Origin of the sequence: Corynebacterium sp. MSK004, from assembly GCF_030232515.1 — a bacterium.
GTDB lineage: Bacteria > Actinomycetota > Actinomycetes > Mycobacteriales > Mycobacteriaceae > Corynebacterium > Corynebacterium hesseae.
On record NZ_JASPKB010000009.1, the window covers coordinates 57672 to 115342 of the forward strand.

Consider the following 57671-nt stretch of genomic DNA (forward strand, 5'->3'; position numbering starts at 1 on the left):
GTCATCGAACAGTTCGCCGATCCTGTCACCCTCTACGACTCCCCTGCCACCCCCTTCGTCGGTGGCTTCGTGGGTACTATGAACCGCCGCGCTGGGCTTCCCGACGTCCGCCCGGAAAACCTCACCGTCCTTGACGCGGAGGAAGACATCGGGTCTTTCCCGCACCACGTGGACGGAATCGTCCGCACCGCTCAGTACATCGGCGGACGCTACGAGCTGCACTGCGATGTCGAAGGCGCTGACGAGCCTTGGGTGGCTTACAGCCGCTCTCGAGTCGATCGTGGTTCGACGGTACGTCTTGCGTACTAGTCACATCCGTTTTCTACTTTAAGGATTCTCCATGCTGTATAAGAAACTTTCTCTCGCCCTCGCTGCCGCCGCTGCTTCTGCCCTGGCTCTGACTGGCTGCGGTTCTGTTGATTCCGCTGACTCCACCGACGCATCCTCCGCCGACAACACCGGTGCTGAAACCAGCGCCGAGGCCTGGGAAGCCCCGGAGGGACTGTCCGGCGAGCTGGACTACTACTCCGCGAACCCGCAGGGCCTTACCGACGCCCTCGTCGAAGCCTTCGAGGAAAAGACCGATGTCAAGGTCAACGTCTTCGCCGACACCACCGGCAAGATCACCGCCAAGCTCAAGGCGGAAGAGGCTAACCCGCAGGCAGACGTGGTCTACTTGGCTTCTTGGTCCGCTGCTTCCAAGCAGGACAAGGCCGGCGCTCTGGCGGAGTACACCCCGGAAGGTGCTGACAAGATCACTTCCAGCTGGGTATCCAAGAACGGCACATTCACCGGCCGCGATGGCTCCGCCTTGGCACTGGTGACCAACACCAACGTGGTGGACTCCGCTCCTCAGGACTGGGAGGACCTCGCTGACGAAAAATACAAGGATCAGGTCATTATGCCGGATCCGCGCGAGTCCGGCACCGCCGCTGACCTCATTGCCGCCATGGTGGATCAGTGGGGCGAGGACAAGACCTGGGAGCTCTTTGACAAACTCTTCGACAACGGCATGATTGTCCAGGGCGCTAACGGTCCGGCCCTGGACCAGGTCACCTCCGGTTCTCGAGGCATCGTCATGGGTGGTGTGGACTACTCCGCATACTCCGCTCAGGCCAAGGGAGAGCCGCTTGAGGTTGTTATCCCCTCCTCCGGCACTACCGTCACCCCGCGACCGGTCATGATCCTCAAGACCACCGACAACAAGGACGCTGCCGAAGCTTTTGTCGACTTCATGTTCTCCGATGAAGCACAGGAGATTTCTGCTTCCAAGAACATGATCCCGGCCAACACCGAGATCACCCCGAAGAACGGCCCGAAGCTGGAGGAGATTGAAACCCTCAACGAGGATCTCGATGGCATCGCCTCCTCCTCCAAGGACATCAAGGAAAAGTTCGCTGAGCGCTACCTGAAGTAGCCTCTACTATCTCACCACGGAGCAACCCCGCCTTATGAGCACCACTATCCGCAGCCCTCAGCGCACCCTTGGCATTTATGCAGTACTCTTCGTGCTGTTCGTGCTTGTCGCTGCGCCATTGGTATCGGTGCTCATCAGCGCTGTGGTGGGGTATCGCGATGAGCCTTCTTCTCTCCACAAGATTGTGGAGCCGGGAATGGGAGAGGTGCTGCTCAATACGGTCGTCCTCTCCCTCCTCGTGGTGGTCTTTTCTACTCTGTTCGCCGCCCCGCTAGCTTTCCTGCGCGCGTGGACGTCTTTTTCTAAAGCGAACTGGATAGAAATCGCCATCATGATTCCTTTCATGACCCCGCCTTTTGCCGCAGCAATGGCGTGGATGGATTTCACCCGCCGCGGTGGAGTCTCCGAATTGCTCTTCGGGCATACCGTCGGCAAGCTCGCGCATGACGCCATTTACTCGGTTCCTGGCATGGCTTTCATCATGGCGTGCGAGCTCTTCCCCTTCCTCTATCTCATCCTGCGCAACTGTCTGACCTCAATTCCTGCATCCTCTCTGGAAATGGCTCAAGTCGCAGGCGCCAGCCGGTGGCAACAGATTAGTCGCATCATCCTCCCCACCGTCGTGGGCCCCTATTCACTGGGCGCACTGATCATTTTCATCAAGGCTGCCGGCGAGTTCGGCACCCCAGTTACCTTGGGAAACGCCATCGGTTTCACGGTCCTCGTCTCCTCCATCTACCAAGACGTCACCATCGACCCGTTGAGTTTCTCCGATGCAGCAGCCTCCTCATCGGTGTTGTTTGCACTTGGTGTGGGCGCATGGGCATTCCAGCAATGGGTCTCGCGGCGCGACCTTACCGGTGGTGGACGAGTATCCCGCCAAGTCTCGCTCCGCATCGGCACCGCAGGCAAGGTCCTTGGCAGCTTAGTTGCTTTCCTCATCATCGCCTGCTCGGTGCTCATCCCGTATATTTCCATCACCCTGGCAGCCATGACCATTCTGCGATCCGCGCCCCCAACGCCTCAAAACCTCACCTTCGACTATTTCGCCATCGTCCTGCAGATGCCTTCCGCTCAAGAAGCTTTGCTGCGTTCCATCGCCCTCGGTGCAATTGGCGCCACAACGGCGGTCATCCTCGGCATCGCGGTCACCTTGCTCACCCAGCGAACCAGGCAGATCAGCGCCCGTGTTGTCGACTTCCTTGCTGTAGCACCGGATACCGTCCCCGGAATCGTTCTCGCCATTGGCTTCATTCTCCTATGGAACGCTCCCTGGCTGCCATGGACACCTTATGGCTCCATGATCATCCTCGTCATGGCTTTTACTGTTCTCTTCCTGCCGATGGCGGTGCAGAACATCAAGACCTCCGCTGGCGCGGTTTCCCCTTCGGTCTACGAGGCAGCCGCCGTGTCCGGTGCCTCCGCCTCCCACACGTTGCGCAGCATCACCTTGCCGCTGCTTGCCCCGGGTATCTTTGCCGGTTGGCTGCTGGCGTTCTTTGTGGGCTTCCGCGAGCTCGTCATGTCCTCCCTGATCCGCCCGAGCCAGCTCAATCTCCTTGCGCCGTGGATCATGAACCAATTTGACCAGGGCCACCGCGCTGAAGCCATGGCTATGACGCTCATCGGTGTAGGAACCTCCACTGTCGTGCTAGTCCTAATCACTTGGTGGCAAGGAAGGAGGGCGCGTGGCTAGTATCCTCATTTTCGCGGACCTTCACCTTGGCCGCCCCGACGCGCCAGGCATGGAGTGGGTGCTAAACGTACTGGAGGTCACGACTGCGGATGCATGTATCTGCCTCGGTGACATCATTGACCGCAAAGCCGACGCAGCCACCTACGTACCCCAAGCACAGAAAGTCATGGCTCGCGCATGCGAGCTTTTCAGCGACGTCCATTTCATCTCCGGGAATCACGACGTCCACCACGAACTCAGTCTCTCTTCGCCTGTAACGGTTCATTCCGCCGACGTTCACTCCTTTCACTGCGCCGGCGCTACCGTTGTCACCGCCGCGGTAGCTGCCGATCCCGATCCCCGCACACTCACCTTTCCAACGCGCCAGAGCAACGAGCCGCATCTGGGATTACTGCACTCATCAGTGACCGGTGAATTCTCTAAAGGCATATGCTTGCCCACGACACCCGAACAGCTACAGGCCTGTGGCTTCGACGCATGGATTCTTGGCCACGTCCACACTCCACAAGTGCTTCAGGACAATCCCTTTATCGGTTGGGTCGGTATGGGAGAGGCAGTGCTTTACGACGTCCCCACTTCCTCCCTCACTCGCCTCTAACACATCTCCTACCTGACCACACGCGCCGCTCAGAGAACTAGCTCTCACTTGCCCACCGCGTGATCAATGTCTCACGAATTGGCGTTTGCGCTAGACCGAGAGCACCGCATGCATGCATCATGTATACATGCAAAAAGACAAGGTACCCGCCGCGGAACGGGCCTACGATCACCTCAAGCGCCGCATCATCGATGACGACATCGATGACTCGGAGATGCTCTCCGAAGCCGCCCTTGCCGCCGAGCTGGGAATGAGTAGAACCCCGGTGCGCGAGGCTTTCCTCCGTTTGGAGGTGGAGGGCTTCTTGAAGCTCTACCCCAAGCGCGGTGCGCTGGTCGTACCGATTAGCCCCCGCGAAATCCGTGAGGTCTACGAGGCGCGCCTCCTCGTGGATGAGAACTCTGCCCGCCATATTTGCGGACTGTCCGCAGAGGAGCGCAGTCTCATCGCCGATGTCCTCGTCGCCACCATCGATGAGCAAAAGGCCGCCCTAGACGCTGGCGATCTGGGCACCTATACCCAACTGGATGCGAAGTTCCACCAAACCATCATGGACAACGGCGGCAACCGCCTCCTCGCCCACCTCGGCCACACCTTGCGCGAGCGCCAACACCGCTTTACCGCAACTGCCATCGGCCGCAGCGTCGAGAAGGCACGCGGCTTCGTGGCCCAGCACGCCTTGCTTGCCGACGCCCTCCGCACCGGCGACATCGACACCTACCTGACCGAACTCCATTCCCACCTCAACTCCTCAAGGAAGCAACTGTGACTGTCTCTGCGCATTCGAACCCGCTTGTCGAGGCGCCTACTCCCCAACCCGACGCCCCCACAGACGCCGACACCACCGAAAGCACTGAAAGCGCTGCCTCCCCAGGCTCGCCCAGCCGCTCCGCCGAAGCGCCGCTGCCTAAGCGCGCGTGGTTCCCCGTCGCCGGTGCCATGATCGCGGTTGCTTGGGGCGGAAATGAATTCACCCCGCTGCTGGTGATGTACCGCGAGACCTCGAATTTTTCCCAGGTGACGGTCAACGGGCTCTTAGCCGCCTACGTGGTTGGCATCATCCCCGCACTGCTCATCGGTGGCCCGCTGTCCGATCTGCTCGGCCGCCGCCCACTGCTGCTCCCCGCGGCACCGCTGTCCTTGGTGGGATCTTTCTTGCTCTCCATCGCCCCCAACGAACCACTCATCATCGCGTTGGGACGCGTCTTGTGCGGTATGGCATTAGGCCTAGTCATGGCGGTGGGTTCAACGTGGATTACGGAGCTCATCACGAGCGCCGGCGGCGACCCAGCGTCCGGCGCTCGTAAGGCTTCGTTGTGTTTGACCGCCGGCTTCCTCGTCGGCGCGGGTATCGCTTCGGTGCTGGCCCAGTGGGGGCCATGGCCGACTCACACGGCCTATATCCTCCACATGCTGCTCACGCTGTTGACTGCCGTGTGGATCCTGCATACGCCTGAGACCCGCCAGCCCAGCCGAGGCGATGTCAAGACCACCATCCTGGAGCTCAGGGTGCGTGACATGCTGGAGATGCTCCACATCCCCGCCGCTGCGCACAAGCGTTTCCTGCGTGTCGTCGTGCCTGTGGCCCCCTGGGTCTTTGGCTGCGCGGGAGCGGCCTATGCGCTCCTTCCACAGCTGCTATCCGAATCCGCTGGAAACGCCCCCATCGCTTTCTCCGGCCTGATGACCGTCATCACCCTGGGCTGCGGCGTGGCCGTCCAGATGCTGGGCCGCCTGGTTGATACCCACAAGTCCGCGCGAGCCTCGGCCCTGTCGATGTTCGTCATCACCGTCGGCGCAATCCTCGGGGCGTTTGCTGCGCACTCGCTGTCCCTGCCGCTCGGCATCGCGGCCGCCGCCACGATGGGCGCGGGATACGGTTTGGCGCTGGTCGCTGGATTGTCCGAGGTCCAGCGCATCGCGGGCGAGCGAGAGCTCGCCGGCTTGACCGCCGTGTACTACTCCATTTCTTACACTGGCTTCTTCATCCCGATGGCCTTTAGCGCGCTTGCGCCCTATATCGGCTTCACGGCGTTGTTCAGCATCGGCAGCTTCTTGGCGCTGGTGTGCCTCATCAACGTCATCCTTGCGTGGCGCGCACACCTGCCCGGAACCCGCCGCTAGCGCACACGCCCCGTCATCGCGGCCCCCTCCGGGCCGCCCTGCGCCACCAGTGCGCAGATGCTCAAAGCTCCGCCTCCCCGCTCGAGGGAAGCGGAGCTTTTCGCTGCGGATTTAGGCCTTGGCCACGGTAGCCGTCACGCCCTTGAGGACATCATGGATGTTCTGTCCATCGCTTGGCTCGAAAGCCTGGGTCGTCACAGTGAAGTCGACGGCAAGCACCTCCGCCGCGATGTGCTCGCGGTGGCGATGAGCCCACTCTTCCTTCTCCGCGGGAACGGAGAGAACCACGGTGATGCGGTCAGTCACCACGAAATCCTCGGCCTTACGCGCATCCTGCAAACCGCGGATAACGTCCGCAGCCCAGCCCTCTGCCTCGAGCTCTTCCGTCACCTCGGTATCCACGGCGACGAGGCCATCGAGCCCTTCCACGCGAGCCGTCGACTTCGCATTCGCCGCCTTGAGGCGCTCGGTGTACTCGTCCGGGGATAGGCGGATATCGCCGTCGACCACAACGTCCTCGCCCTCGCGCACGTAGTTGCCCGCCTTGAGGTTCTTGATAGCTCGCTGAACATCCTTGCCCAAGCGCGGACCGGCTACCTTGGCGTTGCACACGACCTCGAAGGTGCCCACCGCGTCGACATCGTCGGTAAGCTCAACGTCCTTAACGTTGACCTCATCCCGGATGATGTCCTTGAAATCCGCCAGGCGCGCCGAATCCTTCATCGCCACCGTCAGCTTCGGCAGCGGCAGGCGGTTGCGCAGCTTGTTGGACTTGCGCACCGAGGACGCCGCGGAGGCCACCGCGCGGGTGGCATCCATGGCGGCCACGAGGGCATCGTCAGCCGGGTAGTCCTCGGCCTTCGGGTAGGAAGCCAAATGCACGGAACGCTCACCGGTCAGGCCGCGGTAGATAACCTCGGCCACATGCGGCAGCAGCGGCGCGACCACGCGGGAGACCGTCTCCAGGACCGTGTAGAGCGTATTGAAGGCCTCCGGATGGGTTTCCTCGCCCTCCCAGAAGCGGTCACGGGAGCGGCGCACGTACCAGTTGGTCAGCGCATCCGCGAAGAGGCGGACCTCCTCCGTTGCCGAAGCAATATCGGTATTCGCCAGCGCGTCGTTGGTGTTCTTCACCAAGTCATGGGTCTTGGCCAAGATGTAGCGGTCCAGCACGTTGGTGGAGCTCACGTCGAACTTTGCGTCCTGGGAGGCGTAGAGCTGCAGGAAGGTGTACGAGTTCCAGATCGGCAGGATGGCCTGGCGCACGCCCTCGCGGATGCCCTGCTCGGTGACGATGAGGTTGCCGCCACGCAAGATCGGCGAAGACATGAGGAACCAGCGCATCGCATCCGAGCCATCGCGGTCGAAGACCTCATTCACATTCGGATAGTTGCCCTTGGACTTCGACATCTTCAGGCCATCATTGCCCAACACGATGCCGTGGGCGACAACCTTCTTGAACGCCGGGCGGTCGAACAGGGCGGTGGACAACACGTGCAGGAGGTAGAACCAGCCGCGCGTTTGGCCGGAATACTCCACGATGAAGTCCGCCGGGGAATGCGTCTCAAACCATTCCTTGTTCTCAAACGGGTAGTGCTTCTGAGCGAACGGCATCGAGCCGGACTCAAACCAGCAATCCAGCACGTCCGGCACGCGGCGCATCGTGGACTTGCCCGTCGGATCATCCGGGTTCGGACGAGTCAGCTCATCAATGTACGGGCGGTGCAGGCTCGTCGGACGCACGCCAAAGTCACGCTCCAGCTCATCCAGCGAGCCATAGACATCGACGCGCGGGTACTCCGGGTTATCGGAGATCCACGCCGGGATCGGAGCGCCCCAGTAGCGGGTGCGGGAGATGTTCCAGTCGCGAGCACCCTCCAGCCACTTGCCGAACTGACCATCGCGGATGTGCTCCGGCAGCCACTCGATCTCGTTGTGGTTGAGCTCGACCATGCGGTCACGGAACTCCGTCACCTTGACGAACCATGCAGGCAGCGCCATGTAGATGAGCGGCTCGCCGGAGCGCCAGGAGTGCGGGTAGGAGTGCTCGATGGTCACGTGGCGCACCACGCGGCCAGCGGCCTTGAGGTCCTTGATGATGGCCTTGTTGGCATCGAAGACGAGCTGGCCCTCATACGGCGGTACCTGGGAGGTGAACTTACCGTCCTCATCCACCGGGATGACCAGGCCCACTCCGTACTTCTGGCAGGTGAGCATATCGTCCTCACCGAAGGCCGGGGCCTGGTGGACCACGCCCGTGCCGTCCTCAGTGGTGACGTAGTCAGCAAGCAAGACCTGGTACGCATTCTCGACATCCGGGAAGAAGCCGAAGATGGGCTCGTACTTGAAGCCCTCCAGCTCCGCGCCCTTGAACGTCTTGAGGACTTCCACCTCACCCAGCTCCTTCGCCAGGGTGCCGGTCAGCGCTTCAGCCATCACGAAGGTACGGCCAGCAAAGTCGCCCTCGGTGGCCTTGAACAGGACGTAATCAACCTCCGGGTGAACCGCCAATGCCAGGTTGGACGGCAGGGTCCACGGGGTGGTGGTCCAGGCGAGGAAGGAGGCGTCGGCAAGCTCGGCGTTCTCCGCCAACGTCTTCTCCGCCGCACTTCCCTCCACGGCACCAGCCACCGGGAACGTCACCGTCAGGGTCGGGTCCTGACGCATCTTGTAGGAGTCATCCAGGCGGGTCTCCTGGTTCGACAGGGAGGTGTGCTCCGCCCAGGAATACGGCAAAACCCTAAAGCCCTGGTAGATCAGGCCTTTGTCATAGAGCTCCTTGAACACCCACATGACGGACTCCATGTACTCCAAGTCCATGGTCTTGTAGCCGTTCTCGAAATCCACCCAGCGAGCCTGGCGGTTGACATACTCTTCCCACTCATCGGTGTACTCGAGGACGGACTTGGCGCAGTACTCGTTGAACTTCTCCAGGCCCATCTCCTCGATCTGGCCCTTGTCCGTGATGCCGAGCTGCTTTTCTGCCTCCAGCTCCGCCGGCAGTCCGTGGGTATCCCAACCGAAGACGCGCGGGACGTGGTTGCCGGCCATGGTGCGGTAGCGCGGGACGATGTCCTTGACGTAACCGGTCAGCAGGTGGCCGTAGTGCGGCAGACCGTTGGCAAAGGGAGGGCCATCATAAAAGACATACTCGGGGCAGCCCTCTGTCTGCTTGAGGCTGGCTTTAAAGGTGTCGTCGGCCTTCCAGTACTTCTGGACTTCCTGCTCCATATCGGGGAAACGGGAAGACCCAGCAGTCATATCAACTTTGGGATAAACACTGCCGACGTTCGCGGGGCTATTACTCATCTAAAAATTCCTTCACTCGTTCGCTGTGACGGGGACGCGCCGTACGGCTCGCGGTACCACCCCGCTTGGGCGCCGAGGCGCCCCGCTTCGTTGATGTGAAGGAGATGACGGTCCCTACCCGCCCGGTTCTAATAATGCGACGCTCACGCGCCTCACGTTCTTCCGGAATGCTCCCCGGTGATAGCCGGCTCACTGCATATAGCTCCAAAGTATAACCGAGGGGTCAAGTTTTCACAGGCCCAGGTTCCCGAAAGCCTCAAAATAGAAACGCCAGTACATAAAAGAGGCACCTGAGATAAGGTTTTCCACAGGAACATTTTTTCTAATGCGCGCAGGTCATAAGGTGCTTTAAGCTCCACAAATATGAACGCGCTACAGACTTTCCTCAACGCACTCGGGGCCGGCATCGATGTCGTCGCCGAGTGCGAAGGCATGTCTGAAGCAGACCTCATCGCCGCTGGCTCCCCAGACAAAACCGCGGCGCAATTGGTGCGCTTGCACACGAGCTTCTTTGGCAAGACCGCCATGACGCGGATGCAACGCGACGCGGTGAAAGCTGCGCGCCAACGCGGCCACTCTCTGCCGACACTGGAGGTCATCGACCGCTATGCCCGCAAAGCCAAAACCCAAGCACTGGGCTGGAAACTGCGTCTAGAACTCTGCCGAACGAGCGCCGATACCCTCGCGATGGAAACACTGGCGAAAAAGAAGCTCAAGGAACACTCGGCACCATCCACGCCGAAAGAGGGCGTGGCTGTTTACCGCCGCCGCAATGCACCGTGGACAATGGCGATAACAGGTCCCTCGCAATTGATTGCAGAGCTTAGCGACGCCGTCGACCGCGAACGCCCCCTCGAGTCCATCCGCGAGGCCTTCTTCAAAGGCGCCGCCCCGCGCCGCGGTCTGCAGACTAATATCCTCGTACCACTGGACGCCATGACGAAGATTCTTAACGGTGACGGCGAGGAAATCACCCTCCAAATGACCAATGGTGCCACGATGACCGGCGCGGAATACCTCAACAAAGTCATCGCCGATGAGATCGATAAAGAAGGCGCACTCGCAACCCTTTTCCACCCCTATCACGGACCGGTCAACCTCTACTACGAGGAGCGCTCGGCCAGCATCAAGCAACGCATTATGGCTATGGCCGAGTTCCCAGTCTGCGCGTGGGATAAGTGCATGAAACCGGCCGATGAATGCCAGGTTCACCATCTCATCGCGTGGAAGAACGGCGGGTACACCAACCAAGAAAACTTGGTGATGCTCTGCCCCTATCACAACGGGGTGAACCAAGACGACCCGAATGCGCCGCCGGGTCGCGGCCGCATGGCTCGGGTCGGGGGTAAAGCGAAAAGGACTCACGGCCCTCCCCCACCGCCCACGCCGTTGCAAGCTCCTCCCGGGTTATTCGGCACCCCGGAAAGAAACGACTAGAAGCTACACAACTAGGAGTCTTAGCAAAAGCAGCCCTCCACCCAGAACTATTACTGGGCCGAGGGCTACTCGTCGTGCCTGCGGCGGATTTTGATCACGGTGTCTGCGATGAACAGGACAATGCCCACCCCGGCGGAGGCGAAGAGCAGATACAAAGACCACTCAGCGGCAGTGAGGATGTAGTTCACGAAGGCCAAGAAAGCAACAAAGGCCAACAGCAATGCGCCGATAAGCATGCGTGCTCCTTCCCCACCAATGACTAAGGGCTCTGTGCTTTACAAAGAATGTATACCTACAAACGTATACCTACATAAAAGAATAAGGGCGCCCCCGCAGGGACGCCGTTCATTCACTGATTAATTGTTGGACTTGCCGGCTTCACCGTTAGGAGCAGCGGTGCCGCGGGACTCCAGCTCCTCAAGCTGAGACTGCAGCAGGGTCTTGAGGCGGGTACGGTACTCGCGCTCGAAGGTACGCAGCTCGGAAATGCGAGCCTCCAGAGCGGTCTGCTGCTGCTTGACCGTGTTCATAACCTCGGTGTGCTTCTTCTCAGCATCTGCCTGCAGGGCAGCTGCCTTCTCCTCAGCCTGGCGAATCTGTGCCTCAGCGCGGGACGTTGCGTCAGACTCAGTCTGCTTTGCCTTGTTCTCGGCATCCGCCACCAGCTTCTTGGAGCGGGTATCAGCTTCCTGCAGCTGTGCATCGTAGCGCTTCTGGGCGTCAGCAAGCTGGGCCTTGGAGTGCGAGTCGGCGTCGGCAAGCTGCTTCTCTGCAGCCGTACGAGCCTCAGCGAGCATGGACTCGGAATCAGCCTTAGCCTCACTGGTAAGACGGTCCGCCATCTCCTGAGCGAGACCCAGCACGCGGGCGGCCTGCATGTGGGTATCCGGGGTGGCGAGGCCCTGTTCGTTGGACTGAGCAGCGCCTGCACCAGCCACAGCAGCGGCGGAAGAGGCAGTGGTGGAAGCAGCGGAGTTCTTCTTTGCGGACTCCAGCTCCTTCTTGGTGCGCTCCAGCTCCTTCTTGGAGGCCTCGAGCTCACGCTTGGCGGCAGCAGCTTCTTCGCGAGCAGCCTTAAGCTCCGCGGAGTTGTCCTGTGCCTGAGCAGCCGGCGCCTGGGCTGACTGTGCCTGAGCGGCCTTCGCCTGCTCCTGTGCGCGCTTAGTCTCTTCATTAGCCTTGGCAATCTCGTTCTTGGAGTCAGCCAGCTTTGCTTCGTACTCGGCGCGCAGCTTGGACTCGACTTCCTTACGTACGGCGGCCTCGTCGACCTTTGCGGCAGAAGCGCCGCCAGCAGCGGCGGCCGGAGCCTGAGACTTCAGTTCCTCAACATGGGCGTGGAGATCATCGTTCTCGTCCTGCAGCTGAGCAAGAGCATCCTCAACGAGGTCGAGGAACTGATCGACCTCATCCTCGTTGTAGCCACGCTTGCCAATTGGCGGCTTGCTGAAAGCGACGTTGTGTACATCAGCTGGTGACAGTGGCATTGACTTCTCTTCCCCTTACGAATCGGTCAAACCTCTAGAGGGTCCAGAGGCCGGGTACATATGCGGTTAATAATACGGATTGTGGTAACTGATTGTATCCGAATCAACACATTATCTAACGCTGGCACGAGTCTCAACGTTAACAGGAGGGTTTAATACACCCGTTTATTACATTGCAAGCCCATTGGCGCTGAAAAATAGCCAGCCAATAAGTTGCGAAAGGATGGACAAAAGCAGGAACAAAACGATGATGGAAACGTCGAGCGCAATGCCCCCTAGCTGCAGCGGCGGAATAACCTTACGCAGCGCCTTAACTGGCGGGTCAGTGACGACGAAGAGCACCTCGGCAACCATCATGAACCAGCGGGGCGGATTGAATTGACGCGAGAAAGACTGAATCATCTCGATGACGATGCGCGCCAACAAAATCCACGAGTAAAGACTCACGGCGACGAGCAGAATTGAACCTAAAGCATTCACAGTGCCCGAGCCTATCCGAACCACCCCGCAGACGGTACTCCCCCGCCCGAGGGTTCGCCCTCGGCGAACAGAGATGGCACCGCGGCAGCCGCACCGCCGCCGAGAATGCCGCTCCGCTTAGACCGCTAGGGAAATGGCGAGAAAACCAACAAACCGCCCCACCGCCTTTTCTCCCCCCCTTAGCCAACACAGGGGAGAAAAGGCGCTGAAGCGGTTAAAGCGCGAAGCCTTTAGCGCAGGTGCGCTGCGCGCTCGAGCTCAACAGTGGAGATATCGGCACCCTTCGGCACGATAGCGAAAACCTTACGGCTAGTGTCCACGCCCTTCGTCAGGTTCTTCATGCGGCCTTCCAGCGCAAAGCAGAGGCCAGCAGCGAAGTCAACGAAGCGCTTTGCGGAGCCGCGGTCGGCGTCAGTGAGCTCGAAGACCACTGCGTCACCATCACGGAAGGGGCCGCCAACCTTCGCTGCATCATCGAAGGAAACGAGCGACAGCGCCACGATAGTCGGGACAAATTCCTCTTCCTGCTTCTCGTAGGAAGGTGCATACGCCGGAGCACTATAAGTGCGCTCATCTGCGTAATAAGCATCGTCGGCGTCCATGTCCATCGGGCCTAGCCCGAAGAACTCTTTAGTCCTATCAATCAGTGACATTCTGGGTCTCCCTCTGACCTAGTGTGTGCTGTTCATTTGCTGTCTTGTAATGCACTTTTACAATGACAATTAACCTAGCGGGCGCTCTCCCATAATTCCGGTTCCGACACGCACGATATCTGTTCCAGATACAATCGCTGCCTCCATGTCAGCGCTCATTCCGGCGGACATTTTCAGGTCTCGCCCAAGCTTGGCCGCCACCTCATCCGTCAGTGCCCTCACCTGGGTGAAAACCTCCGCCGGATCGCTCTCCAGCGGTGGAACCACCATGAAGCCACGCAGCTGCAGGTTCTCTAGATCTTCGACCAGATCCACCAGAGCAGGTACGTCCTCTAGCGGGCAGCCGCCACGCGCGGTATCACCGTCGGCGGAAACCTGAATATAGACTGAAAGCGTGTCCTCACGCTGGCCGCGTTCCTGGGCCAGAGCCACGCCGCGGTCGAGTGCTCTGGCGAGCTTTTCTGAGTCAAGCGAGTGAACACTATGCGCCCACCGGGCCACGTGGTTCGCTTTCTTGGTCTGAACCTGGCCAATCATGTGGAACCGAATCTCCGGCAGAGCCTCCGCCTTGGCGCGGGCCTCCTGCTCGCGATTTTCCGCCACATCCGTTACCCCTAGCTCTGCCAGCAACGCGATGTCTTCGACCGGGTGAAACTTCGTCACCGGCAGCAATTGCGGGGCGGGGCGGCCAGCGGCCTCAGCGAAGCGGTGAATATCCGAACGGGTGCGCTCCAGGCCAGCCCGCAATTCTTCGCGGCGCTTCGCGCTGCCTTCTGCTGAGTTTTCTGCGCCGCCTACTGTCGACGCTGTGTCCTTGTCCGTCATTAATCCTCCAACCAAATCACGCCGGCTTGGCGTCCAGTAACGCCCTCGCGGCGATATGAAAAGAAATCCGTGTCCTCAATCGTGCAGCGTGGGTCCGATTCAATTGCCGTAACCCCCATCTCCATCAATTGACGAATTAGCCCAGCGCGCACGTCGACGCCCCAGGTACCCGACGCCGTGCGGGTCTTGGAGCCAGGCAGGTGCTTCTCGACGTCCTCGGCCATCTGGTCCGGAACCTCATAGTTACGCCCAGAAGCGGCCGGCCCCATAAGCACCTGGATCGACGAAGGGGTAGCCCCCAGCTCAATCATCGCGTTGACCGTGTTCCGTACGATGCCATTGCGCGCGCCCAGGCGCCCGGCGTGGGCGGCGCCGATGACGCCCGCGGAGACGTCGACAAGCAGCACCGGCGTGCAATCAGCCACGAGCACGCCCAAGCCCAGGCGTTTTTCGGTGGTCACCACCGCATCGGTGGCCGGCACGGGCTCCTTCGCGCCGCGGTGTTCGGCGCCCACGACCGTCACCGTATTGGTGTGCAGCTGCTCCATCCACACGATGTCCTCTAAGCCCGTTGCTCGGAGAAGCCTCTCGCGGTTGGCGGCCACAGCGGCGGGGTCATCGCCGACGTGATCGCCTAAGTTGAAAGAGTCATAGGGGGACGACGACGCCCCGCCGGCACGGGTCGTAAATACCATGCGGACGGGGCGTCGTACTGCGTGTGCTTCCTCGTTTACTGGCATGCACTCCAGAGTAGCTGGCTGGGACTAGCGCATGAAGGACGGCACGTCGAGATCGTCGTCGCCATCGTCATCGAAGTCACGGCTGTTACGCTCAGCGGGGCGCGAGAGGCGGTACTCGTCATCGGCACCACGACGGTACTCCTCACCGCGGAAGCGATCCGAGGTGGTAAACAGTCCGCTCGACGGGGCCGGCTCAGCCGGCTGCTCGCGCTCGTAGGAGTGGCGCGGGGTGTACTCGTCGCGGCCGATGCGCTGGGCGTCAGCTCGCTGCGGCTCGGCACGGGTGTACTCTTCGCGCGGGGCCTCGGTGCGCGGCGCGGCGGGGCTCTCAGGCTGTGCTTCAGCACGGTTCTCGAAGAGGGAACCCGGGCGTGCGGCCGGGGTAGCCTCCGAACCCTGCTGCTGCGCCTGGCCAGGCTGCGCCGGCTGGGAGGTCATGTTGGCTTGTGCATCGAAGCCGGTAGCGATGATGGTGACGCGAACTTCGTCGCCAAGGTTGTCATCGATGATGGTGCCGAAGATGATGTTGGCGTCCTCGTCGGCGCGCTCCTCGACCATGGAGGCAGCGGCGTTGACTTCGTGGAGGCCCAGGTCGGAGCCACCGGCGATGGACAGCAGCACGCCCTTGGCGCCCTCCATCGTCGACTCCAGCAGCGGGGAATTGATGGCCTGCTCAGCGGCAGTGAGCGCACGGTTGTCGCCGCGGGCAAAGCCGATGCCCATGAGTGCGGAACCGGCGTCGGACATGACGGAGCGAACGTCCGCAAAGTCGACGTTGATCATGCCCGGGATGGTGATGAGGTTGGTAATACCCTGCACACCATTGTGCAGGACTTCGTCGGCGGCCCGGAAGGCTTCGACGATGGACAGCTCCTCGCCGCCCAGCTGCATGAGGCGATCATTCGGGATGACGATGAGGGTATCGCAGACCTCGCGCAGCTCTTCGATGCCGGCCATGGCCTGACGGGTGCGGCGCGCGCCCTCGAACTTGAACGGGCGGGTAACGACACCGACGGTCAGAGCGCCCATCTTCTTTGCGATGGAGGCAACGACAGGGGCTGCGCCGGTACCGGTTCCGCCGCCCTCGCCAGCGGTGACGAAGACCATGTCGGAGCCCTGGAGGGCGTCTTCGATTTCGGTCTTGTGATCCTCCGCGGAGGTCTTTCCTACCTCCGGGTTAGCGCCGGCGCCGAGGCCGCGGGTGGCCTCGCGTCCGATGTCGAGCTTGGTATCCGCATCCGAGAAAATCAGCGCCTGGGAATCGGTGTTGATCGCCACGAACTGGACTCCCTTGAGCCCTTCTTCGATCATGCGGTTGACAGCGTTGACACCGCCGCCGCCGACGCCGACGACCTTGATGTCCGCGAGATTGTTGCTAGATGAGATCATACGAGGGTCTCTTGCCTTTCGAATAAGGTTTTAATGTAAACGAGGAGGCGCCTCTTTTCGTGAGAGGCGGTTACATCCATCTTTAACGACAATGGGGTAATTTCGGCGCACATTTTGCCGCGTGTCGGTACCCTCAACCTCTACTTTAGGGTTGCTGACATGCGGTTTTCTTAACAAGCGCCCCACCCGTCCCACTCGCGACGCCCCTAGCGGCGAGTCACCAGCGACGGGTTAGAAATGTTCCAGGATTCGCCCTCAAGTTTGAGCACATCTTCGAAAGCAATCGCCTTGTTTTTATTGTCTTCGGATGCCCCCCAAAAGATGGTTTTCTCTTCCTCAGTGTGGAAGGTCAGCGAATACCTGTCTTTGATCTCGAGGGTCGTCACCTTCTCCCGAATCGGTGCGGGGAGGGCTGCAACGGCCTCGACGGCCGCCTGCATCTCTGGGGAGCCGGAGTCTGTGCTACCGGTCAGCTCCACGGCCTCGGGTGGTGCTTCATCTTCCACAAATTCCTTACCGTGATTATCTACCAACACCGTCGTGCCACCATTGCGAACAAAGGCCACTGCCTCATGTTCGGTGATCTCAATGTGCACCGTCGACGGGAATGCCCGCGATACCGTCGCGCTTTCTACCCACGGGAGCGACGCCACGCCCTGCGCGGCCTCGCGAGCATCCAAGCGCGCGAGGTTCGAGCCCTTGGCGACACCACTAGCTTGCTCCACATCCTCAGCAGCAACGTGATCGTTTCCCACCACCTCGAAGGATTTCACCGTGAGGATAGGAAAAAGCCACACTGCTGCTGCAGCGATGACCGCTACAAGTAGCACCACGCCCACCGCGAGCGCCCCAGTCTTTTTAGACATTCGGTTCCTTCGGCTCTTCCGCCTCGTCGTTGCGTCCCAGCTCGGACAAAACCTCACCGGCTACGTAGGTAACCGTGCCCGCACCAATCGTGAGGACGATATCACCGGGCTGTGCCAGGGAAATGACATCGCCAGCGGCTTCGGAGAAATCGGGTTCGAAGATGACCGGCATGTCCTCCGGCATCTTATCGGTGATGATGCGGGAGGTGATTCCTTCAACCGGTTGCTCGCGGGCTCCGTAGATGTCGAGGACGACGGCGGCGTCGGCAAGCGCCAAGGCCTGAGCAAACTCTGCGTCGAACTTCATTGTCCGGGAGTACAGATGCGGCTGGAAGCAGGCGATAACACGCGCCCCCTCATCCTCCGCATCCGCCTTCGCACGGGCCGCGTTAAGTACCGCGGATACCTCCGTAGGGTGGTGCGCATAATCGTCGAAGACGCGGATTCCGCGCTCGCTGCCGCGGTACTCGAAGCGGCGGCGCACGCCCGTAAAGTCGGTCAGGCCCGCGGCCAGTTCCGCTGGGTCTCCGCCGGCCAGCGTGCCGGCCAACAGCGCGGCCGCCGAATTGAGCACCATGTGATGCCCGGGGACGTGCAAGTCATAAGACAACTCCTGCGGCGCCTGCCCCGGCAGGGCCAAGCGAACGCGGACGTGCGCGCCGGCGGCGGAGACGGTTTCCTCCAGAATCTCCGCTGCGAGGGGCACGGAAGAATCTTCGCCTACCGCACTGCGTGCGCCGTAACCCAGCACCTGAATACCACGCTGTGCTGCGCGTTCGCCGGTAGCGGCCGCCTGAGCGTCTTCAAGGCAAACTACCAAGTAACCGCCCTCAACAACGCGGTCAGCAAAATCATCGAAGACCTGAAAGTAGCTTTCCGCGGTGCCGAAATAATCCAGGTGATCCGGCTCGATATTGGTAATCACCGCCACGTAGGGGCTGTAGCGCAGTAGTGAAGCATCGGATTCATCGGCTTCTGCAATGAAAGCATCACCCGTGCCGCCGTGCGCGTTGGTTCCGGCACGGTTGAGCTGGCCACCGATGGCGAAGGAGGGGTCGAGGCCCGCCTGCTGCAGCGCGGACACCGCCATGGAGGTAGTCGAAGTTTTTCCATGAGTACCAGCCAGCAGGACCTGGCGGTGGCCGTCCATCAGCTCAGCCAGCAGATCTGAACGGCGTATGACCGGGATTCCGGCCTCGCGCGCAGCAGTGAGCTCGGGATTGTCGTGTGGGATGGCGGCGAAGGAAGTCACGACCACGGTTGGCTTATCACCAGCCAGGTCAAGGTTTTCAGCGGCATGGCCGATGGCGATGTGCGCACCCATCGTGCGGAGGACGTCGACAGCCGTCGATTTCTTAACGTCCGAGCCGGTGACGACCGCGCCCCGACTAACCAGAATGCGTGCGAGACCGGACATGCCGGAGCCGCCGATACCGACGAAGTGGACGCGGGACAGGTCCGTGGTGGCAGGGGTATCAGTCATGGTGAAAAATCCTTCTTTCATTAACCTGTACTGTGCGTCTAGCCGCGGTTCTCGGCGGCGACACGCTGCGCGATGCGGTCAGCGATGATAGCTGCAACCTCGCCGGCTGTGCTGGCGTCAGCGGCAGTACGCATGGCCGTCAAAGTTTCGGGGTGGTCAAGGATAGCGCGAACTTCGGCAACGAGGCGCTCCGAGGTCAATTCGGCGTCCGGAACTTGGACCGCGGCGCCGGATTCCACCAGCGCGCGCGAGTTCAGAGCCTGCTCGCCATTGCCGTGCGGCAGCGGCACATAGAGTGCGGGCAGACCGGCCGCGGAGACCTCTGCCACCGTCATCGCTCCGGAACGGCAGATCATGAGGTCAGCAACGGCCAGAGCGCCAGCCATGTCATCGATATAGGGCACCGCGGTGTAGTGCTCGTGCTCAGCCGGTGCCTCGTTCTTTTTGCCATAGGCGTGCAGCACTTGGAAGTCTCGGCACAGGTCATCGAGCGCGCCGGCCACGGCAGTGTTGATGCTCACTGCTCCCTGTGAACCGCCGGTCACCACGATTGTCGGGCGATACGCGTCGAGGTTCCAGTTCTGGCGCGCATCCGCCGCCTTTGCGCCGTCGGGATCCTCACCCATTCCCGGCCGCACGGGAATTCCCAGGACCTCGCCGGGCATACCTGAGCCTTCCTGCGCGTTGATGCCCGTGCCCCCGAGGCGCACCCCCAGCTTGTTGGCCATGCCAGCCAGAGCATTCGTCTCGAGCACGAAGAACGGGATACCCAGAGACTTCGCCGCCAGATAGGCCGGCGCAGCGACGTATCCTCCAGTACCAAAAACCACATTGGCCCCGACGTCCTTCAGAACCGCGCGGGTTTCCCGGACAGACTTGAGGACCCGCCACGGCAGCTTCGCGGCATCGGCGTTGATCTTGCGTGGGACTGGGACCGGCGTAATCATGCGCAAATCGACGCCACGCGCCGGCACGATATCACTTTCCAAACCTCGTGGGGTTCCTAGAGCGGTCACCCGCGCGCCATGGCGCTGGCGCAGCTCCTCCCCCACCGCGAGCGCTGGTTCGATGTGTCCGGCGGTGCCGCCACCTGCGATGACGACGGAAATCGGCGTGTCATTCATGCACTACACGCTACCAGCGCCGCGCTTTCTTACCGTCGCTCGCCGCGCCGATACTCCCGGCGATACTCCCGCCGCTGTTCCCCCTGCGGCGTCTGCGAGCGCGACGAGCGTCCCGTTACTGCACGCCCAAATCTTTCCTCGCGGCTGCGCTCAACATGGCGCTGGGAGCGGTCGCGGTGCGCGCGCTGGGAGCGCGTGCCCTCCCCCCGTTCACGCGGGGCCCGGTGTGCCCCGCCGCGACGCTCATTGGGCGGCGTAGGTTCGGGAATAAAGAAGATGCGGTCGAATAGCGGGCGCCCAAAGTTCTGCATGGCGGAAACCTGCAGCGGCTCGTGGCGCGCCACATTGCACAGCAGGCCCATCGAGCCAATCGTGATCACCGCGGCCGTACCACCCGCAGAAATCATCGGCAGCTGAATACCCGTCACCGGCAGCACGCCGATCACGTAGCCAATGTTAATGAATGCCTGCACGACAACACCCACCGCCAACGTGGCGGCCAGCAGGGACTGGAATTGGTCCTGGGCGCGTGTTGCCGCCCGCAGCCCGAAGTAGCCCAGTACGGCGAACAGCCCGATGACCAAGGCACCGCCCCATAGGCCCAATTCCTCCCCAATGATGGCGAAGACGAAGTCATTCTTCGCCTCTGGGAGGTAGAACCACTTGGCGCGTGACTGGCCGAGGCCAACGCCCCAGAAGCCGCCGTCGGCAAGCGAAAGGAAGCCCTGGTAAGCCTGGAAACCGGTTCCTTGTGTGTCCTCGATATTGCCGCGCAGCGCATCGAAATAAGTGTGGAAGCGGTGCGAACGGAAGCCGCCGGCCAAGAAGACGGTGACCATGCCGATAGCGCCGAAGACACCGACGACGGTCGGAACACGCCAGTCCACACCGGCGAAGACCAGAGTGAACACGACGATGAGGGCGAAAGAGACACCCATGCCGAGATCGCCTTGGGCCACAATCAGCACGAACATGATGCCGGCGATGATGGAGTACATCATGAAAGGGTCCGTCAGGCGCATCGAACGGTGCGTCTTATCCGCCAGCGCTGAAGCGCCGTACATGCCCACGGCCACACGGGCGAACTCGGAGGGCTGGAAAGCCACGCCACCAGGCAGCATGATCCAGGACTGTGAACCGACCTCCACACGACCGGTACCAATGCCGGGCACGAGGACGAGGATAAGAAGCAGGATGGATAGCCCCAGAAACCACGGCACGAGTGCCCGGAGCGTGCGGGGCGACATGCGCAGGCCAATCCAAAACACGATGAGGCCGGCGATAACGAGCACGCACTGGCGCAGTGCAGCAGACCACGGGCTATCGGTCTCCGACAGCGACGTCGCCATCGATGAGGAGAAGGCCATGAGCACGCCGATGCCGATGAGCGAAAATATGGCGATGCGCAGCATTAAATAGTCAAGCCCGGGGTAGGCGCGGAGGCGCTCGCGGAGGTCACGCAGGTGGTATCCCAGCGTGCGTTGTGGCTTCTGGGTGCTGGTGGCGGTCACGGGTGCTCCTAGCGCTAGCGGGCGAGGCGGCGGGCAGCGGCGGCAAAGATATCGCCGCGCTGGCCCATACCGGTGTACATGTCCAACGATGCCGCAGCGGGTGCTAAAAGCACGGTATCGCCGGCGTCGGCGTGTTGCACGGCGGCGGACACTGCCTGTTCCATTGCGGCTTCCGGATCGTGGCTATCCACGATGACGACGGGCACATGTGGCGCTGCCTTCACGAGGGCTTGGGCAAGCACATGCTTGTCGACGCCCACCAGAACCGCCGCCTTCAGCCGCGCGGCATGGGTGCGCAACAGTTCCGAGACATCAGCGCCCTTCAGTTGGCCGCCGGCCACCCACACCACGGAGTCCAAGCCGCGCATAGCGACCTCCGCGGCATGTGGGTTCGTCGCCTTGGAATTGTCGATGTAGGTCACGCCAGCATGGCGGTGAACAATCTCCCCGCGGTGGCCAGCCACCACGTAGGAGCCAAGTCCTTCGGCAATGGATTCCGGCTGAGCACCGGCGACAGCCGCGACCGCCGACGCGGCAGCGGCATCCAGCACTCCGGCCAGACCGGCAGGTTGGATGGTGGTGGCATCGTCTACCACGACGGACTTCATACCTGCCACCTCGTTGACGAGGAGGCTGCCGGTGCTCACGCCTACTTCACCTGCAGCGGGCTCGGCATGGCTGAAAGCGGTTGCGCCGGGAAGAGAAGCAGCGAGCGCTCGAACGTGCTCATCTTCCTTGCCGTAGACGGCATGCTCTCCGCGCAGAATCTTGGCCTTGTCTGCGGCATAGGCCTCGAAGGAGCCATGCCAATCCAGGTGGTCGTCCGCGAGGTTAAGCAGAGCTCCGACTTCTGGGCGTAGCTGGGAGGACCAGTGCAATTGGAAGGATGAAAGCTCCGCTACGAGGATGTCCACACGGGGCTCAGCGGCCAAGGCATCAAAAGATGACACGCCGATATTGCCTACGGCTTGGGCGCGCTGTCCGGAGCGTTGCTCGTCAGCAGCCATGATGGCAGCGAGCATGCCGGTGGTCGTGGTTTTGCCGTTGGTGCCGGTGATCGCGAGCCAACGGCGCGGGGCACCAAAAACTTCTGCTTGGTCGAGGCGGTAGGCCAACTCCACATCGCCGATCACCTCAAGGCCGCGGGAGGCTGCAGCGGCGAGCAGCGGTGAATCTGGCCGCCACCCCGGCGAGGTGACGACGAGCGAGTACTCAGCCAGGTCCACCGCGGAAGTGTCCACGGCGGCAACGCCCAACTCCGCGGAGATGCGACTGCGGGAGTCCCCGTTGCCATCGGCCACCGTTAAGTCCACGCCCAAGCGGGAAAGGACTGCCGCGCACCCGCGGCCAGAGACGCCAGCGCCGGCGATGAGGACGCGGCCGGAGAGGAAGTCTGGGCGCGTCATGCCCCTACTCCTATGCCGGAGGCGGTGAGCCAATCACCGTAGAAGATTGCCACGCCGGCCATCGCCGCCATGGCAGCCAGAAGCCAGAAGCGGACAACGACGGCCGTTTCCGCCCAACCACCGTTCTCAAAGTGGTGGTGAATCGGCGCCATACGGAAGAAGCGCTTTCCTGTGGAATGGAAGACCACGATTTGGATAACAACGGAGACCGTTTCGATGACGAACAGGGCACCGATGATGATCATGAGTAGCTCGGTACGGCTGGTAACGGAAATACCCGCGACCAAACCACCAAGTGCCAAGGACCCGGTGTCTCCCATGAAGATTTTGGCGGGCGCGGCATTCCACCAGAGGAAGCCCAGGCAGCCGCCCAGTCCTGCGGCCACAAGCACGGCGAGGTCGAGCGGATCGCGCACCTGGTAGCACCCGGCAGCAAAGTTAGTGGCGCAGGAATAGCGGAACTGCCAGAAGGTCATCAGCGAATAAGAGCCCATGACAATCGCGGTAACGCCCGCCGCGAGGCCGTCGAGGCCGTCGGTGAGGTTCACCGCGTTCGACCACGCCGCAATAAGGATGTACATGAAGATCAAGAACACGATGGTTCCGATGACCGTGCCGCCGACAGCTAGGTCGAAAGTATTCAAGTCGCGGATGAAGGATAGCTTGGTGGAGCCTGGGGTCAGCCCCGCATCGTTGGGGAAACGCAGAACCAAGAAGCCGAAGAGCAGCGCCAGCACGAGCTGGCTGACTAGCTTGGCGGTCTTATTGAGCCCGAGGTTGCGGTGGCGGAAGAGTTTGATGAAGTCATCCGCGAAGCCCACCGCGCCCAAGCCTAAGGTCAGTCCGAGGACCAGCAAGCCGGAGGCGGTAAAGGCCTCATGCCCTGTTAGCAGGCCATAGAGGCCAGCCACAACATAGGCCACCAAGATGCCCGCGAGGATGGCAAGGCCACCCATCGTCGGCGTACCGCGCTTGCGCAAGTGAGACTTGGGGCCATCCTCGCGGATCTCTTGTCCGCGGCCGGTATCGGAGAAGTAGCGGATAAGAACCGGGGTGGTAAAGATCGCCACGAGGAAGCTAACCGCACCAGCGATGATGATCTGAGTCACGAGCTTGAAGTCCTTTCTAGCGGCTAGCTGTGGTTCAGCTGTTCCGCGACCAACCAGAGACGTTGGGCATTGGAGGCCTTAATCAAGACCACATCTTTAACGTTACGGCTAGCCCAATCATCGACCCCTGCTGGGGCCACGCGCAGTATGCCGTCCACCGCCTGTGCGGCGGCCGCGGCATCGGCGCACACCACTGTATTTATACCTTGCTGCGCAGCGGCCTCGGCCATCGCCCGGCAGTTGGGATTCTCCCCTACCGCGATGAGGTGCTCGACGTGGTATTTGGCCAAAAACTCACCGAGCTGGCGGTGCGATTGCTCTGCATCGCTGCCGAGTTCTCCCATCTCCCCCAGCACCGCGATGGAACGGGCGTCGGGGCGCGCTGCTGCGGTATAAGCCAAAGCGGCAATGGCCGCTCGCATCGAATCGGGGTTGGCGTTATAGGAGTCATCGATGACGGTGACGCCATCGCGGCGGGTGCGTACGTCCATGCGGTGTTCGGAAGCGAGGCGGTGGCCGGACAGGGCAGCCGCCACCGTGTCTGCCGACACCCCCAGCTCGATGGCTGCGGCGGCCGCGGCCAGTGCATTAGACACCTGGTGGGAGCCAAAGACTTGGAGCTTCACAGCAACGGGTTCGGCATCCGGGCTGTGCAGGGTAAAGGAGGGACGAGCGACGTCATCGAGCACGATGTCGGTGGCATAGTACTGTGCTGCCGGGGCACCTCCGCGACGATTTTCCGTGGAGTAGTACACCACTTTGGCCTCCGTGCGTGGAGCCATGGCAGCGACGAAAGGATCATCGGCGTTAAGGACGGCTACGCCGCCTGCCTCCGCGTTCGGCAGCGCCTCCACCAACTCTCCCTTGGCCTGAGCGATATTCTCGCGCGAGCCAAATTCGCCGAGGTGCGCGCTACCAACGTTCAGGACCACGCCAACGCGCGGCGCGGTGATTTCGGTGAGGTGACGGATGTGCCCGATGCCGCGGGCCGACATCTCCGCCACCAGGTAGCGCGTGTGCTCATCGCACCGCAGAGCCGTATAGGGCAACCCGATTTCATTATTGAAGGAGCCGGGCGGAGCGACAGTCTCCCCCACCTCGCGGAAGATGGTGGCAATGAGGTCCTTGGTAGACGTCTTGCCGGCCGAACCGGTAACACCGACAATAGTGAGTTCCTGCTCTGCGGCAAGGCGCTGCGTTACTGCACGAGCAATCGCAGACAACGCTGCGACAACGGCGGCCGCAGACCCATCTGTATCGTTGGCGTAAATATCCGCGTTGGCACCGTCACCCTCGACGCGCCCGTGGGGTTCGACGACTATCGCCGGAACACCCACCGGTCGCGCCGCCAAAACGGCAACGGCGCCTTTATCAATTGCGGTGGTGGCGTAGTCATGGCCATCCACGCGGGCTCCGGGCAGCGCTACAAAGAGGCTGCCTGGGGTGACCTTGCGAGAATCGAATTCGACAAAACCAGTCACCTGGGTGTTTGGATCATCGACGCTATCCAGGCGGCCGCCCGTGATCTCAGCGATCTCAGCGAGGCTTAACGCAATCATGCTTGCTCCTTGGATTCTTCGGTACTCAGGGTAGTCGCAGTAGTCACGGCTTCAAGAGCTCGAGCCATCTCTTCGCGGTCATCGAAGTGATGGACGGTATCGCCAATGAGCTGGCCTACCTCGTGCCCCTTGCCAACGACGATGACGGCATCACCCGGCTGCGCCCACGCCACGACTTCATCAATGGCCTTGGCGCGTGAGCCTACCTCGCGGATATCAGCCGCTGGGTTTGCCTCCTGGGCGCCCGCAAGCACGGCTGCACGGATCGATGCTGGGTCTTCGGTGCGGGGGTTGTCATCGGTGACGACGACAAGGTCCGCGCCCTTCGCGGCGGCCGCTCCCATGAGCGGACGCTTGGAGGAATCGCGGTCACCTCCCGCGCCGACGACGATGCCGATGCGGCCCGTGCTGCCTTCCAACTGCGTGCGCAGGGTCTCCAGAACGGCCGCGATTGCAGCCGGCTTGTGCGCGTAATCCACCACAGCCACAAAGTCTTGGCCGCGGTCAACACGCTCCATGCGCCCAGGGACTGCCACCTTCTCTACACCCTCGAGGAAGACGTGCGGCTCGATTCCAATAGCGGCGGCCATCCCTGTGGCGAGAGCCGCATTGGCGATGTTGAAGGTACCCGGCATAGGCAGGCGGAATTCAAACGTTCCGGCATGCTCACCGGAGGCAAGCGTTAGTTCCACCTGCTGTGCACCGGTGACCTCAGTGCTGAGCTGACGGCCAGTGATATCGGCATCGCTTCCTTGCGAGGTCGTTGATACCCGGATCACCGGGCGTGCTGCGGCGCGCTGCGCCATGCGACGCCCCCATTCGTCATCGATGCAAATCACTGAGCGATCGGCGGCTTGGGGGCCGTCGAAAAGCATGGCCTTGGCCTCGAAATAGTCCTCCATTGTCGGGTGGAAGTCCAGGTGGTCCTGGCTCAGGTTGGTAAATCCGCCCACGTTGAAGTGTGTGCCTTGAACTCGCCCCAAGGAAAGCGCGTGGGAGGACACCTCCATCACGACGTGCGTGACGCCCTCGGAAACCATTCGTGCAAAAAGCTCCTGCAAGGTCGGCGCTTCCGGAGTGGTCAGGGAGGTCGGGACCGGCTCGCGGTTGATGCGAGTGCCCGTCGTGCCGATGAGGCCGACTGAATAGCCCGCGTGCAACAGCCCCGCCTCAAGGAGGTAACTCGTCGTAGTTTTACCGGAGGTGCCCGTCACGCCGAGGATGGTGAGCTTTTGCGTGGGATGGCCATAAATCTCGGCAGAGACGGTACCGAGGATTGCGCGGATATCCTCCACCACAAGAATCGGCCGCGACTCCCCGGCCTCGGCGAGAATGCTCTGGCCTTCGGCGTCCGTAAGAATGGCAGCCGCTGCGGTATCTACGGCAAACTTCGCGCCATGGACGCGTGTTCCAGGAAGCGCCGCGAACAGGCCACCGGGCGGCAGTGCTGCCGAGTTCAGCCCACAGGACCTAACGGTAGTCGAGGCATCCCCGATCACTGTGCCCCCAGAAATCTCTGCTAGGCGCTTCAGGGTGGTGCTGCTGGTCACGGTGATTCCTCTTCTCTGTTTCTCTGTCTCTAGGTTTTCGATATGTGCTTTTCGGTGTGAGAGCTGACTACTCGGCGCGCAACGTCAGTTGCGGTGCTGGCGGGGAGGGCGGGATATTGTCGCGGTCAAGGAGCCAGGATGCGATATCGCTGAAAACTGGGGCCGCTGATTGGCCGCCGGATCCGTCGTCGTTGACACCGGATTCCGGCTCATCGAGCATGACGGCGACGACGAAGCGGGGGTCGTCGGCAGGCGCAATGCCCGCAAACGTAATCCAGTATTTGGAATTGGAATAAGCCCCAGTGTCCTCATCGACTTTCTGCGCGGTACCGGTCTTGCCGGAGAGCTGATAGCCCTCAATATTGGCGTTGCCGGCGGTACCGTTGTTCAGGCCCTGCGGATCATCCTGGAAGACCGCTCGGAACATGTCGACGACGGTGCGTGCGGTTTCAGCACTGACCACGCGGGTGGTCTCGGGCTCCTCCAGCTCTTCCAGCTCTTCCTTCGTCCCGTCCGGCGCGGTAATCGAGTCAATGATGCGCGGCTCGATGCGCTCGCCGTCGTTGGCGAGGGCCTGGTAAATAGACGCCAGCTGCAGAGCAGTCCATGACTGGCCCTGGCCGATGGGCAGGTTAGCGAAGGTACCACCGGACCACTGCGAACGGTCAGGCACGAGGCCTGGAGACTCGTTGGGCAGTTCAATGCCCGAAGTCTGGCCGAGGCCGAACTTCTTTAGGTAGTCAGCGTATTTATCCTGGCCGAGTCGATCCGCCAACATCAGCGTTCCTACGTTCGATGACTTACCGAAGACGCCGGTCGTGGTATAAGGCTCAACGCCGTGCGACCAAGCATCATTAACAGTCACGCCGGCCATGTCGATGGAGCCGGGCACCTGCAAAACCTCATCCGGGTCAGTCAACCCCTCTTCGATGGTCGCGGCAGCAGTAATAATCTTCGCCACCGAGCCGGGCTCGAAGGGGTGCGAGACCGCCAGGTTATCGAAGGTCTTGTCCTTCTGGAGCTGCTTTTCGATGTCCTTGTTCGGATCAACCGTCCCAGTATTTGCCATGGCTAAGACCTGTCCGGTAGCGGCATCCAGCACGACCGCCTCAGCGCTTTTCGCCTTCGAGTTGGCCTTTGCCTTTTCCAGTTTCTGCTGCACGTAGGTCTGCAAATCAAGATCCAGCGTCAACGTGACATTTTTGCCATCAGTGGTGGGTACCTGATCACGGAGGCTACCGGGAATCACCTGACCATTAGCCGAAACGTCTTCGGTGGAGCTGCCATCAATACCCGTGAGGGTGGTATCACCGGAGGCTTCGAAACCGAACTGGCCTTGGCCGTCCATGGATACCTTGCCGATGACGTTCTCCGCGATAGCACCGTTGGGGTACTGGCGGATTTGCTGCTCATCGGCGGCAAGGCCGTGGTATTCCTCGGAAATGGCTACCGCGACATCTGGGTCGACATTGCGCACGAGAACCTCATACTGGGTGTCGGCACGGAGCTTGTCCATAATCTGCTCCGGGTCCACGTCGCCAGCATCGATTCCGGCATCCTTCAGCTTGCTCGGAATTCCTTTCGACATTTCGGTGAGCCGCTCGGTCACTTTGTTGTCTAGGTAGGAATTCTTCGCGTCGGGAGCCAAGGACTCAAACTCGGCCTCCCCGGCGGCCTCCTGCTCTTCCTGCTCACGAAGCTCATCGCGCAGGCGAGTCGGTGAGACGGTCAATGAGCGAGCACGCATGGTGTAGGCCAAACGCTGGCCATCGCGCGCAAGGATTTCACCGCGCCCGGCGGTATCGACGTACACGCGGGTTCGCTGCGCTGCTGCCTTCGCTGCCAGGTCTGGACCCCACACAATCTGCACCCAGGCGAGGCGCCCCATCCAGGCCAGCATGATGACGAGCAACACCGCCGCAATGACGTGAACGCGCTGGCGCATCGTCTTTTGCTGGCTCAGGAAAGGCTTGCCGGTACGCGGATTCCGGGAGCGGGTCGCGGGAACGACACGGTCGGCGTCGTAGCGCTGCCGTGGTTGGTGAGAGGCACCGCGTGGCTGAGTGGCACGGGCGGCAGGAGCGCGCCTCGGGCGCCGGCCACCGGAGTGTGGTGGGGTCACACGTCACCTTTCTGTCTGCAGCGAGGGTAGGTAAGTAAACAGCTGAATGTCTTGCCCCACGCTTGGCGCGGGGTCGAGACAGTCTCATCCCGAATTGTGCCCTATTATCGCCGCCTGCCCACGCAGGCACGCGCGAAGCGGGAGGGGGATTCTATCCCCGCGCCGCGTAGGGAGCCTGGGCCGGAATATCCGGCAGCTCAACGTTCTCCTCCCCTGGCTGGCCGCCTTCGGGGCTATCCTCCGACTGCGTGTCAGTGGAAACGGCACCTCCGCCTTCGCGGTTGCGCTCGCTGAGCGTCGGGCGGGCGTTGAGGTTGTCGGACATGTTGGCCGTCGCATTCGGGTCACTGGAAGCCTGGCCTGGGCGGACGGGCTCACCGTTGACATCGATGACTGATTCCATATCCGGGGTTGCCTCGCGCTTGTGCTCGATGTTGCCGTCTGCGCCAACCTCCACAACGCCCGGCTGGACCGGAATGCCCATCTTGGCTTCGTGGGCGCGGCGAGCGACATCCGAGGCCGAACGAACGTTTTCCAAGTCTCGGTTCAGGGTTTCCAACTGGTTATCCAGCGTGGATTCCTGGGCGGTGAGCTCCTGAATCTTGAAGGTCTGGGACGTGGACAAGCCCGACAGCCACATGGCTGCGGCCACACCCGTAATGAGCAGAGCAATGGCGGTGAAGGACAAGCGCGCGAAGAGGCCGTTAACCCGCGTGGGCTGTGCGACACGACGCCCACGATTGCTTACGACCTGCTTCGAACCAAGGCGGCTTCCCCGTAGGCCGGAGCCAACGCGGCGAGTAGGGACGGTGCCGCGATGCGGGGTGCGGCTCGGCAGCGGGGTGGTACGGCGCCCCCGTTCAAGCAGCGCGGTTCCCTGGACCGTGGCATCGGCTCCGGTGGTGAAATCGCGGCTTGCGCCCATGGTGTGGGTCCTCTCGTGGTCGCGGCGGTGGGTTGCCTGTGCGGTACGGTCTCTCAGCGTCATGGCCTACCTCCCGGTTCATGAAAAGACGGCGTCCCCTCAAGGCGTTCGAGCGCGCGTACACGGACGGATGCCGCACGCGGGTTCTCCGCAATCTCTTCCTGGCTCGCCTTCTCCGCACCACGCGTCACCACGGAATAATGAGCCGCGGTCCCGGGCAAATCCATGGGCAGGCCCGCTGGAGTGGTCGAGGTGCTGAGCTTGGTGAAAGCATGCTTGACAATGCGATCTTCGAGCGACTGGTAGCTCATAAACACCGCCCGTCCGCCAATAGACAAGGCATCCGTAATCACAGGGATAACCTGCTCAATAGCCTCAAGCTCACGGTTGACCTCAACGCGCAGCGCCTGAAAGGTTCGCTTCGCCGGGTGTCCACCAGTGCGGCGCGTTGCTGCGGGGATGGTGGCGTACAACAAGTCGACCAAGCGCGCGGAGTTGCTAAAAGGCTCTTTTTCCCTTTCCCGCAGAACCGCGGATGCGATTTTGCCGGCGAAACGCTCATCGCCATAGGTCTTTAAGATGCGTGCCAAGTCGCCGTGACTATAAGTATTGAGAATGTCGGCGGCGGTCATCCCCTGGCGCGGATCCATGCGCATATCCAGCGGGGCGTCAGTCTTGTACGCGAAACCGCGGTCAACCTGATCCAACTGCATGGAGGACACTCCGAGATCAAATAGCGTCCCAGCAATTCCGTACTCCCGCGCGATGGCGAAGAGTTCGCCCTCACCCTCCGCGATGGCACGCCCCACCTCATCGAAACGAGCGTTGACGCCCACGAAACGGTCGGCGAAGGGGCGGAGACGTCGAGAAGCATTGCTCAACGAAGCAGAGTCACGATCCACGCCGATGATACGAACGGAGGGGAAGGTGGTGAGAAAATATTCGCTGTGGCCACCCGCGCCCAAGGTACCGTCAACGATGACGGCGTTTTCCCCTGCTGCTTCGACAGCCGGAGCTAGCAACTGGGCCATGCGCGCACGCATGACGGGGACATGGCCGTGATTGTCGCTCACGTCGTAGTTAATGGTGCCATCGTGGTCCACTGCTGCTGTCCCCCTTTCCGTTCAGGCGCTTAAGGCTGCGGTCTGATGTTCTGGATAAAAATCGAGTGCGTATAGGGCCCTGTCCGAGGAAGGGTTCTGATGTCGGGGAAGTACACCAGCTCATCCTCCTCGGGCAGAGTCCGTACACGCACTCTTGGTGCGCCGGGCCAGTTTTAGAGCAGCCCGGCAAGTACGTCATCGGCGTCTGCCGCCGAGTAAGCGTCTTCAGTTTGCGCCTGGTATTCAGCCCACGCGGCTGCGTCCCAGATTTCGAGGAAGTCGACCGACCCCACAACCACGCATTCCTTTGTCAGGTTTGCGTACTCACGGTGGCCTGCAGACAGCGTGATACGCCCGTGCCCATCGGGGCGCTGCTCGTCCGCACTTGCTGCCAAGTTACGGATGAACGCACGCGCGTCCGGGTTGGTGCGTGACACAGCCGCCGCCTTCCTTGCTCGTGCCGCGAATTCCTCCCGCGGGTATACCGCAAGCGAATGGTCCTGACCTTTAGTGACCATGAGGCCACCGGCCAGTTCTTCGCGAAACTTCGCTGGAAGCGTGAGCCGCCCTTTGTCATCGAGCTTGGGAGTGTAGGTGCCGAGAAACATCCCCGGGTCCACCTTCCTGTCACTCGAAAACTCCGGATTCCTCTCGCGACAAGAGAACAACTCTCCTCCGCTGCGCCCCACTCTACCCCACTTTCCCCCACCGCCCACACCTTTAACTCCCCTCTTTCCCGCGTGTCACGGAAAACATGCAGTTAGACAGGCATTTTTTCGGTGGGAAGTTTTCCCAACACACTCTTGACATACCCCCTAAGCGCGCATTTCATCCCCTTATTCACACCTGCAACTTTCACCCCTTTAGGGAGATTTCTCCCCCGCATTCACACAATCCTGCGCTTTATACGTGCGTTACCCCGCAGTCAAGCACCCCACACTCCACCGCCCCACAGGCTCACACGGGGCCAGTGGGGGAAAGTGGGGAATTTAGGGAAACTGCCCAGAAAGCCGTTTCTCGCGACAGCATTTTTAGAAACACAGTGTTTCTATCCCACATTTGACGGGGATGTCGTTCCAACAGATTCCCATCCACTAGGAAGATCCACCATGTATCTAGCTTGGCGCGAGATGCTCTTCGCGCGTACCCGCTTCCTCCTCATAGGCGTTGTACTCGCCCTGATGTCCATGCTCGTCGTCATCATCTCCGGCCTCACCGCAGGTTTAGTCAACGACGGAGTCTCCGGACTGAAGGCCATGGACAGTGCCGTCGTCGCCTTCGTCGACGGCACCCAAAAGGACTCCGCCTTCACCCGCTCCGTAATCGATGCCTCCGCAGCCGAATCCTTCCCTCACCTCGATGACGTAGACCAGGCTGCCCCCTGAACCCACGAAACGCCTCCGCGCCTATGTGGACGCCACACTCGAACCCTTTGTTCATGGGGCCCACGGTCATTTGATGACTGCCGCTCAGCACTTCCCCAAGCTTTTGCTGACGAGAAAGTGCAACGCTCTCATGGCGGCTTCGCCACCATCGTTGACGCGTTCTGTCCCGGTATTTCCGCGGTAGACATTTCGCTGCTCAACGCCGCTATCCTTCGGGCTTCAGAGCTAGCGGAGCGCTTTCCGGAGCAGCTCGATAGCGCGACACAGACTCTCTATGCAATGGCCGGTGCCATTGTGCCCCCAACTTCCTCCACGGATGAGAGCAGACCAGGGCAGATAAAACCGACTAAGAACAGCTAAGAGCAAAACAGCCCTCCGCGAATTAACGCGGAGGGCTGCGGGGCGAGAGTACAGCTATCTATGCAACGCCCATGAGCGCCTTATTTGGGGCCTAGCGTTCTTCAAAGCGACGGCGGAAATTGTCTTCCAGGCGGTTTCCAACGCCGCTGCCGCCCTTCTTGGATTGCTTGCTGCGCCCGCGCGCAGGGGCCTGCGTGCCGACTGCAACCAGAGAATCGTCAGACTTTCCGCGCAGCATCCAGACACCGGAGCCGAACATAACGAGGAAGCCAAGGACGGAGAGGCTGACAAACCACAGAGATTGCTGAGCCAACGCGATACCGCCCACCATCATGCAGAGGCCAACAACAATCAAGGCCACGCCGCGGAGGGTGAGGGCACCCGAGTTTCCGCCGAAAGAAGTCTCACCGGACACAGACGCGCCAAAATCAGGATCATTGGCCAGCAACGACTGTTCAATTTCACGCAGCGCTTGCTGTTCGTGCTCAGAAAGGGCCACAGCGTCCTCCGTAATGGGTTGGGGTTTAGGTAGTAATACTGGGAATGTGGATTACTACTTCTATAACGTCAAGGATAGCGAGATAGTTCCCACAAAGACAGTCCATAATTTGGCCACACTACCCCCTCACGGCCTATGAACCCGGCCCCAGCCTTAGGCCGCCATTGGCCCGAAGCCCAGCTCGGACTCAGTCGCATCCACATAACGTGCGGCAAGCGCTAAGTACCGATAAACCGAATCCGGCTCAGGGACCGGATCTAACCCAGAGGCCACACGTGAGCGCACTCGGGAGTACTCCTCAAACTCCTCTGCCCACTGCGCATCAGCCGGGCCAATGAGAGCCACCTGCTCCCAAGCGGAAGTAGGCAAGCGCCGGCGGCGCGACACCGTGGACGCCGCCACGCGTGCCCCGGCTGCACGTAACGAAGCGCGGTAAGCCATTTCCAATGCATCTGCAAAGCTTCCCTCCGCCGCGCTTCTCCGCGCATCCGCTAAGAGGTCTAGTGCTTGGTTCACAAAACGGTCTCGCTGCACCCGCTGCATAGCCTCACGGTTCCGGCTACGGGCCGCCGCTGTTGCTGAAATTACCTGTGCCATGTCCTCTCCCCCTTGGGCTTCTTCCTCAGTTTGTCGATAAAGACTGTGCTGTTGATGCTGTTGATTTTCTGCCGTTGTTCGTTGTTGCGATTCACCTTAAAACCACCTTCCTACATCCACCTCCAATTTTAGAGCAGGTGTTCGAATTAAACAATGGGTTTAAAGCATTATTTCGAATATTTTCGAACACGCACGCCACGACGCTTGATGGAAGTTTTCCCGAGTGCTTTCACATCCCGCGAGAATCTGTTGTTATTAGAGACGTGAGTTACACGCTGCGCCGCTTAAGCCCCCAAGAGTTCGCCATTACCCTCCCGCACTTGGTGGATATCTACATTGCAGCGATGGACTACAACCCCTCGGTGCGCGAGGGGTCCATCTCACGATGGCGCGCAGATCTCATACGCCCAGGGTTTTCCTGCGTTGTGGCCACCGATGAATATGGCATCGCCGGCTTTGCCTACGGCTTCCTAGGCACCCCCGATACCTGGTGGGATAAACAGCTCCGCCGTGCACTCTCCGCCTGCGGCGGCCCTACCCCAGAGCAAGAAGAGATTCTCCACAATTACTTCGAGCTGGCAGAAATCCACGTGCTCCCCGCGAAACAAGGCCACGGGCTGGGCCGCGCACTACTAGAAGCCTTAGCCTGGAATCTTCCCGCTCGCTATATTTTGCTCTCCACACCGGAAGTTCCTCATGAAGCCAACTCCGCCTTTGGGCTTTACCGCAAGATGGGCTTTGGCGATTTCCTGCGCGACCTCCATTACCCCGCTGATTCCCGCCCCTTCGCAATCCTGCAATCTACTGTGCCGCTCACGCCAACCGACGCCACTTAACCTGGCGCCTTAGCCCTGAACCTGCCCAGGTAAAGTGGCAAGCGTGACTACACCGCAGATACCTTCCTTGGACGAAATTCCCGCAGCCGTACGCGAGGAGCTCGCGCTTTTTCTAGACCGCCAGCGTGATGCCATCGCATCCATCGGCGCTCCGGTAACCAACGCGGTTTCCTATTTGGAATCCTTCGTGCTGGATGGCGGAAAGCGCATCCGCCCCCTCTACGCATGGGCAGGTTTTATCGGCGCACGCGGGCTGGAAGGGGCGGAGTCCCCGCAGGCCATGCTCCGCGCAGCCACATCCTTGGAGTTCATCCAGGCCTGCGCCCTGATCCACGATGACATCGTGGATGCCTCCGATACCCGGCGCGGTAACCCAACCGTTCACCGTGGCGTAGCAGCCCGCCATCGTGAACTCGGCTTCCACGGCGATGCTGATTTCTTCGGCCAGTCCCTTGCCATCCTCGTGGGTGACATGGCCCTGGTCTGGGCGGAAGACATGCTCCAAGACTCCGGCCTTAGCCCTGAGGCACTCGCGCGTGCCCGCGCCCCTTGGCGCGCTATGCGCCGCGAGGTAATCGGCGGACAGATGCTGGATATCTGTCTCGAAGCGGAAGGTTCTGAGGACGCCACGTTGGCTGATTCCGTCAACCGTTTCAAGACCGCCGCTTACACCATTGAGCGCCCCCTGCACTTAGGCGCAGCCATAGCCGGCGCCCCCGAAAAGCTCGTCGCTGCTTTCCGCGGCTACGGCCAAGACATCGGGGTCGCCTTCCAGCTGCGTGATGATTTGTTGGGGGTCTTCGGTGACCCCGCCGTGACCGGCAAGCCGGCCGGTGATGATTTGCGCGAGGGCAAGCGCACAGTCCTCTTGTCCTTGGCACTACAGCGCGCGGATGCCTCCGATCCCGCCGCGGCTGCGGAATTGCGTCGCCTCATCGGTCAGACAGAGGATCCCGCAGAGATTGCCCGCATGGCGCAGATCATTGCGAATTCGGGTGCACCGGATGTCGTCGAGCAGCGCATCAACGATCTCACGCGCTCGGGCCTTGACCACCTTCACAATGCTCAGGTTTCCCCCGAGGTTACGGAGACTCTGGAAGAGCTGGCTCACAAGTCCACGGCCCGCCGGATGTAGCATGGCTCGTCCCACAACCACGCGCGTGCCCCTGCGCATTCCCCACCCCCTGCCTTTGGGCATCATCGCCGCTGTCGTGCTGGCGCTTGCCTCTTTCTCCGGTGGCGCTACCCGCAATCGCGGTGGATTCCTTGAGGCGCTCAATATCGGCTTTCTGGCTTATGGCCATGGCCGCAACATCGGCATGGTCCTCTATTGGGTTGGCCTTTTCGGTTTGGTTGCCGCATGGGTTTTAGCCGGCCGCTACTTCATTGCCCCGCAGTTGAAGAACCCACAACCAGACGGCGCGCTGTCCGATATTCGTCGGATGCTGTTGTGCTGGGTTGCCCCTTTGTTGTGTGCGGCACCGCTGGCTTCTCGCGATGTGTATTCCTATCTCATGCAAGGTGCGATGGTGCGTGATGGCTTCGATCCGTATGTCGAAGGCGCGGCGGTGAACCCTGGCCCCTTCCTCTTGGAGGTCTCCCACGACTGGCGCAACACCACCACCCCTTATGGCCCCTTGCACCTGTGGATGGGCAATGGTGTAACCCACCTGGTAGGAGAAAACGTCGCCGCGGGCATCATCGTTTACAAGGCAATTTCGGTCCTGGGTTTTGCAGCTATCGCCTGGTCAATTCCACGGCTAGCCCGAAGCATCGGAGGCGATCCTGCCCTAGCACTCTGGTTGGGCGTGGCGAATCCAGTGATGCTTTTGCACCTCATCGGCGGAATGCACAACGAATCAGTCATGGTGGGGCTAGTTTCGCTGGGTCTGCTTGCCGCAGTGCACCACAAGTTCCATGTCAGCCTCCTTCTCGTCGGCGTGGCAGTCTCGCTCAAGGCCACCGCCATTTTCGCTGCACCTTTTATCGTGTGGCTCATGCTGCACCACTGGGCCCCGAAGGGGACGAAGCCCATCAAGCGCTTCGGAGTCTTCCTCCTGTCCGGCTTCCTTGCCGTGGTAGAGGTCGCACTGGCGGTGGCGGCGATTACGTGGGCGTCGGGAAGCTCGTGGGGCTGGCTGTCACAGATCAGCGGTAATTCCAAGGTTATCAACCCTCTAGCTGGCCCTACCCTGCTCGCTGACGTTCTCGTCCCCCTCATCCAAGTCTTCTCCCCGGATACCACCTATAACGGCGTACTCACCGTGCTGCGCTCGGCTGCGATGATCCTCATGCTCCTCGGCCTCGTCCTCGTATGGTGGTGGGGTCGCATGGGCGTGCGCCGGGCTATCGCCGCCACGGCCGCTGCCTACCAGGTGGCATTCGTCTTCAACTCTGTGACGCTCCCCTGGTACTACGCCTCCGTGCTCACGCTCATGGGAACGTTCCGCCCGCCATTGCCCTTGATCAAGCTCACCACCGGCGTGGCCATATTCATCGGCGTCGCCTTTGCCGGCGACGGGAACCACCAGCTTTATAACTGGTTCTGGGATATCGCCATGGTGGTCGTAGCTTGGTCAGCAACGCAATGGATTTTCGATGGTGTTCCACGCACCACCACGACCCCGAAGCCCGATGAGGGCTCTAAAAAGCCGAAGCCTGTGCGCGCCGAATAACCTCGCGCGCTAGGTGCCCGTGCAGCGCGTCAATGGGGCGGCCTGGCAAAGAATCATCTTCGGTAAATAGGTGCGCCAGAATCTCGTTGTCGCCCCACCCGTTGTCGGAGAGGACCGTAATCACTCCGGACACATGCTTGGAAATGACGCCTTTGGCGTTGAAGAATGCTTCCGGAACGAGACGCTCTCCCTCGGCATTGCGCCACACAATGAACTTGCGCGCATTGAGAAGATCGAAGACACGCGTGATCGGGAGATCGAGCCTTTCAGCGACCTCCTTCAGCGTCAGCAGCTTCTCCCCGGCGAGGAGCTGCGGCAGTTCTGGGTGCGGATTCTCGGTGTTTTTCTCAGACTTAGTCACGGACACAACTGTAGCCGGATCACACTTTGGGGCGTCGATCAGCCATACTGGAATCCATGACAAGGCTGAACGTGGGCGACATTCTTGAGGGACGCTACCGCATCGATCGGCCGATCGCTCGCGGCGGCATGTCCACCGTGTATCGCTGCGTTGACATGCGCCTTGGCCGCGCGGTGGCCGCCAAGGTCATGGATGAGCGCTATCACGATGATCCCGTCTTCGTCACCCGCTTCGAACGCGAAGCACGCGCGATGGCGCAGCTGAGCCACCCCAATCTCGTCGCCGTGCATGACTTTTCCGCGGATGGATTACCCATTTATCTCATCATGGAGCTCATCACCGGAGGTACCTTGCGCGAGCTCCTTGCGGAACGCGGACCCATGCCGCCGCATGCCGCAGCCGGCGTCATGCACTCCGTGCTGGCCGGGCTCACCGAAGTCCACCATGCCGGCCTCGTGCACCGAGATATCAAGCCGGACAATGTTCTGATCACGGATAGCCACCGCGTCAAGGTCGGCGATTTCGGTCTGGTTCGCTCCGCCAAAGCGGAGCACGATAGCTCCGGCCAGATCGTCGGTACCGTCAGCTACCTCTCCCCCGAGCAGGTCACTGGCGCGGACATCACGCCGGCCTCCGACGTGTACTCCGCAGGAATCGTGCTCTTTGAACTATTGACCGGCACAGTCCCCTTCCACGGCGATACCCCGCTGGCGCACGCCACCGCGCGCGTGCACGAGGATGTGGTGGCGCCCTCCTCCCGCATCGAGGGGGTACCCATGCTTTTCGACGCCCTCGTGGCCACCGCCACCGCACGCCAGCCAGCCGAAAGGTTTGCGGATGCCGGCGAATTCCTCGATGCCTTGGATGATGTCTCCCGCGAGCTACAGCTCCCGAAGTTCACTGTCCCCATTCCGCGGAACTCAGCTGCCGCACGTACTGCTGCCGTTCCAACGGATTTTTCGGGCACGGATAATACCCGGGTCTTTGAAGCGACCTCAGCTATCCCTGCGCCCCAGCCCCCAACGCGGGAAACCCGGGTAGAGCCGCGCAACGACGCCTTCTTCCCGCCAGCCGCGCCTGTCGAGCCCCCGGCACCCTCCCCTGCGGTACCGGAGCCTTCTGCCCCCGTTCCCCCAGCCGGGGCCGAGGAAGAGCCGGAAGAACGGCCCTTGAGCAACCGCAGCGCGATTGCCCTCATTGGCTTCCTCGTCCTCGTCGGCCTCGCCACCTTGGCCATCGCCGTGGCGGCTTGGTGGTTCGGCTCCGGAGAATACGGCACGTGGCCGATTCTCTGGAGGCCGTACTAGTTGCGCAGCATCTCAGCGATAAGGAAGGACAGCTCCAGCGATTGCTGGGTGTTTAGGCGCGGGTCCACGGCAGACTCGTAGCGGCCCGGCAGATCCACATCCGTGATGTCCTCAGCGCCGCCAAGGCACTCGGTGACGTCCTCACCGGTGAACTCCAGGTGCACGCCGCCCGGGTGGGTGCCCAGTTCACGGTGGACCTCGAAGAAGCCTTGGACCTCGTCGACGATCTTGTCGAAGTGGCGGGTCTTGTAACCATTCGATGCCGTGAAGGTATTTCCGTGCATAGGATCGGACTGCCACACAACCTTGTGGCCGGAGTCCTCCACTGCCTTGATGATCGGGGGCAGCACGGAGCGCACCTTATCGTGGCCCATACGGGCAATCATGGTGAGGCGGCCCGGCTCACGGTTCGGGTCAAGCTTCTCCGCGTATTCCACTGCCTGCTCCGGCGTCACGCCAGGGCCAAGCTTGATGCCCACGGGGTTACCGATGATGGAAGCAAAGGCCACGTGGAAGTCCTCAAGACCACGGGTACGCTCACCAATCCACAGCTGGTGTGCGGATAAGTCATAAAGCTTCGTTTCGCCGTTGAGATCCGTGCCCAGTCGGAGCATGGAACGCTCGTAGTCCTTCAGCAACGCCTCGTGGGAGCAGTAAATCTCCGCCGAGCGCAGGGTCTCGTCCGAAACCCCACAGGCATTCATGAAGGCTAAGCCGTTCTCAATCTCATCCGCCAGCGCCTGGTAGCGTGCACCCGCCGGGGAGTTGGCCACGAATTCGCGGTTCCACTCGTGGAGGCGGTACAGGTCAGCGGTTCCGGAGTGGGTCAGCGCGCGGACCAGGTTCATTGCCGCCGAGGAGTTCGCGTAGGCGCGAATCATGCGGGCGGGATCATGGCGGCGGGACTCTTCGTTAGCTTCCACGCCGTTGACGATGTCACCGCGGTAGTTGTACAAGCCGTTCGCGTCCAGATCAGAGGAGCGCGGCTTCGCGTACTGGCCGGCGATACGCCCCAGTTTCACTACCGGAGTGGACGCGCCGTAGGTCAACACCACGGCCATCTGTAGCAACGTCTTGATGTTGCCACGGATGTGCGGCTCAGTGTTGGATTCGAAGGTCTCGGCGCAATCGCCGCCCTGGAGGAGGAAGGCTTTGCCCAAGGCGACGTCGGCAAGCTTGCGCTTGAGTTCTTCGATCTCCGGGGCCACAACGATAGGTGGGACGGATTCAAGAATCTTGCGCACGTTATCAGCCTGCAGCTGATCCCAGCTCGGTTGCTGCTTTGCCTCGCGGGAAATGGCATCTTGGAACTTCTCATTGATCCCCTCCGGCAGCGGCGGCAAATCAGGAAGCACTTCTTTGGGAATATCTACTGTCCAACTCACACCCAGTATTTAACCATCTTGGGCCTGTCATGCGTTAGTTAATGAACTTTTCGGCTGCGGTATTAATTCACGGTTAATGCACGCGGTTGCCCCTAGTCAGCGGCAAATACTGCTCGCAGACTCGAAACTTAGCCAGATTATGGCGGGCGTCGACCAACGCATCGTGGTTGCCATTGGGTACTGGAGGCAGCTTAGGGCGGCCAGCAAACTCCCAATACTGCTTCAGTTCCCGGGTATAGCGCGGCATCCCCTTGGGCAGGCTAGCCATATCTCCCCACAGTTGTGCAAGGACCACGTGGTCGTAGGCTCCTACCCAAGCCCACAGCTCGATGGGCGTGGAATGCCGGCCCAAGAATTTCAAGAGCTCTTCGCGGATGGTCTCACGTGATTTCCAAACTGGGTCTGCGGGGCTTGGCAATTTATCCAAGACGTTCTCCCGCACCCACGCATTAGCCTTCGCGGGGTCGAAATCTGTGGACACCGCGTAGTACTCGCTTCCGTCTTCCCCGACAATTCCGATGGAGACCAGCTCGATGGTCGATCCGTCCTCAATGAATTCGGTGTCGTAGAAGTAGCGCACGTCCCGTATCCTAGTCTGCCGCCTAGAGCTGCCGTGCCACTGGGGGCCTATACTCAGCGGCGTGAAGAAAGCCCTTTCCTCTCCCTTTCTCCCCCTGATAATCGCTGGGCTGGCAGCCCTACCGTGGATTATCCAGCCTGCAGCGTTATTCAGCGGCGGCTCCGTGCTTCCCTATTACCACGTTGACCTCGATGTATATCGCGAAGGAGGGCGCGCTCTGCTGCGCGGAGAGAATCTCTACACGCAAAGCTATGTGCTCGACAACGGCGTCTCACTGCCCTTTACGTACCCGCCTTTTGCCGCAGTGCTCTTTGCCGTGGTGTCGTGGATACCGCTGTGGCTACTCTCAGTTCTCCTCACTGCGGCATCGGTGGCAGCGCTCTGGGGCTGCCTCTACGCCGTCCTTTCTCGGAGTTGCACCACTCACAGGCCCGGCTGGTGGTCTTCGTGGGCGCTATGTGCGTGTCTGCTGTGCGAGCCCGTTATCGATACTCTCAGCTTCGGCCAAGTAAATCTCCTGTTGACGGCGATGGTCGTTGTCGATTGCCTGCTGCTGAACTCGCGGAGCCCGTGGCGTGGGGCCCTTAGCGGCGTGGCTATGGCTATCAAACTGACCCCGGCGGTCTTCCTTGCGGTCTTTTTCGTCCGCCGCGAGTGGCGTGCTTTCGCTACGGCCCTAGGTTCCTTTGCGGTCTGCGGCGTGGTGGGCCACCTCGCTTCGCCGGCAAGCTCCACGGTGTATTGGGGAGATACCATCCGGGATTCCTCCCGCATCGGCACACTGACCTACTCCAGCAACCAATCCCTCCGGGGCCTGCTCAGCCGCGTCATCCCTGAGCAGGCAACAGCCCTCTGGATAGTCGGGTGCCTCATCATCGTGGCGACGTTGTGGTGGGCCATGGAGCACACATCCTCACAGATTGAGCTTCTGCTGCTAGCCTCGTCGACAGCGCTGCTGTGTTCACCTGTCTCGTGGTCGCACCACTTCACGTGGCTGTGCTTGGCGGCGGTGTATCTGACTGCCCGCCGCCGCTGGGTCATTGCCAGCCTCACATGGCTGGTTCTTCTAGCCCGCGGTCACTGGCTTGTCCCCCACGGTGAGCAACTCGAACTGACGTGGTCGTGGTGGCAGCAGATTCCGGGCAATGACTACTTCTTGCTTGTCGTATTCCTCGTTGCGTTGAGCTGCTGGCTCAAGCTCACACCTGCGGAGGAAGGTTCCTTCTTCCGCCGACTGGCTCCGATCGGCGGTGGGGTCAGCGTCCAGCCCACAACGGGTACCTTGCCTAGGGCCCATAGGGCCAAGGACGCAACAGCGCAATAGAGCACGCACATGCTGAGCCAGAACCAGGTGTTTTCCAGCGGCCATTGACCCGCCAGGGTGACCTCCCGTGGGTGGAGTGCCATGGGGTAGCCATAAAGAACGGTCAGGCCGATGGGGTGCCCCAGGTAGATGGGCAGCGTGTGCGAACCGATAAAACGCAGGCCGGTGGACAAGACCGGAATATAAGACACCGCTACCGCCACGGCGATTCCTACCGGAACCTCGAAGAACTGCTCTACCAGGCGGACGAGGATGTGAACATCATCCCGCACCAGCGCTTCCGCACCAGGTAGCAACCAAGTGACATCGACTTCCCCTGAGTAGTTATCCCACGCGCGGCGGGTGAAAAATCCGATGGCATAGGCCACGGTCATCCCGGAATATGCCCAGAAACTACGGTGATCCCACGTTCCCCTAAACGGTGCCTCGATGGCGGAGGCGAATGCAGCAATGGCATCCCGGAAATAGGCGGCACCAACGAATACCGGGAGGAACATGATGGCTTTTGCAATCGAGGTGTACTGCGCCTGCCAAGCGATGAACAGAATCGGGGTAAAGCTCAACGCCATCGCTGCCCACCCGGGCAGCTTGCGCACGCACCAGAGGAAGATATTGAACAGAATCAGCGCATGCAGGAACCATGCCATGGAATGCCCCACTAGGAGGCTCGCGGCCATCTGATCAACATCGAAAATAGGATCTCCGAATACCCAGTGGTACTCCACACGCTTAGTCTGCAGCTCCACGAGCATCCACACGACATAAGGCACGAGGAAGTACCACAGGCGGCGCGTGAAAAGCTCTGCGAAGCTGAAGCGAAACACCTTTTGTGCGAAGAAGCCGCTCACCAAAAAGAACAAAGGCAAACGCAAGGGGTCCAGCCACACGTTGAAGGCAGCCAGCCACGTGTCTTTGGATTCTGGAACTGTGAGCGTGATGTGTAACAGCACGACGCCCAGGATGGAGATCCCCTTTGCTACATCGGGCCAGGCTAATCGCTGTTTGGGGGAGGAAGTCACTGATTACCGCGCCTCCGAACCGGGCTCGGCCCCTTCCGGGTAGCCGTGTCCGGCTTGCAGGGAAGCCTTGACATCGGAAGCGTACACGTCGACATAAGGTTCGCCCGTCATCTCCGAGAGTTGCTTCATCACGTAATCCGTAAAGGCACGAGCGGTGGCGTGATCTTGCGGGTCGAGATTGCGCTCAGCGGCCCATGCTCGGGGGTCGATGGGCTCTCCCACGCGCATGCCGACGCGAACTGGGCGCGGAATCCACGAACCGATCGGGTTGGCCTTCCGGGTATTGATCATGGCGATCGGAATGACCTTTTCACCCGTGGTCAGCGCGATGCGCGCCATGCCGGTGCGCCCCTTGTAGATACGCCCATCAGGCGAGCGAGTTCCCTCCGGGTAGATGCCAAAGAGATCTCCGCGGCCGATAATGCGTTCCGCGCTCGCCAGCATCGCGTCACTAGCATCCTTGTTGACGCGGTCAATCGGCACCTGCCCGACCGAGCTAAAGAACCACTTTTGCAGGCGTCCGACGAAGCCGGGGGTAGTGAAATACTCGCTCTTTGCCAAGAAGGTAATCTGCCGTGGGCACAGAAGCGGGAAGTAGAAGGAATCCATCACCGCTTGGTGGGAGGAGGCCAAGATAGCCGGGCCGGACTCCGGGATGCGTTCCATTCCTTCGGACCATGGGCGGTTCCACACTCGAAGGGCCGGGCCGAAAAAGATGTGCTTGAAGGCCCAGTACCACTTGTTTCGCATCGCTTATAGTCCTATCTGTATGTGCCGAACAGGCGGTGCTGCCCGGTGAAAGAAAAATGTGCGGTGTTAACCTCGGTGCTCCTGGCGGGCGAGATCAGCGACTCCGATCATACCTGCCGCAGAACCCAACTTCGCGGTTGCGACTCGGGCCAGGGGCCTGTGACCGGCCCCGACAATCTGGCTAGCCATGGACTCCCGCGCTCTATCCAGGTAAAGATCCGCGTCCTGGGACACCCCGCCGCCGATTACAATCAGCTCAGGATCGAGCACATCTGCCACCATGGACAACCCCTGCCCGAGCCAGTGGCCGAAGTTCTCCATGACGGCCAGCCCCAAGGGATCGCCCTGCCGGGCAGCAGCGGTGATTTCCTCCCCGGAAGGGTTTTCCGGAAGGCTGGTGTCATACTCGCCGCGCAGATCCTCGCAGGTATCCGGCAATGCGGTGCCGGAGGCGTAACGCTCGAGGCAACCACGCTTGCCGCAGGAGCACAGGCGCCCACCCGGTGACACGACAAGGTGCCCAAACTCTGGTGCGGTACCGAAAGCTCCTCGGTAGATTGTGCCGTCTGTAAAAAGCGTGGCACCAATGCCGGTTCCCACGGCAAAAAAGACCCAGTCCTTCGCACCCCGGCCAGCACCGAAGCGCCATTCCCCCCAAGCAGCCGAGTTAGCATCGTGTTCTAGGCGAACCGGGACGTCCACACGGTTGCTGAGGATCTCTCGTACTGGGGCATCACGCCACGGCAAATGCGGTGCGAAACGAACGACTTCACACTCGGGATCCAAAAAGCCTGCGAGAGCAAGCCCCACGGCCTCGATATCATGGGATGCGGCCAGATTATCTACGCAGCGCACGATGTCATCTTCAAGTGTTTGCGCATCCGTGGCGGTGGGCACACTCAGCGAATCCACAATCTCTCCGGAGGGATCAATCACCGCAGCACGCAGGTTGGTTCCACCGATATCGAACCCGATGGTGAGGCCAGCGTGGCCGCCTTCAGCGGAGGGAGTGTGTTCAAGCATGACTAGTAGGATATACCGCGTCCTGCTCACGATCACATTCAAGAACCTCACGCAATCGTGCACCCATAATCTCCCACGTCCAATGCTCTTCCACGTGGTGACGCCCAGCTTCCCCCATACGGTGGGCTCCGGGGACGTCGCCAAGCAGCGTGCACAACGCTTGCTCAAGCTCCGGCACTGAGGAACCGCGCACAACAATGCCCGTCTCCGGCGTTACCGTCTCCGGCGCGCCGCCGGAATCCCCCGCAACCACTGGCAGGCCCGCCGCTTGCGCCTCTAGGTAGACAATTCCCAGGCCTTCGACGTCAAGGCCGCCACCGCGGGTGCGCGCCGGCATGGCAAACACGTCGGCTGCGTGTAGCGCCATCCGCAATTCCGCCGTATCCCGTGCTTCCTGCACCACGGCGTCCGGGCAGTACAGGCGCGCAAGCTCACGCACAGTCGCCTCATAGCGACCGCGCCCGATAATGAGCAACTGGGCATCCGGAATACGCGCGCACACCTCCGGCATTGCGCGCAGCAGCTGGTCTTGGCCTTTCCGCGGGACCAGGCGGGAGATGCAGACGATGACCGGGCCTGGGCCTAGCCCAAAGTGCTCCCGTGCTGCTTGTTTCTCTTCCGTGGTAGCCGGGGTGAAATCCTCCAGGTTGACCGCTGAGGGCAGGTGCACCCACTGGGCACGGGTGCCGAGCGCGGGCTCGAGCCTGTTGCGCGTGTACTCAGAGATATACGTGATGACATCGGCATTCTGACCCATTCTGCGCAAGGCTTGCCGCGCCAAGGGAAGCATGGACCACCCCACCTCATGCCCGTGCGTCGTTGCCACAATGCGTCTCACCCCAGCCGCACGCGCGGACGGCGCCATGAGTGCCAGCGGAGCTGCAGCACCAAACCAGACTGCCTCAATGTTGTGTTCACGAATGAGCTGCTGCATACGACGAGCTGTGGCGGGCGTCGGCAACATAATGCTGCGTGGCCAACGGACCACGGTATAGGGCAGCGTCGCGTCATACTCCGCGGCAGCGTCACGATCTTGAGTCGACGCGAAGACCACGACATCCTGTGGGTTGAGGGTGGCTAGAAAATCTCGAAGATAGGACTGGATCCCGCCGATGGTGGGCGGAAAGTCATTGGTGACGAGGAGGGTGCGCGCCATAACCTAGTAGCGAACGGCGCCTTGGACGGGCATGGAATTAAGCGGCACCACGGCAACCGGTACGCCGTAGGTGGAAGCGTGCACCACTTGGCCATCACCGATGTACATTCCCACGTGAGTGACGCCGGGATAGTAGCCCACGATATCCCCTGGTTGCAGCTGATCCATCGGCACTGGGGTGCCGCCGGCAAGCTGCGCCTGCGAGGTACGCGGAATGCTCTTGCCCATCTGTTGGTAGCTCCACACCATAAGACCCGAACAGTCAAAGGTATCGGGACCAGTTGCACCCCACCCATAGGGAGCGCCGATGCGGGTGAGTGCGGCCTCGACCGCGGCGGAGCCAGAGCCATCAGCCAACGCGGCTAGGTCAAGACCGGAAGACCCGCCGAAGTGCTGAACCCACGCCTCCCTGGCTTCAGGGCTGAGGCCATCAATGGTCGCTTCTAGTTCCTTCTGCTGTTCCTCCAGCTCGGCCTTTTCCTTGAGAACAGTATCCCGCTGTTCCTGCAATTCATCACGCTTGCGGCGGGCCTCCTCGGCAGCATCGACAGCTTCCTGGTGCGCATCAGCGGCGGCGGCAGAGGCAGCTACCATCGCATCTTCTTCACGTTTCGCAGCCTTGGACAAGGCCCCCAGGTAGCCCATGCGCTCGACCGCACTGGCAACGTCATTGGCGTTCAGAGCAGCCGAGACCGAGGTCGATTCAGCATTCCTGCGGTAACGCTTTTGCGCGAGCGCATCGATGCGTTCCTGTTGCGCAGCTACCGCCGCGGAGGCGTCTTCGGAACTGCGGTGCGCTTCCTCGGCCTTGCGGTCCAACTCTTCGATGTTCTTCTCCGACTCGGCGAGCTCATCCTCAAGCCCCTTGACCTCTTCACCCTTGGCAGACACACGCTGGGCAACGTCCGCCATACGCTCAATGAGGCCAGGGAGGTCTTCAGCCTCCTGCGCTTGCGGGGTGCTTTCCTGCTGCTCGGGAGAAATCTCCTGGGACACAGCCGATGGTGACAGGACGGCAACTGGAACCGTACTCAAGGCAAGTGCAGCGACCGCACACGCAAGGCCTCGACGCGACATGGATACCCCCGAAACTTAGAGACGGTTAATAGCTGACTGAATTATACCCTCAGTCGAGCAAAAGCATAACGGCTACAAGAATAGCCGAACCCCTTCCCTGCCCTCACCATCAACATGGCAAGAGTAGCGGAAGGGGTTGAAAAGACTACCCAGTGCGCTTAGAAGCGAACTGCGGAGTGAATCGGCATGTAGTGCAGGGAGCGCTCGCCCACCGGGGTGCCGGAGTTAAGAGCGTCAATGATGGTGCCATTGCCGGTGTAGATGCCGACGTGGGATGCACCGGAGTAGTACACGATGATGTCGCCCGGCTGGAGCGCATCGAGGGACACCGGGGTACCGGCGGAAGCCTGCGCCTGGGAGGTGCGCGGGATGGACACGCCAGCCTGCTGGTAGGCCCAGGAGGTCAGGCCAGAGCAATCGAAGGCGCTCGGACCATTAGCACCGTAGACGTACGGGGAACCGATTGCAGAACGAGCGGCTGCGAGGACCTTCTCGCCAACAGACTGGGACGGCGCCGGGGCCGGTGCTGCAGCGGCCGGGGTCTCAACAGCAGCGGCGTAGCCGCCACCCTGGTTAGCCTTGAAAGCCGGGATGTAGCGGTCAACGTTCGGAAGTTGCTGAATGTTCGGGACGTTCTCCAGGCCGGCAACCTCGAAGCGGATGTCGGTGTTCGGAACGACAACCTCGGCGGCGTTGGCGGCTGCTGGGGTGACAACTGCTGCGGTTGCTGCGACAGCAGCGGTGGATGCAATGCGACGGGTGTTCAGGTTGCCCTGACGACGGTGCTTAGCCACGAATTTAAACTCCAAATCTTCCTGCGCGCCTACTTTCTCCGCCAAGAAGACATATCTTGTGTTTATCTTCTTTGCAACGCGGACGAAAGCTCTGACCCAAGGGACGGGCCTAGTGTTCGACGATGACCCATTCCTGTAGAGCCATCTCCACTCGGCCCCCCGAATTTTTAGGAGGGGCCAGACGCGGCGCTTAAATCTTCAGTTCGTAATTGAGCACCGGTGATGTGTACGCCGTGTCGGTAACTCAATGTCTCGAATAGGTTACGAAACCATCACAAGCGATGTCGAGTCAGAAACGCAAAACCGACTCCGTTACCGTCCTGTTATCAAATGGCAACCTAAACGACATAGTGCAAAACTTTGCCACTCCAATGCGCAATAACTATCGCCGGAAGCATGCCCTGAGCAGCGGTATCAGGGGCTCAGAAACACGCACCGACCCCTAGACCATTGCCACACTACGAGAAAGAGAAAGCTCCGCAAAACTGGCCATGTAACCTTCATCACACAGCCGTAATGCGCTTTAACAAAAGCCCCATTTGACCCACCACCAACTCCCACCCGGGCCTCAAACGACACTAGTCGCAGTAGGAAATCCACCCTCCCAGGCCCGCACTCATTCCGCCTCCCATCACTCGCGACCAACGCCGATGCAACAGTAGCCATATATATAGAAAGAGAAGCGCGGAAAGCGCACTGTCCAGTCACGCACGACGCTCAACACAGCGATTCCGGCCAAGAGAGACCTGGCGCACCGTTTGAAATCAACTACTAAGGACGCGCGAAGCCTAAGGGAATGAGGAATTCTAGGGCTCGCCGCTTGTCTCAGTATTTGCCCCATCCTCTTCCCTTGTAGCTCTCCCAACGCTGTTCGCTCTGCCTAGAGCGACACAGATTATGGAATGCACAAGGGCTCACTGCCCCTTCCTCTAGCCCCACTAGCACGTGCCAGTGGCTCGCATAAGGGGCAAGATTGCGCTCTATCCGCGCCGCACGCGCACGGCCAGAACGCCCCCCTTACCCCACCTACTTCGCGGAGATCACAGCTTGAGGGAAACCAAGCAAGCGGAAGACCGCAAATGCCCGTCGCGGACGGTCAGCCAAAGGCTCACGGGACTTCACCTAATACACCTCATGCAATAAGACGCTGAAAGCCCGCACCCCTCCCTATTATGCGGAAGGCGGTGCGGGCTCTGTGAGCGTGTTTCAGTGAGTGAAGGCGCTAGATGCGGCCATTCTCCTCGTCATCGCGACGGTTAGCCTCGTTGAGCTGACGGAACATCTCCGTCTCCTCAGCGTGGTTCTCGTGACGAATCTCATTGACGCGGGACACGATAGCCGGGTCGTCGCTGGAGAAGATACCCTGCGTCTCGGAGTCAGCCAGACCAAGCTGGTTAAGCTGCTTCGGAACCTGGGCGCCAGCGTACTCGAGCGGAATCGGGTGGCCGTGGTCATCGACCGGGCCGAGCGGCTGGTGAACCTCGATGAAGGCACCGTTCGGCAGCTGCTTAATAACGCCGGTCTCAATACCGTGCTCCAGTACCTCGCGGTCGGAGCGCTGCAGACCAACGCAGATGCGGTAGGTCATGAAGTATGCAATCGGCGGCAGGACAATCAGACCGATGCGGCCAACCCAGGTCATCGCATTCAGCGAGATCTGGAAGAAGTGTGCCACGTGGTCGTTACCACCAGACAGCGTTACCAGCAGGAAGAAGACGATGGCAGCCGCACCGATAGCGGAGCGAACCGGCACGTCGCGCGGGCGCTGCAGAAGGTTGTGGTGAGCGTCATCGCCCGTCAGCTTCTTCTCGATGAAGGGGTAGGCGAAGAGCAGGACAACCATCAGGCCACAGAGCAGTGCAACCCAGAACGCAGACGGGATGGTGTAGTTGCCGATGTAGAGCTCCCATGCCGGCATGACACGAGCAACACCGTCAGTCCACAGCATGTAAATATCCGGCTGGGAACCAGCGGAGACCTGGGACGGGTTGTACGGGCCAAGGTTCCAGATGGCGTTAATCGTCATCAGGCCGGAAATAAGAGCCAGCACGCCAGCAACCATCATGCCCATGCCGATGGCCTTCGTGGCGAAGACCGGCATAATGCGGACACCGACAACGTTGTTCTCAGCGCGCCCCGGTCCAGGGAACTGGGTGTGCTTCTGGAACCAGACCATGATGAGGTGCGCTGCGATGAGGCCCAGGATGATGCCCGGGATAACCAGCACGTGCAGGATGTAGAAGCGGTCCAGCATCAGGTCGGACGGGAAGTCGCCACCGAAGATGGCCCAGTGCAGCCAGGTGCCGATGATCGGCAGACCCAGGATGATGGCGGACATGATTCGCAGACCAACACCGGAGAGCAGGTCATCCGGGAGGGAGTAACCGAGGAAGCCCTCGACCATGCCCAGCAGGATCAGAGCGCAACCGATAATCCAGTTGGCCTCACGCGGGCGACGGAACGCGCCGGTGAAGAAGATACGCAGCATGTGGGCAATCATGGACATCATGAACATGAGTGCTGCCCAGTGGTGCATCTGGCGAACGAACAGGCCGCCGCGCACCTCAAAGGAAATATCCAGCGCGGTTGCATAAGCGCGGGACATCTCGACGCCGTTCAGCGGAGTGTAGCCGCCGTCGTAGATGACCTTCGTGATGGAAGGATCGAAGAACAGCGCCAAGTAGATGCCGGTCAGCACCAAGATGATGAAGCTGTACAGTGCCATCTCACCGAGCATGAAGGACCAGTGAGTGGGAAAGACTTTGTTGAGCTGGGTACGCAGGACGCCGGCAGCGGAGTACCGCTCGTCCATGTTGTTACCCATCTGTGCAAGTTTGTTACTCATTATGACTTACGCTCCCAGAATGCAGGTCCGACGGGCTCGATGAAGTTGCCCTTAGCAATGAGGTAGCCCTCTTCATCCACGTCAATCGGCAGCTGCGGCAGCGCACGGGCGGCTGGGCCGAAGACCGGCTTGCCGTAGTGCAGAGCATCGAACTGCGACTGGTGGCACGGGCAAAGAATACGGTTGGTCTGAGCCTCGTACAACGAGGTCGGGCAACCAATGTGGGTACAAATCTTGGAGTAGGCGTAGTAATCGCCGTAGTGGAAGTCTTCCTGCCCCTTGCGCTCGATGGCCTTCTTGGCGTCATCGTTGCGCAGGCGGATGAGCATCACGGCGTTACGGTTGCCATGGATGGAGTGCATGTGGTTGGTGTAGACGTCCTTATCCTCAGAGTACTCAGCACCATCGTTGACATCCTCAGCAGCCAACGGGAAGACAGTCTCCATACCACCGGCAGCCAGATCCTCCGGGCGCACACGCACCAGGCGGGTGACGCCACGGGTGGTGTAGTGAGAGCCGGACTCCCCTTCGTGCTTTTCGGCGATGGTACCGGTGTCGCGTGCGAGGTAGAGCTTGACGCCCTTCTCGTGCATGGTCCAACCGGAGGTCCACAGGGTGCCATCACCGGCGTAGTCCAGGTCGTGGCGCTTCTTCCACGGGTTGTTGATAGCACCGCCGAGCGGAGCGATAACGGTCAAGCCGAAGAGAACGCCAGCACCACCGAGCAGACCCATGATGGTCTTACGACGACCCAGAGTCGAGGTGGTCCAGGAATCATTCAGCAGCGCGGTCAGCGTGCGACGGTCAACCTCATCAGAGGGGCCATCGTGACGACGCTGAACGGAAATCTCCTCGGGGAGAATCTTCTTGACGTACTGAACAATGGCAAAGCCCAGGCCCAGGATGCACAGACCGGAGGTCAGGCCAAGCAGCGGGGTGTACAGGGTGTGCCACCACAGGCCATCCTCACCCAACATCTTGTACTCCCACGGCCAGAAGAGGTACACGCCGAGGAAAGCGATACCCATCAGGACGGAGATGATCAGCCAGAAGGTGACATTGCCAGCAGCGCGCTTCTCAGCGGGATCGCCCTCGACTGGGAAGCGCTCCTTGCGGAATGCGACGGTCACATCATCCAGCTCGGTACCGAGCGCTGCGAGCTCGTCGTTGCTCATAGCATCGAGCTCTTTACGAGAGTAATTCTTCTTTACGTTGCTCATGAGCGAGATCCAATCCACATAGCGGCAACGCACAGAAGGCTGATGCCGATAATCCACATTGCCAGGCCCTCAGCCACCGGGCCGAGGCCGCCAAGCGACCAACCAGCCGGAGACGGGGTTTCCTTCGCAGACTTGAGGTAGGCGATGATGTCCTTCTTCTCATCTGCGGTCAGCTGACGGTCAGAGAACTTAGGCATGTTCTGCGGACCGGTCAGCATTGCCTGGTAGATCTCCTGCTCGTTGGCCGGGTCGAGCGGCGGAGCGAACTTACCGGAGGAAAGAGCGCCTCCCCTACCGGTGAAGTTGTGGCAGGACGCGCAGTTCATACGGAAGAGCTCGGAGCCCTTTGCTACGTCCTCGGCCTGGATCTGGCCGTTGTAATTAGCACCACGCAGGGACTCCTGCGCAACAGAGCCGTCCTCGTCGTAGACGATGTCGGCACCGCCACCGTTGGCAGCGACGTAGGCGGCAAGCGCCAGGGTCTGCTGCTCGGTGTAGCGCGGAGTCTTGCGCTCAGCCTGAGCGTCGTTGGACATCATCGGCATACGGCCGGAGTGAACCTGGAAGTACACGGAGCCGGCGCCAATACCAACGAGGGAAGGACCACGGTCCTGGATACCCTGCAGGTTCGCACCGTGGCAGGTGATACAAGCGACTTCGTAGATGTCCTTGCCCTCTTGAACGAGTGCCTGGTCATCCTTTGCGGCGGTGGCCACCTGTGCGTCAGGGGTCAGGGCGGAAGCCAAGACACCTGCGCCGGTAAGCCCGATGCTCAATGCAAAGACGCCAGCAAGCGTGCGCTTCGCCTTGCGGCGACGGCGGGTCTTCTTAGCCGCGACAGTGGTCTCTTCCACTGCGGCGGGCTGCTGGATGTTATCCATCATTTTCCTTTAGATAACTCGTACATGGAGATGAATGACTGTAGGCCGGCTATTCTCCGGCGACTACGGCCTACTGAACTAGGTAGATGACTACGAACACGCCAATCCACACGACGTCAACGAAGTGCCAGTAGTAGGACACTGCCATTGCCGCGGTGGCCTGTGCAGGCGTGAACTTGGAGCGGGCAATGCGCGCCAAGATGATTCCGAAGGAAATCAGACCTGCAGTCACGTGAGCCGCGTGGAAGCCGGTCAGAATGTAGAAGACCGAACCGAACACGCTGGACTGAACAGTGACACCAGCCATGATCAACTCTGTCCACTCGAATGCCATGATGCCTAGGAAGACAACACCCAACGCGATGGTCACCGAGTACCAGAGTCGGAGCTTGTATACGTCACCCCTTTCTGCTGCAAACACGCCGAACTGAGAGGTCACGGAGGAAAGAACCAGGACACTCGTAATGAGGAAGCCCATGGGCACGTTGATGTGCGCCGTGTGCTCTGCCCAGTCACCCTCCTGGCCGTTCGCACGCGAGGTGAACCACATCGCGAACAGTCCAGCAAAGAACATCAATTCCTGAGACAGGAACACGATGGTGCCGACGCTGACCATGTTGGGTCGGTTCAGCGCGGCAACACGTGGTGCTGCCATACCTTGGTTAGAAACTACGCTCGTCACGCATAACAGTATGGCTGGTCTGACCGCATAAGTCATCTCATTTCCCCCCGATTTTTTTGAGGCTACGACCTAGACCTTCACAGTTTTCACCCCGGGCAGGAACTATAGATCTTCTTGGAAGTAGTCGGGAACTTTTTAGCGCGCTTTACGACGCCCCATCCCTGCAGGTAGTGAGACTTGGCAACGCTTGTTGTGAAGCCAGCAACAGGACAAGAAGAGGTACGTTTCGCCCACGACCCGGCACCAGGCAGACCAACCCTAATGAGATAAATCACACCCACCGCCACACGTGAAAGTGCAGGACTGCAACTTTCGGTTGACCCCCGTAAAAATAGCCGTTAACGTGCTGGAATTCTAGGCCCAGACCTACAGGCACACGCTTTCGGCGGCCGCCCGCTCCCCCAGCGCTCCACCCGTAGCGAAGTTTTTTCTCCTTTTTGGGAACTTTCCGCAACGCAGTACGACGCCGTCTTGCCAACGACAAAGCCTCCGCCACGATGTGTGGCGGAGGCTTGAGAAGTCGTGACGCTAGAAAGCGCGGCAGAAAAGGTTAAGCTTTAGTGCTTTTCCTTCGGAAGACCATACTGCAGTGAAAGGCCGGTCACGGAGGTGACGAGCAGGACGGCACCCAGGATAATCATCCAGAAGTAGAGGTAGATGATTCCGAGGCCGAGAACCGCAATCGAACCGGTCATGCACAGCGGCCAGATGGAGCTGGGAGAGAAGAAGCCGAGGATACCGGCTGCGTCTTCAGTCTCCGCTTCTTCCCAATCTTCTGGAGCGATGTCAGAGCGGTTATCGGTGAAGTGCAGGTAGCCACCCAGCATGAGGCAGAGCAGCATAGCGAGGACCATGCCCACGATGCCGACCCACTCGGTGCCATACAAGTAGCCATCATCCTTGACGTAGTTAACGCCAATGACGTAGACGATGAGCGACACGAAGAGGTAGGTCGCGATGGAATAAAAGACCTTAGATGTTGCACGCATTTTCTATCAGTTCCTTTTCTTATGCCGCCTCAGCGGTGTCGACAAAGTTGTCGGCATCGCGGGTGTCGCGCAGAGAGTTGAACGGCGCGGTGGTAACTGCGTAAGGCTCTTCACCGATGTGCTCGAGAGCTTCGGCGTTGGTTGCCTGCGGGTTCTCCTCGCGGAACTTGAGGTACTCGTTGAAGTCTGCGCGGTCAACGACGCGAATCTCAAAGTTCATCATGGCATGGTAGGTACCGCACATCTCAGCACAGCGGCCGACGAAGGCACCCTTCTCTTCAATCTTCTCTACCTGGAAGCGACGCTCCTGAGAGTTGTTCTCCGGGTGTGCGTAGACATCGCGCTTGAACAGGAACTCCGGAACCCAGAAAGAGTGGGAGACATCGCCGGAGGCGAGACGGAACTCAATCGGGGTGTCTACCGGGAGAACCAGAACCGGAACCTCTTCGGTGGTACCCACGGTCTCAATCTTGTTGAAGTTGAGGTACGAGATATCACCCATGGACTTACCGTGAATCGGGTTCGGGTTCGGGGTGCCCTCCGGATCCACAGAGGATTCCTCAGCGAGCTTCTGACGCTCGGCGTCAGCACCGTCGTAGTTCTCGCCATCAACCTTATTCTCGGCGTAGCCGAACTTCCAGTTCCATTGGAAAGCCGTGACGTCGACGGTAACTTCAGGATTCTTATCCAGAGCCGTCACCTTCTGCTGCGCCTGAACCGTGAAGAAGAACAGGCCCATGATGATGAGAATCGGAATAATCGTCAGAGCCATCTCCAGCGGCACGTTGTACTGCAGCTGCTTCGGAAACTCACCCTTACCAGCTTTCTCAGCCTTCTTCGCATTCCAACGGAAAATAGCGGTGAGGAACAGACCCCACATAATGAAACCGATGATCCATGCAGCAACCCAGACCCAGATCCAGAAGTTGTACATCGAGGTCGCCTCGGGGGTAATACCCTTTGGCCAGCCCATACCAAGGAGGTTCTCAACGGCCGTCGGTGCTGCGACGTCACAACCTGCCAGAGCTAGGCCGCCCAGAGCGATGACGCCCGCTAGGCCCGCCTTACGGCCGAGGTTGCGTTGCTTACGCTGTCCCACGTGTGTTCTGCCTTTCTGTGCACACAAACTTCTCGAATACTCACAGAGCATTCCTACCCAATCAGGATAGAGGATCCTGCCTGAATTTCAGACCTTTTCGCTGGACTGATTAGACGCTGGCTCCGCTCTATAAATAGTGAACGTACGGGATGTTACCGGCCCACCTGCACAAGGTCACACCGACTACCCCACCCTCCCCCTACCCGCTATGACCCAATTCACAGAGGGCATAGCCGTGCATCATCCGAAAGTTCGCACCCTAACGGGGAGCGCGGCGCGGGGTTCGCAGATCCTCCGGATCCGGCCGTAAAGTGTGTCAAAGATGAAGCTTGATATATAAGGAGAAGCAAGTTTATGTGCGGACTCTGCGCGCTATTGAGCGCCGATCGCAATGCCGTCCAGCACCTGGAGGCCCTCGAGCAATCTCTCCAGTGCATGCGCCACCGCGGCCCCGACGCTGCTGGCACCTGGCATGACGAGGATGCAGCCTTCGGCTTTAACCGTCTATCCATTATCGATCTGGAGCACTCGAACCAGCCGCTTCGCTGGGGCCCGGAAGACAACCCCGAGCGCTATGCCCTCACCTTCAATGGCGAGATTTATAACTACGTGGAGCTGCGCGAAGAGCTTAGTGCCGCCGGCTATACCTTCAATACTGAGGGCGATGGCGAGCCCATCGTCGTCGGCTACCACCATTGGGGCAAGGACGTTGTCGAGCACCTGCGCGGCATGTTCGGTTTCGTCATCTGGGATACTGAAACTCGGACCATGTTCGCCGCGCGCGACCAGTTTGGCATCAAGCCCCTCTACTACGCCACCACCGACGCCGGCACCGTTTTCGCCTCTGAAATGAAGTGCATCCTGTCGATGGCCGGGTCACTGGGTCTAGACCTCAGCCTTGATAAGCGCGCCATCGAGCACTATGTGGACCTGCAGTACGTGCCTGAGCCGGAGTCTCTCCACGCCAATATTCGCCGCGTCGAGTCTGGCTGCACCGTAACGCTTCGCCCTGGCGAAAAAGTTGTATCGGAGCGCTACTTCAAGCCCCGCTTCCCCATACAACCTGTGAAGCAGGGCGAGGAGCAGAAGCTCTTCGATAGGATTGCGCGGGCGTTGGAGGATAGCGTCGAGAAGCACATGCGTGCCGATGTGACCGTCGGTTCCTTCCTCTCCGGCGGCATTGACTCCACCGCCATCGCAGCCTTGGCCAAGCGCCACAACCCGGACCTCCTCACCTTCACCACCGGATTCGAGCGCGAAGGCTACTCCGAGGTCGACGTCGCGGCCGAGTCTGCCGCCGCCATTGGTGTAGAGCACATCGTTAAGATTGTCTCCCCCGAGGAATACGCTGAGGCTGTTCCGAAGATCATGTGGTACCTGGACAACCCCGTGGCAGATCCCTCTCTTGTCCCCTTGTACTTCGTGGCCCAGGAAGCCCGTAAGCACGTCAAGGTGGTGCTGTCTGGTGAAGGTGCCGACGAGCTTTTTGGCGGCTACACCATCTATAAGGAGCCGCTCTCGCTAGCTCCGTTCGAGAAGATCCCCTCCCCGTTGCGCCGCGGCTTAGGCAAGCTCTCACAGGTCCTCCCCGAGGGAATGAAGGGCAAGTCCCTGCTCAACCGCGGTTCCATGACCATGGAAGAGCGTTACTACGGCAACGCCCGCTCCTTCAACTTCGAGCAACTCCAGCGGGTGCTCCCGGGGGCCAAGCCGGAGTGGGACCACCGCGAGGTTACCGCTCCGATTTATGCGCAGTCCCAAGACTTTGACCCGGTAGCCCGCATGCAGCACCTCGACCTGTTTACGTGGATGCGCGGCGATATTTTGGTCAAGGCCGATAAGATGAACATGGCCAACTCCCTGGAGCTGCGCGTTCCTTTCCTGGACAAAGAAGTATTCAAGGTCGCGGAAACT

The 57671-nt window shown here is 60.6% G+C and carries 51 protein-coding genes and 1 pseudogene (2 of these 52 cut by a window edge); 15 read left to right on the forward strand and 37 right to left on the reverse strand.

Translation table 11 applies throughout. The annotated features are described in order from the left end of the window. From QP999_RS11050 to QP999_RS11075, 6 genes are all read left to right on the forward strand, one after another. Nucleotides 1–309 carry the 3' portion of an ABC transporter ATP-binding protein gene (locus QP999_RS11050; protein WP_284848305.1) on the forward strand. 684 nt of this gene lie to the left of the window's left edge, so only the last 309 of its 993 coding nucleotides appear in the window; its start codon lies beyond the left edge, outside the window; the stop codon is at nt 307–309. A gap of 31 nt (nt 310–340) precedes the next feature. Next, nucleotides 341–1417 carry an ABC transporter substrate-binding protein gene (locus tag QP999_RS11055; RefSeq protein ID WP_070519889.1) on the forward strand — a complete coding sequence of 359 codons (1077 nt, stop codon included), beginning with the start codon at nt 341–343 and terminating at the stop codon, nt 1415–1417. Between the two features lie 34 nt (nt 1418–1451). Next, a complete protein-coding gene (locus tag QP999_RS11060; RefSeq protein WP_284848306.1) occupies nt 1452–3113 on the forward strand; it encodes an ABC transporter permease in 1662 nt (553 codons plus the stop codon). Further along, on the forward strand, nt 3106–3711 hold the full coding sequence (locus QP999_RS11065; RefSeq protein ID WP_083303797.1) for a metallophosphoesterase family protein: 606 nt from the start codon (nt 3106–3108) through the stop codon (nt 3709–3711). The genes QP999_RS11060 and QP999_RS11065 overlap by 8 nt, the downstream gene beginning before the upstream one ends. Nucleotides 3712–3838: 127 nt before the next feature. After that, on the forward strand, nt 3839–4480 hold the full coding sequence (locus QP999_RS11070) for a GntR family transcriptional regulator (protein WP_070533299.1): 642 nt from the start codon (nt 3839–3841) through the stop codon (nt 4478–4480). Nucleotides 4481–4650: 170 nt separating this feature from the next. After that, a complete protein-coding gene (locus QP999_RS11075) occupies nt 4651–5835 on the forward strand; it encodes an MFS transporter (RefSeq protein WP_154761861.1) in 1185 nt (394 codons plus the stop codon). Between the two features lie 111 nt (nt 5836–5946). Here QP999_RS11075 and ileS read toward each other — a convergent pair whose 3' ends face one another. Next, complete coding sequence (gene ileS, locus QP999_RS11080; protein ID WP_284848307.1) at nt 5947–9144, reverse strand: isoleucine--tRNA ligase; 3198 nt, start codon at nt 9142–9144, stop codon at nt 5947–5949. Nucleotides 9145–9507: 363 nt separating this feature from the next. On the opposite strand from ileS, the gene QP999_RS11085 reads away from it, so the two are divergent. Continuing rightward, entirely contained in the window at nt 9508–10581 is a 1074-nt protein-coding gene (locus tag QP999_RS11085; protein ID WP_284848308.1) for an HNH endonuclease signature motif containing protein, read from the forward strand. Nucleotides 10582–10646: 65 nt separating this feature from the next. Here the strand turns inward: QP999_RS11085 and QP999_RS11090 are convergent, their stop codons facing one another. The 19 genes from QP999_RS11090 to mraZ all read right to left on the reverse strand — a co-directional run bounded on the left by QP999_RS11090 (nt 10647) and on the right by mraZ (nt 31521). Further along, nucleotides 10647–10817, reverse strand: coding sequence for a hypothetical protein (locus tag QP999_RS11090; RefSeq protein ID WP_284848309.1), 171 nt, complete (start codon nt 10815–10817; stop codon nt 10647–10649). Between the two features lie 120 nt (nt 10818–10937). Then, nucleotides 10938–12068, reverse strand: a complete 1131-nt coding sequence (locus QP999_RS11095) for a DivIVA domain-containing protein (protein WP_284848310.1) — start codon at nt 12066–12068, stop codon at nt 10938–10940. A gap of 168 nt (nt 12069–12236) precedes the next feature. Further along, entirely contained in the window at nt 12237–12548 is a 312-nt protein-coding gene (locus tag QP999_RS11100; RefSeq protein WP_070445308.1) for a YggT family protein, read from the reverse strand. 230 nt (nt 12549–12778) lie between these two features. Further along, entirely contained in the window at nt 12779–13201 is a 423-nt protein-coding gene (locus QP999_RS11105) for a cell division protein SepF (RefSeq protein WP_167595652.1), read from the reverse strand. A gap of 69 nt (nt 13202–13270) precedes the next feature. Beyond that, entirely contained in the window at nt 13271–14026 is a 756-nt protein-coding gene (locus QP999_RS11110; RefSeq protein ID WP_284848311.1) for a YggS family pyridoxal phosphate-dependent enzyme, read from the reverse strand. Continuing rightward, complete coding sequence (gene pgeF / locus QP999_RS11115; protein ID WP_284848312.1) at nt 14026–14766, reverse strand: peptidoglycan editing factor PgeF; 741 nt, start codon at nt 14764–14766, stop codon at nt 14026–14028. Before pgeF ends, QP999_RS11110 begins: the two co-directional genes overlap by 1 nt. Nucleotides 14767–14790: 24 nt before the next feature. After that, nucleotides 14791–16155 carry a cell division protein FtsZ gene (gene ftsZ / locus QP999_RS11120; protein ID WP_284848313.1) on the reverse strand — a complete coding sequence of 455 codons (1365 nt, stop codon included), beginning with the start codon at nt 16153–16155 and terminating at the stop codon, nt 14791–14793. A gap of 206 nt (nt 16156–16361) precedes the next feature. Beyond that, complete coding sequence (locus QP999_RS11125) at nt 16362–17021, reverse strand: cell division protein FtsQ/DivIB (RefSeq protein WP_284848314.1); 660 nt, start codon at nt 17019–17021, stop codon at nt 16362–16364. Continuing rightward, entirely contained in the window at nt 17014–18504 is a 1491-nt protein-coding gene (gene murC / locus QP999_RS11130) for a UDP-N-acetylmuramate--L-alanine ligase (RefSeq protein WP_284848315.1), read from the reverse strand. Before murC ends, QP999_RS11125 begins: the two co-directional genes overlap by 8 nt. Before the next feature lie 38 nt (nt 18505–18542). Then, nucleotides 18543–19628, reverse strand: a complete 1086-nt coding sequence (murG, locus tag QP999_RS11135; RefSeq protein WP_070445291.1) for an undecaprenyldiphospho-muramoylpentapeptide beta-N-acetylglucosaminyltransferase — start codon at nt 19626–19628, stop codon at nt 18543–18545. Nucleotides 19629–19657: 29 nt separating this feature from the next. Beyond that, nucleotides 19658–21139: an FtsW/RodA/SpoVE family cell cycle protein gene (locus QP999_RS11140; RefSeq protein WP_070445288.1), complete on the reverse strand. Its 1482-nt coding sequence runs from the start codon at nt 21137–21139 to the stop codon at nt 19658–19660. A 14-nt stretch (nt 21140–21153) separates the two neighbouring features. After that, entirely contained in the window at nt 21154–22545 is a 1392-nt protein-coding gene (murD, locus tag QP999_RS11145) for a UDP-N-acetylmuramoyl-L-alanine--D-glutamate ligase (protein ID WP_070729777.1), read from the reverse strand. Then, nucleotides 22542–23654, reverse strand: coding sequence for a phospho-N-acetylmuramoyl-pentapeptide-transferase (gene mraY, locus QP999_RS11150; protein ID WP_284848316.1), 1113 nt, complete (start codon nt 23652–23654; stop codon nt 22542–22544). The genes murD and mraY overlap by 4 nt, the downstream gene beginning before the upstream one ends. Nucleotides 23655–23677: 23 nt before the next feature. Next, a complete protein-coding gene (locus tag QP999_RS11155; protein WP_070445279.1) occupies nt 23678–25213 on the reverse strand; it encodes a UDP-N-acetylmuramoyl-tripeptide--D-alanyl-D-alanine ligase in 1536 nt (511 codons plus the stop codon). Continuing rightward, on the reverse strand, nt 25210–26763 hold the full coding sequence (locus QP999_RS11160; protein ID WP_284848317.1) for a UDP-N-acetylmuramoyl-L-alanyl-D-glutamate--2,6-diaminopimelate ligase: 1554 nt from the start codon (nt 26761–26763) through the stop codon (nt 25210–25212). Before QP999_RS11160 ends, QP999_RS11155 begins: the two co-directional genes overlap by 4 nt. Before the next feature lie 67 nt (nt 26764–26830). Then, nucleotides 26831–28708, reverse strand: a complete 1878-nt coding sequence (locus QP999_RS11165; protein WP_284848354.1) for a peptidoglycan D,D-transpeptidase FtsI family protein — start codon at nt 28706–28708, stop codon at nt 26831–26833. Nucleotides 28709–29036: 328 nt separating this feature from the next. Beyond that, nucleotides 29037–29873 carry a cell division protein FtsL gene (ftsL, locus tag QP999_RS11170; protein ID WP_284848318.1) on the reverse strand — a complete coding sequence of 279 codons (837 nt, stop codon included), beginning with the start codon at nt 29871–29873 and terminating at the stop codon, nt 29037–29039. Beyond that, the gene (gene rsmH / locus QP999_RS11175) at nt 29870–30913 is read right to left on the reverse strand and encodes a 16S rRNA (cytosine(1402)-N(4))-methyltransferase RsmH (RefSeq protein WP_284848319.1); all 1044 of its coding nucleotides are present in this window, start codon (nt 30911–30913) and stop codon (nt 29870–29872) included. The genes ftsL and rsmH overlap by 4 nt, the downstream gene beginning before the upstream one ends. 173 nt (nt 30914–31086) lie before the next feature. Then, on the reverse strand, nt 31087–31521 hold the full coding sequence (gene mraZ / locus QP999_RS11180) for a division/cell wall cluster transcriptional repressor MraZ (protein ID WP_010190539.1): 435 nt from the start codon (nt 31519–31521) through the stop codon (nt 31087–31089). A gap of 501 nt (nt 31522–32022) precedes the next feature. Between mraZ and QP999_RS11185 the strand changes: the two genes are divergently transcribed. Together QP999_RS11185 and QP999_RS11190 are read left to right on the forward strand one after the other, a co-directional pair. Beyond that, nucleotides 32023–32298 carry a hypothetical protein gene (locus tag QP999_RS11185; RefSeq protein WP_284848320.1) on the forward strand — a complete coding sequence of 92 codons (276 nt, stop codon included), beginning with the start codon at nt 32023–32025 and terminating at the stop codon, nt 32296–32298. Between the two features lie 117 nt (nt 32299–32415). Further along, nucleotides 32416–32658, forward strand: a complete 243-nt coding sequence (locus QP999_RS11190) for a hypothetical protein (protein ID WP_284848321.1) — start codon at nt 32416–32418, stop codon at nt 32656–32658. Nucleotides 32659–32749: 91 nt separating this feature from the next. Here the strand turns inward: QP999_RS11190 and QP999_RS11195 are convergent, their stop codons facing one another. Both QP999_RS11195 and QP999_RS11200 read right to left on the reverse strand, forming a co-directional pair. Beyond that, nucleotides 32750–33157 carry a DUF3040 domain-containing protein gene (locus tag QP999_RS11195; RefSeq protein ID WP_284848322.1) on the reverse strand — a complete coding sequence of 136 codons (408 nt, stop codon included), beginning with the start codon at nt 33155–33157 and terminating at the stop codon, nt 32750–32752. 153 nt (nt 33158–33310) lie between these two features. Next, the gene (locus tag QP999_RS11200) at nt 33311–33754 is read right to left on the reverse strand and encodes an SAV_6107 family HEPN domain-containing protein (protein ID WP_284848323.1); all 444 of its coding nucleotides are present in this window, start codon (nt 33752–33754) and stop codon (nt 33311–33313) included. Nucleotides 33755–34017: 263 nt separating this feature from the next. Here QP999_RS11200 and QP999_RS11205 point away from each other — a divergent pair, with 263 nt between their 5' ends. From QP999_RS11205 to QP999_RS11215, 3 genes are read left to right on the forward strand one after another with little or no spacing between them, the layout of a single operon-like run. Further along, nucleotides 34018–34590, forward strand: coding sequence for a GNAT family N-acetyltransferase (locus tag QP999_RS11205; RefSeq protein WP_284848324.1), 573 nt, complete (start codon nt 34018–34020; stop codon nt 34588–34590). Between the two features lie 43 nt (nt 34591–34633). Further along, nucleotides 34634–35725: a polyprenyl synthetase family protein gene (locus tag QP999_RS11210; protein ID WP_284848325.1), complete on the forward strand. Its 1092-nt coding sequence runs from the start codon at nt 34634–34636 to the stop codon at nt 35723–35725. 1 nt (nt 35726) lies between these two features. After that, nucleotides 35727–37265, forward strand: coding sequence for an alpha-(1->6)-mannopyranosyltransferase A (locus QP999_RS11215; protein ID WP_284848326.1), 1539 nt, complete (start codon nt 35727–35729; stop codon nt 37263–37265). On the opposite strand, the gene QP999_RS11220 is transcribed toward QP999_RS11215, so the two are convergent. Beyond that, nucleotides 37234–37632: an Rv2175c family DNA-binding protein gene (locus tag QP999_RS11220; RefSeq protein ID WP_070445241.1), complete on the reverse strand. Its 399-nt coding sequence runs from the start codon at nt 37630–37632 to the stop codon at nt 37234–37236. The two genes, QP999_RS11215 and QP999_RS11220, sit on opposite strands and share 32 nt — an antisense overlap. Nucleotides 37633–37682: 50 nt before the next feature. Here QP999_RS11220 and QP999_RS11225 point away from each other — a divergent pair, with 50 nt between their 5' ends. Beyond that, nucleotides 37683–38933 (forward strand): protein kinase domain-containing protein, encoded by a 1251-nt coding sequence (locus QP999_RS11225; RefSeq protein ID WP_284848327.1) that lies wholly within the window; start codon nt 37683–37685, stop codon nt 38931–38933. Here the strand turns inward: QP999_RS11225 and QP999_RS11230 are convergent. Both QP999_RS11230 and QP999_RS11235 read right to left on the reverse strand, forming a co-directional pair. Continuing rightward, on the reverse strand, nt 38930–40318 hold the full coding sequence (locus QP999_RS11230; RefSeq protein ID WP_284848328.1) for a class II 3-deoxy-7-phosphoheptulonate synthase: 1389 nt from the start codon (nt 40316–40318) through the stop codon (nt 38930–38932). The two genes, QP999_RS11225 and QP999_RS11230, sit on opposite strands and share 4 nt — an antisense overlap. 73 nt (nt 40319–40391) lie before the next feature. Continuing rightward, nucleotides 40392–40898 (reverse strand): polyadenylate-specific 3'-exoribonuclease AS, encoded by a 507-nt coding sequence (locus QP999_RS11235; RefSeq protein ID WP_284848329.1) that lies wholly within the window; start codon nt 40896–40898, stop codon nt 40392–40394. 61 nt (nt 40899–40959) lie between these two features. On the opposite strand from QP999_RS11235, the gene QP999_RS13465 reads away from it, so the two are divergent. Continuing rightward, nucleotides 40960–42222, forward strand: coding sequence for a glycosyltransferase 87 family protein (locus QP999_RS13465; protein ID WP_502870665.1), 1263 nt, complete (start codon nt 40960–40962; stop codon nt 42220–42222). Nucleotides 42223–42257: 35 nt separating this feature from the next. Here the strand turns inward: QP999_RS13465 and QP999_RS11245 are convergent. From QP999_RS11245 to ctaC, 12 genes and pseudogenes are all read right to left on the reverse strand, one after another. Then, nucleotides 42258–43241 (reverse strand): annotated as a pseudogene (locus QP999_RS11245) (acyltransferase family protein); the annotation flags it as partial. A 3-nt stretch (nt 43242–43244) separates the two neighbouring features. Then, the gene (locus QP999_RS11250) at nt 43245–43991 is read right to left on the reverse strand and encodes a lysophospholipid acyltransferase family protein (protein WP_284848331.1); all 747 of its coding nucleotides are present in this window, start codon (nt 43989–43991) and stop codon (nt 43245–43247) included. Nucleotides 43992–44057: 66 nt separating this feature from the next. Next, nucleotides 44058–45014 (reverse strand): ROK family protein, encoded by a 957-nt coding sequence (locus QP999_RS11255; RefSeq protein WP_284848332.1) that lies wholly within the window; start codon nt 45012–45014, stop codon nt 44058–44060. Then, a complete protein-coding gene (locus tag QP999_RS11260; protein WP_284848333.1) occupies nt 45007–46170 on the reverse strand; it encodes a glycosyltransferase family 4 protein in 1164 nt (387 codons plus the stop codon). The genes QP999_RS11255 and QP999_RS11260 overlap by 8 nt, the downstream gene beginning before the upstream one ends. Nucleotides 46171–46173: 3 nt before the next feature. Beyond that, a complete protein-coding gene (locus tag QP999_RS11265) occupies nt 46174–47247 on the reverse strand; it encodes a C40 family peptidase (RefSeq protein ID WP_284848334.1) in 1074 nt (357 codons plus the stop codon). Nucleotides 47248–47405: 158 nt separating this feature from the next. Next, a complete protein-coding gene (locus QP999_RS11270) occupies nt 47406–48041 on the reverse strand; it encodes a C40 family peptidase (RefSeq protein WP_284848355.1) in 636 nt (211 codons plus the stop codon). Nucleotides 48042–49263: 1222 nt separating this feature from the next. Next, on the reverse strand, nt 49264–50886 hold the full coding sequence (gene qcrB / locus QP999_RS11275; protein ID WP_284848335.1) for a cytochrome bc1 complex cytochrome b subunit: 1623 nt from the start codon (nt 50884–50886) through the stop codon (nt 49264–49266). Further along, nucleotides 50886–52106, reverse strand: a complete 1221-nt coding sequence (gene qcrA / locus QP999_RS11280) for a cytochrome bc1 complex Rieske iron-sulfur subunit (RefSeq protein ID WP_284848336.1) — start codon at nt 52104–52106, stop codon at nt 50886–50888. Before qcrA ends, qcrB begins: the two co-directional genes overlap by 1 nt. After that, a complete protein-coding gene (qcrC, locus tag QP999_RS11285; protein WP_284848337.1) occupies nt 52103–52990 on the reverse strand; it encodes a cytochrome bc1 complex diheme cytochrome c subunit in 888 nt (295 codons plus the stop codon). The genes qcrA and qcrC overlap by 4 nt, the downstream gene beginning before the upstream one ends. A gap of 67 nt (nt 52991–53057) precedes the next feature. After that, the gene (gene ctaE / locus QP999_RS11290) at nt 53058–53669 is read right to left on the reverse strand and encodes an aa3-type cytochrome oxidase subunit III (protein WP_502870666.1); all 612 of its coding nucleotides are present in this window, start codon (nt 53667–53669) and stop codon (nt 53058–53060) included. 557 nt (nt 53670–54226) lie between these two features. Continuing rightward, nucleotides 54227–54658 (reverse strand): aa3-type cytochrome oxidase subunit IV, encoded by a 432-nt coding sequence (gene ctaF / locus QP999_RS11295; protein WP_284848338.1) that lies wholly within the window; start codon nt 54656–54658, stop codon nt 54227–54229. Nucleotides 54659–54677: 19 nt separating this feature from the next. Further along, on the reverse strand, nt 54678–55757 hold the full coding sequence (ctaC, locus tag QP999_RS11300; protein ID WP_284848339.1) for an aa3-type cytochrome oxidase subunit II: 1080 nt from the start codon (nt 55755–55757) through the stop codon (nt 54678–54680). Between the two features lie 354 nt (nt 55758–56111). Here ctaC and asnB point away from each other — a divergent pair, with 354 nt between their 5' ends. After that, nucleotides 56112–57671, forward strand: partial view of an asparagine synthase (glutamine-hydrolyzing) gene (gene asnB, locus QP999_RS11305; RefSeq protein ID WP_284848340.1) — the 5' portion only. It continues 363 nt past the right edge of the window; only the first 1560 of its 1923 coding nucleotides appear in the window; it begins with the start codon at nt 56112–56114; its stop codon lies beyond the right edge, outside the window.

Coding starts and splice junctions, on each gene's coding strand:
- QP999_RS11055 (WP_070519889.1), top strand. CDS start 341: ATGCTGTATAAGAAACTTTCTCTCGCCCTCGCTGCCGCCGCTGCTTCT.
- QP999_RS11060 (WP_284848306.1), top strand. CDS start 1,452: ATGAGCACCACTATCCGCAGCCCTCAGCGCACCCTTGGCATTTATGCA.
- QP999_RS11070 (WP_070533299.1), top strand. CDS start 3,839: ATGCAAAAAGACAAGGTACCCGCCGCGGAACGGGCCTACGATCACCTC.
- QP999_RS11075 (WP_154761861.1), top strand. CDS start 4,651: ATGATCGCGGTTGCTTGGGGCGGAAATGAATTCACCCCGCTGCTGGTG.
- ileS (WP_284848307.1), bottom strand. CDS start 9,144: ATGAGTAATAGCCCCGCGAACGTCGGCAGTGTTTATCCCAAAGTTGAT.
- QP999_RS11085 (WP_284848308.1), top strand. CDS start 9,508: ATGAACGCGCTACAGACTTTCCTCAACGCACTCGGGGCCGGCATCGAT.
- QP999_RS11090 (WP_284848309.1), bottom strand. CDS start 10,817: ATGCTTATCGGCGCATTGCTGTTGGCCTTTGTTGCTTTCTTGGCCTTC.
- QP999_RS11095 (WP_284848310.1), bottom strand. CDS start 12,068: ATGCCACTGTCACCAGCTGATGTACACAACGTCGCTTTCAGCAAGCCG.
- QP999_RS11105 (WP_167595652.1), bottom strand. CDS start 13,201: ATGTCACTGATTGATAGGACTAAAGAGTTCTTCGGGCTAGGCCCGATG.
- QP999_RS11110 (WP_284848311.1), bottom strand. CDS start 14,026: ATGACGGACAAGGACACAGCGTCGACAGTAGGCGGCGCAGAAAACTCA.
- pgeF (WP_284848312.1), bottom strand. CDS start 14,766: ATGCCAGTAAACGAGGAAGCACACGCAGTACGACGCCCCGTCCGCATG.
- ftsZ (WP_284848313.1), bottom strand. CDS start 16,155: ATGATCTCATCTAGCAACAATCTCGCGGACATCAAGGTCGTCGGCGTC.
- QP999_RS11125 (WP_284848314.1), bottom strand. CDS start 17,021: ATGTCTAAAAAGACTGGGGCGCTCGCGGTGGGCGTGGTGCTACTTGTA.
- murC (WP_284848315.1), bottom strand. CDS start 18,504: ATGACTGATACCCCTGCCACCACGGACCTGTCCCGCGTCCACTTCGTC.
- murG (WP_070445291.1), bottom strand. CDS start 19,628: ATGAATGACACGCCGATTTCCGTCGTCATCGCAGGTGGCGGCACCGCC.
- murD (WP_070729777.1), bottom strand. CDS start 22,545: ATGACGCGCCCAGACTTCCTCTCCGGCCGCGTCCTCATCGCCGGCGCT.
- QP999_RS11155 (WP_070445279.1), bottom strand. CDS start 25,213: ATGATTGCGTTAAGCCTCGCTGAGATCGCTGAGATCACGGGCGGCCGC.
- QP999_RS11165 (WP_284848354.1), bottom strand. CDS start 28,708: ATGCGCCAGCGCGTTCACGTCATTGCGGCGGTGTTGCTCGTCATCATG.
- ftsL (WP_284848318.1), bottom strand. CDS start 29,873: ATGACGCTGAGAGACCGTACCGCACAGGCAACCCACCGCCGCGACCAC.
- mraZ (WP_010190539.1), bottom strand. CDS start 31,521: ATGTTTCTCGGCACCTACACTCCCAAGCTCGATGACAAAGGGCGGCTC.
- QP999_RS11185 (WP_284848320.1), top strand. CDS start 32,023: ATGTATCTAGCTTGGCGCGAGATGCTCTTCGCGCGTACCCGCTTCCTC.
- QP999_RS11200 (WP_284848323.1), bottom strand. CDS start 33,754: ATGGCACAGGTAATTTCAGCAACAGCGGCGGCCCGTAGCCGGAACCGT.
- QP999_RS11215 (WP_284848326.1), top strand. CDS start 35,727: ATGGCTCGTCCCACAACCACGCGCGTGCCCCTGCGCATTCCCCACCCC.
- QP999_RS11225 (WP_284848327.1), top strand. CDS start 37,683: ATGACAAGGCTGAACGTGGGCGACATTCTTGAGGGACGCTACCGCATC.
- QP999_RS11250 (WP_284848331.1), bottom strand. CDS start 43,991: ATGCGAAACAAGTGGTACTGGGCCTTCAAGCACATCTTTTTCGGCCCG.
- QP999_RS11255 (WP_284848332.1), bottom strand. CDS start 45,014: ATGCTTGAACACACTCCCTCCGCTGAAGGCGGCCACGCTGGCCTCACC.
- QP999_RS11260 (WP_284848333.1), bottom strand. CDS start 46,170: ATGGCGCGCACCCTCCTCGTCACCAATGACTTTCCGCCCACCATCGGC.
- QP999_RS11265 (WP_284848334.1), bottom strand. CDS start 47,247: ATGTCGCGTCGAGGCCTTGCGTGTGCGGTCGCTGCACTTGCCTTGAGT.
- qcrB (WP_284848335.1), bottom strand. CDS start 50,886: ATGAGTAACAAACTTGCACAGATGGGTAACAACATGGACGAGCGGTAC.
- qcrA (WP_284848336.1), bottom strand. CDS start 52,106: ATGAGCAACGTAAAGAAGAATTACTCTCGTAAAGAGCTCGATGCTATG.
- qcrC (WP_284848337.1), bottom strand. CDS start 52,990: ATGATGGATAACATCCAGCAGCCCGCCGCAGTGGAAGAGACCACTGTC.
- ctaF (WP_284848338.1), bottom strand. CDS start 54,658: ATGCGTGCAACATCTAAGGTCTTTTATTCCATCGCGACCTACCTCTTC.